This window comes from Nostoc sp. ChiSLP03a, from assembly GCF_034531215.2.
Taxonomy (GTDB): Bacteria; Cyanobacteriota; Cyanobacteriia; order Cyanobacteriales; family Nostocaceae; genus Nostoc.
This window is the reverse complement of the sequence record NZ_JAVRBQ020000172.1, coordinates 1-57,671: the sequence shown is the minus strand read 5'-3', so window position 1 is coordinate 57,671 and position 57,671 is coordinate 1. Positions and strand designations below refer to the sequence as shown.

Below are 57,671 nucleotides of genomic sequence, written 5' to 3'. Positions count from 1 at the left end.
GTTCCCGGGCCGTTAGAATTATTAGCGATCGCTGAATTTCAACACCAGATGCAGGTTAATGTCACCGGACAATTAGCTGTGACACAAGCATTTCTTGGTCTTTTACGCCAAAGTCGGGGTCGAATTATCAATATGGGTTCCATTGCTGGTAGAAGTCCTACGCCGTTTTTGGGCGCTTATAATGCTTCTAAATTTGCTTTGGAAGCACTCACTGATGTGATGCGGATGGAGTTACGACCTTGGGGAATCTCAGTTTCAATTGTTGAACCTGGTTCTATTGCTACCCCAATCTGGGACAAGTCCCTAAGTCAATCTGAAGTAGCACAGCAGGATTTACCCGAAACGGCACAACATCTCTACGGACAAGCGATGAATATTGTCCGCCAGAAAATGCAGATTATCGCATCTAAGGGAATTTCTGCGGATATTGTGGCTCAAGTTGTTGTCCATGCGCTGACTGCAAAAAAACCCAAGACGCGCTATCTTGTTGGACAGGATGCCAAAATTGGAGCGCTGATCAAGCAGATTTTGCCCGATCGGCTACATGACAAGATCATTTTATACTCAATGGGGCTGTAGATTCCTGATTGTCAATACTTCAGAGGTCGTCACTCTGAATGCAAAGGCTGTCATTAACAAAATCATGATTTTCATTCACAAAGTCGCGATTTTCGTTCACAAAGTCGTGATTTTCATGCACAAAGTCGTGATTTTCGTTGACAAAATCATAGTTTTCGTTGACAAAATCATATTTTCATTAACAAAATTATGGTTTTCATCAATAAAATTGTGCTGATTTAAGAACGAGAAGCAAAATCTAGTCAAAAAGTGACTCTGAACTCCAGTTGAATTCGCCAACTTTTTTACTAAAAACCTTATTTACAAGGGTTGTAGGTTATTTTTTTGTAAAATTAACGAAAGCTCGTGAATAAATCAAGCTGATAATGAGTTCAAAAGAGCGACAAAATTGTACTTAACAGTACCTTTTTTTGCGTTAGATATTTTTAATATTCATAAGAGTACCTTATTTAATTTTAGATATTTTTGCTATTTTTACTTATACTGGTATTTTTGCTTACTTTAACTAAAACATTACCATTAATATGTGCTATATCGAACTATAGATATAATCAACTATCCTGAATGCTGCTAGTTTAGTGAGTAGTTTGATTAAAATAAGGCATAAATTATCTAAAATCAATATATTTATCTAGTAAATTTTTATATCCTCATTTCTGAGTGAACTTGATTAGTTATGCTCTTAGATTTAGAAAGATTTTATCAAGCTTGCAATCCGAGCAGACCTCTAATAATAGGAAACGCTAGCGATCGCAGGTACTATATCGATTTTGCTGCGGTGCGGGGTGGCAAAATCATCGAAGCTTTGCAGCGCACGATCGCTAGAATATCGCCAGATACACCAACCTGTCAACTATTTACCGGACATCTCGGTTGTGGAAAATCAACGGAGTTGTTGCGGCTAAAAGCTGAGTTAGAAGCGCAGCAATTTCATGTAGTTTACTTTGAGTCTACCCACGTCTTAGAAATGGCTGATGTGGATGTGACTGATATTTTGTTAGCGATCGCTGGACAGGTGAGTGAAAGTCTAGAAGCGATGAAAATTAGGCTCAAGCCTCGCTACTTTTCCAAGTTGTTTGGTGAAGTTGTGGATTTTCTGCAAACGCCAATTGACGTTGGGGTAGAAGCAGAGTTGTCTGTGGGGATTGCCAAAATTACCGCGAAAACAAAAGAAAGTCCTCAATTGCGACGGCGGTTACGAGATTATTTAGAACCGCGAACCGCAAATATTTTACAGTCAATTAATCAAGAATTACTAGAACCTGCTAACAAAGAATTGAAAGCTAGGAGTAAAAAAGGATTAGTGGTAATTGTTGATAACTTGGATCGAGTCGCAATTCGACCTTTACCATCGGGGCGATCGCTGCCAGAATATTTATTTATTCAGCGTGGCGAACAATTACGCAAACTGAATTGTCATGTAGTCTATACTATTCCTTTAGCCCTAACTTTCTCCAACGATAGCGCCGAACTTCAGCATCGTTTGGGGGGTGGAGTTGCCCCAAAAATGTTACCGATGATACCTGTGCGTTTGCGCTCTGGTGAGATTTTTCCCCAAGGGCTATCAATGATGCGGCAAATGGTGCTAGCTAGAGCTTTTCCAGACATTTTACCTAGCGATCGGTTAGGCTTAATTACAGAGGTGTTTGATAGTTTAGAAACCTTAGATCGATTGTGCCTGATGAGTGGTGGTCATGTACGCGACTTATTAGGTTTACTGTTTGACTGTCTGCGAGAACAAGATCCACCCTTTGAGCGGGAATGTGTCGAACTGGTAATTCAAAGACAGCGGGATTACCGAGCCAACGCTATCGACCCCCATGAGTGGGAACTAATCTTTCAGGTGGTGCAACAGCAACGAGTTAGAGGTGATATAGAATACCACACCCTCTTGCGAAGTCTATTTGTATTTGAATATCGCGATCATCAGGGAGCTTGGTTTGCCGTCAACCCAGTTTTAGCAGAGACGGAAAAATTTAAATCATGGTTGAACGACATGCACAAGTAGATATCAGAGCAGCTAATGAGCGGGCTTTGCGGAGTTTGGGGAGAGCAATTACCCTTTCTAGCGGTCAATTTTCCCTAGTTTTGGTGTGCTGCAATTATCGAGTTTTGCAAGAACTTATGTTGCAACGACTCGAAGAAATCTCTTCAGGAGTACACCACATTCAAAAGGTAGTTCTGCCGCATAATGCCAGAAGTCTTTATACAAGCATTCATTTACAACTGCTAACCGAAGCTAATCCGCCATCGGCGTTGATGATTTTGGGTTTAGAGTCAGTAGATGGACTCGACGATTTTCTGAGGTCTATTAATCATATTCGGGATGAATTTCGCAAACGCCACCCATTTCCAATGATTGTCTGGATGAATGAGGAAGTGTTGCAAAAAGTAGTCCGTTTAGCACCAGATTTTGCTAGTTGGGCGGCGACACCGATTCGGTTTGAAATGACAACTCAATCACTGCTGCAATTTCTGCAACAGGAAACTGACTCTTTATTTGCTACGGTGTTAGCAAATGATGCCGCACAACACCAACCTCCTCAACTTGCAAAGCATTATTCCACTGTCGAGCAAGTCTGGGAACATAGTTATGAACTGCACTTTGCCATTAGAGAGTTGCACAATCGTGGTATTACCTTAGAGCCAGAACTACACGCTAGTTTAGAATTTGTTTTTGGTCTAGATAATTATATTAGCGATCGCATCAATACAGGTTTAAGCCATTTTCAGCAAAGCTTGCAAATTTGGCAGAAGTTAGTAGAAATAGAGGATAAAAGAGCAGGGGAAGCAGGGGAAGCAGGGGGGGATGAAGAAGTATTTTCTTCGTCTACGCCTCCTAATCCTCCATCTGCCCTACTGTTGCGACAGGGAATTTTGCTGTTTTATATTGGGCTGTGTTATTGCCGTTTTGCAGAGCAAAATCAAATAGAAAACCGCCGCCATTGGTACACTGCTAAATCTTATTTTCAGCAGTGCTTGAATATTTTGCAGGTGGCTGGGCGTTTAGATATAGTTGCTGGATTTATTAATCAACTTGCTGAGGTTTTGCAATATCTGCAAGAGTGGGAAGAATTGCAGACAGTTGCCCAAAAGTCTCTGGAGTTACATCAAACTTATGGTAGTCAAATCCAATTAGCTTGTGACTACGGTTTTCTGGCGCAAGTAGCTGTGCAGCAGTCGCGGTGGGTACAAGCGAGTATCTTAGCACACGTATCACTGCTGAAATTAGGTGAGGCGCAAAAGCAGAATGACCCTTATAACTGCTTATTTCCATTATTATTGGCGCAGATTTACTATTTAGTTTTGGCGAAAGCACAGCGAAATTTAGGTGAGCTAGTAATCGCTCATGAATACTTAGATAAGGCGACAAAAGAACTACCAGCAGCCTTAGAAAGCAGTGCCCATCAATACGATGCCCATCGTTATATTCGCTTATTGCGGAGACTGCGATCGCTCTACTTTGAAGAAGGGCGATATTTAGAAGCTTATTACATTCGCCAGAAACGGCGTTCTGTTGAGCAGCAATATGGTTTTCGGGCTTTTATTGGTGCAGGGCGCTTGCAACCCCAAAGACAGGCGACAAACCCAGCGTTAATGTCACCTTCTGGAAGTAGCAGCATTGCTTTAGAAATTGCTGCTTCTGGTCGAGAGCGTGATATTAATAACTTAATTGGCAGAATTAGCCGCGCCGATCAAAAGTTGACGGTGATTCACGGCCCATCGGGGGTGGGTAAGAGTTCTACTGTCACGGCGGGTTTAGTTCCAGCACTGCAAAATCGAGCTATTGGCGATCAAATAGCCGTACCTGTGGTACTGCAAGTTTATACCGACTGGGCACGGGAATTAGGGAAATCTTTAAGTGAGGCGATGTCTAGTGATGAATCTCTGGCGATTTATGCTGATATTAAGCTAGAAGCAGCGATTGAAGCGGAGGCTTTGCCTTACTCTGCGACACCGATCGCCATCGGTAGCATTTTACAACAACTCCAAGAAAATGCCGATCGCCATTTGATTACAGTTTTAATTTTTGACCAGTTTGAAGAATTTTTCTTTGGTTATAGCGATCGCAATCAAAAGCAAGAGTTTGATAAATTTATTAGCGATTGTCTCAAAATACCATTTGTCAAAGTCATCCTTTCTTTGCGAGAAGATTATTTACATCGTTTATTAGACTTTAAACATCTTTCGGCACTGGAAGCGATTAATAATAATATTCTCGACAAGCATATCCGCTATCAGTTAAATAATTTTTCGCCAGAATATGCTAAGGCAATTATCCAAAAATTGACCGAGCGATCGCAATTTAATTTAGAACCCGCTTTAATTGATGCTTTAATCGAAGATTTATCCACAGAATTTGGAGAAGTCCGCCCGATTGAATTACAAGTTGTGGGAGCGCAAATTCAAGATGAACGCATTACTACCCTAGAAGAATATCAGCCATATAGACCGAACAAACTCATCGAGAGATATATCAAGGAACTGATTAAAGACTGCGGGCCAGAAAATGAACGAGCGGCTTTACTCGTCTTATACTTATTAACAGATGAAAGCAACAACCGCCCTTTTAAAACTCGTGCTGAGTTAGCAGCGCAGCTATCAGAATTAGAAGATGCTGACAAATTAGAGTTAGTCTTAGAAATTTTAGTGCGCTCCGGTTTAGTGGTTCTCTTTCCTGATGTACCAGAACGCTATCAACTGATTCACGATTATTTAGTAGACTTGATTCGCTACCTGCAACAACAAGAATCGAGCTTACAGGTACAACTGAATCAGTTGCGCTACAAAGTAGAACAAAGTCAAGCTGAGATTGAGCGACTGAAAAGCGAACTTAGTCAGAATAACCAGCGTTCTAAATTGGTAGATTCTCATCCGCAACAGGGATTAGACTTATTAACGGAATTGCGAGAATTACACAAGCGAGAAGAATTAAGTCAGTTAGAAATTGAACAATTACGAGCTGAACTCAAAGAAAAAGAGTTAACAGCTAAACTTGCAGAAAGTCAAAAGAAACAAAGACTTAGTGAAGCTCAATTAAATCGTTCGCTGAAAATTGCCCTCACCGCTTCTGTTCTCGCCATCTTCGGATTAAGTGTTTCCATAGTGACAGCAGTAGATAGCGAAATTAAAACTCTCAGTGCATCCAGTGAAGCTCTCTTTGCCTCCCAAAAAGGTATTGATGCTTTAAAAGAAGCTTTAAAGGCAGGGAGAAAATTACAACAAACAGTCTGGATAGATTCTTATACAAGAGAACAAGTACAGACGGCCCTTTATCAAGCTGTTTCTGGGGTCAGAGAATATAACCGCTTGGACGGGCATATATCTGGGGTAAATAGTGCTATATTCAGCAGCGATCGCTCTTTAATTGCTTCAGCCAGTGCAGATACTACAATCAAACTCTGGCGTCCTGATGGTAGCTTAGTTAAAACCTTGTCGGGGCATGAAGATGTAGTTAATAGCGTCAGTTTTAGCCCAGATAGTCAAATCATTGCTTCCGCCAGTCAAGACAAGACGATAAAACTTTGGAATCGAGAGGGTCAACTACTTGCTACCTTATTAGGACATCAGGGTGTGGTGAATAGTGTAAGTTTCAGCCCAGATGGCCAGATTATTGCTTCGGCGAGTACAGATAAAACAGTGAAACTGTGGAGTCGCGATGGTAAACTGCTCAAAACTTTGCAGGGACATGATGGTGCAGTCTTAAGTGTGACTTGGTCAAATGATGGTCAAACCTTAGCTTCTGGAAGTGCTGATAAAACGGCGAAACTGTGGAGTCGTGATGGTAAGCTGCTCAAAACCTTGCAAGGACATGAGGATGCAGTCAAAAGTGTGGCTTGGTCGCCTGATGGTCAAACAATTGCTTCTGCTAGTTTAGACCAGACAATCAAACTGTGGAATGTTGAGGGGAAGCTACTGCGAACCTTATCGGGTCATAGTTCAGGAGTTACCAGCGTCAGTTTTAGCCGCGATGGTAACGCGATCGCTTCTGCAAGTACTGATGAGACAATCAAACTTTGGAGTTTTGAAGGTGTATTGCTCTTAACCCTGAAGGGACATAATAATTGGGTTAACAGTGTCAGCTTCAGCCCAGACGGTCGCACCCTTGCTTCCGCCAGTCGGGACAAAACTATTAAACTTTGGCATTGGGACGATGTGTTACTGCGAAAGCCGAAAGCCGATAATGATGACTGGATAACTAGCATCAGTTTTAGCCCAAGCGATCGCACCTTGGCAGCAGCAAGCCGAGACAAAACTGTAAAACTTTTCAGTCGAGACGGTAAACTACTGCGTATATTAACGGGGCATCAGGGTCAAGTTTGGGGTGTAGCTTGGTCGCCCGATGGTGAAGTAATTGCCTCGGCTAGTAAAGATAAAACAGTAAAACTTTGGAGTGGTGACGGTCAACTACTCAAAACCTTACAAGGTCATAATGATACCGTCTTGAGTGTAGCTTGGTCGTCTGATGGTCAAGTAATTGCCTCGGCTAGTAAAGATAAAACAGTAAAACTTTGGAGTCGCAACGGTAAATTGCTCAACACCTTGCAGAAACATCAAGAAGCGGTGAATTGGGTAAGCTTTAGCCCCGATGGCAAGTTGCTAGCTTCAGCCAGCGATGATAAAACCGTGAAAATCTGGACTATAGAGGGTAAATTGCTCTATACATTAATTGGTCATAGCCGCCGGGTAAATGGGGTTGCTTGGTCGCCTGATGGTCAAAGCATTGCCTCAGTTAGTATTGATAGCACGGTGAAGATTTGGAGTCGAGACGGTAATTTACTAGATAGTCTCACGGGCGATGGCGATAGTTTTATCAGTGTCAGTTTTAGCCCCGATGGCAAGACTCTGGCAGCTAGCAGTGATGACAAAGTGAGGATTTGGAACCGAGAAGGAACGTTGCTGATTGCTTTGAAAGGCGATAAAGATGAGTTAACCAGCGTCAGTTTTAGCCATGACGGCAAGACTCTGGCTGCGGGTAGTGGTAATAGCACAGTAATTTTCCGAGATTTAGCAGATATCCAACTAGATAAATTACTGGCACGCGGTTGCGATTTGCTACATGATTATTTGCAGACTAACCAGAAAGTAATGAAAAGCGATCGCGCCTTGTGTTCTAGTAGGTGATTTGAAATTAATCGACTTTATGAATGATTTTCGGGCTTTCCGAACATCTATATCTATGTTAAATCGATCAAAAAATGAGCTATTAAAGTATTTCTTTCGTAGGATAGCAAGTAAAGATGCAAAAGATTTGGGTTCTCTTTATCAAGGTGCATCACTGAACCATCAACTGCTAAGTGGTGATGATCTATCCACCGCTCCTGTGAATCTAGTAAAAAACTGAAATAGGGGCTGACATCTGGATGATTTTTAGTTAACTCTTCATAGCTTTGATAAAAAGGAGGTATCCCAATTCCCATCGGCATATATAAGCCTTTGGAATAATCTGCTACAGCCAATTGAGGAAGCGTTTTCAGATTAATGCCACTAATGAATAATTTATTTTGTTCGCCAGTCTTGGTATCTGTGAATCCTAACTCAATTTCCTGTAAATTTTGTTCCACGCCAATCGGTTTAATATTCCTTAAAATCGCTTTATCAAATTTGCCTATTCTCCAGTATTGATTTCCCCAAGGCTTATTTTGATCGTAAAATCCTGGCGCTCGAAAACTTGCAAACTTAACTTCATTTTTAACGTCGTAAAAATCTCTCCATTTGGTGATGTTGGTCGCTAGCGTAGTTCTAACTTTTCTACTTTGCTCTCCAGATACAATTATCCTCTCATCAAGGGGGAACTGAGTAGCAACTTCTTTTTGAGCGATTACATTTCTTAAAAGATTAGTTTTTACTACTGTGCCACTCGGATCTTGCCAATGTTCTAATTTCCACCAATGCTGCCAATATGAAATCTTATTAATTTTTTCAAAAATATTTTTGTAATGTCCAATTGGGAAAGTAAACCAACTTTGATAATAAAGGGTTTTGTTATTATCCTCTTTAGTAAAAAGCAAAATTTCCCAAAATCCGGCATTTAAGCAATTATTAGCCAAAGCTATCTCTACAATATTTTGCTTTTCAAAACCATCTCCTCCAACAATTTCTATATTTTTGGAATTAGCAGGAAAACTAATCTGTTGTCTGTTCCACTCCCTATCTGTAAAAGCGATTATTTCTAAACCTCGATCTTTTTTAACCCATTCAGGTGCTTTGGGAACCAATAGCTCTAAATCAACATTTTTTATAACTATTTTTGCCGTGTTTTTATCTGTTGCTTCCAGTATGAAATCGAAATGCGTATCATCTTTCTTAATCAGTGTTAATTTTCGATTAGAATATCTTTTAAAATTTTTTCCTAATGGTGCAGGATTGGCTGGATAATCGACATTAGATAATTCTTGTAGTTTTACACTCATCTGATTATCAAATTTATATCTGGATTTAAACCAGAAACCACCTAGTCCCAGCAAACCAAGGCAGAGAATAAGAATACTAAATAAAATCTGTTTCTTCGTGACTGTGAAATTAACTTTGCCGAATTGGGAAATGCCTGCAATTTTTTCTTTCGCAGAGATGTTTTTCATCAGACAAATTCCTTTTTATGAGAATGCTGCTTAACAGCATAGCATTCTGCAAAACGGATGTCTTATTTCTCTTTTCAACTAAGATGCTAATAAACGGTTATCTGCAATTAAGGATTTAATACCAATTCTTATTTTTCCTTGATTACACTTGCAGCAAACCGCTAAAGCGCCTACACATAGCCTGAAACCTGTATTTATTGGGAAATTGAACTTTTTCAACTTCACCAGAATTAATCACAATAGAAAAAGTTTCATGCCTCAAAACAAAACTTTTACCCAACAATGTTGTTTACTTTTCTTAATTGGATAAAGTCGGCCTAAGCTGTTGAAGAAACTCAATATTTAAATCTAGCTTTTCTCCTAACCATAGGGAATGAATTGCATGGTCTGCCACAGCATCCCCCGTTTCAGGATGAACGAGAATATCCAATCCCTCACGATTGAGCATTAACCAAGGAACGACTTTCTCAAACTGATTCGGTAAGAAAGCAACTTGATACATCGCTTTTGGATGAGGCCCGATCGGCTTGTCAAACCAGCGTCCGAGTTGCACCTCAAACCTAGCGCCTAATCCTTCACGTACACGCGCAGCTGCATCCCGACTCGCAGGATCGAAGTAAACATGAGCATGAAAACCAGCGATCTCGATAGTATCTTCTTTCATAGATCCACTTTTCGCTCTCAACTCTAATTTTGGATCGCGGACTTTTTATAGCAAGGGACTGGGGATGGTGGGGCCCCCTCTGGGGATAAGGGGTAATGGGGACTGGGGAAGGTGGGGCCCCCTCTGGGGATAAGGGGTAATGGGGACTGGGTGAAAAGCTTTTTGTGTCTAAGTTTTATCGTCTGTTGATGTCCTAACCACCAAGGCTTGTGCTATATTTCTTACTAAAAAAGCGATATCTACGACAGGCTACACCTACGCTCAATTTTAGCCCAATACAGTGTAGTTAGCGATCGCTTGTTGGAGATTGAATTTACAGAGATCGTTGATTGAGATAACTAACTTTTATGGGGTAGGCAGCATACTGAGCGTTATCGTTAACGCGGCCTCTTGCAGAGAAGTAGCGATCGCGCCATTTTGCCCACCCTAATTATGCAAGTTTTTGGAACAGGTTAGTAGTTAGTTAACGCTAAAAGCGCTTGTAGTTTCTTTGCCAACTTCATCTCTTTTAGGAGTAACTGAAAGATGCACAACATGCACTGAACAAGGAGCATGGTGAAGAACGTAGTTACTCACACTACCGAGAAATAGTTCCATCAGCCGAGAATGGCCCCGACGCCCCATAACAATTAGATCGGCGCCACAACTATGGGCTAAATCACAAATAATCCGACCAGGACTACCAACATTTTGTGTAAATTCCGTAATCACACCTGCTGTATTTGCTTGGGCACAGAAAGATTGCAACATCTGGATTCCTAGATTTTTAAAAGTATCCCACTGTTGTTGGTATAACTCAAAGCTTTGACTGGTCAATCCTGGATAGTAGTCCATATTAGACAGCATAGGTACATAAGGACTACCCTCTTCTTCGGAAGACAAGACATGAAGTAACATTAAGCTAGCTTGTGTTAACTTTGCTAAATCTAATGCTTCCTGAAAAACCTGTTGCCCTATTTCCGAGCGATCTAATGCAACTAGAATCTTTTTCAACATCATATAGACCTCCGATTTCATTGGTAATTGGTCTTTACGGTTTCGGGTTTCCAGATGCTGGATTGTCAAAAATGACTAATCCCTCAACTATGTTTAGCGACTTTTAAATCTTAAATCTCTTAAAGGTTTTTGCCCTATATTTATGTATAGCAAAATAATTTGAGGAAGTTGTGAGGAAAGCCAGCATTTATCTTTGAGCATGAGGGAGCATGTCATTTTGGAATAAATATCTTTGGGTACTGATATGAGCCTAAATCCCTCTCTGAAAATTGCTATGCATTAGTCACATTTTTCTTAAGATTGTTGCAAATAAGCCAGGAATAGGATTGTAGAACAAAGCGATCTGGGGATATTTGACAAAAGCAGAAGAATGTAAATGACAAAAATTTTCTAGGCGATCGCTAACCACAAACTGGAAAATTTGAGTGGATAACTATCAATGTTTTTGCTCTTGTTTTAAGTAAGTTATATTTTTGTTGAGAAAGATTTGGGTAATGGATAGCCTAAAAGAAAATAGGTCAATGTATTGGATACAAACGAAAAGAGTAAAGTATTAAACAATCCGGTTGACAATTGTCCACACTTCTCCATCAGAGCGGACATAGGGAACAGAGATTGTTTTGAATCCAGTGATGAAGGGCTTGTAATAAATCTGCCAATACATTGGACTCAGTTGATTGGCACAAGCCTTAAGAAAACGAACTTCTGCGGCCAGTTCACTTGCTAGTTGATTAATGCGTTCAGCATGAACCTGAGCTACTTCTTTCGCTTCCTCTAGCTGCTGCTGTTGGATAAGTTGTTTGGATTCACCTTGCCAACGCACTAACTTACCTTGCTTTTGTTTTATCTTGCCTTCTAAAGCGGCGATCGCTGCATCTATACCTTGGAGTTCAACTGATAATTGAGCATTTTCTCTGGCTTGACGGCGGTAAGCTTCTACCAGCGCCTGGGGTGAATCATTCTCGCCAGAGATGATATTACTTTTTATCGTGAGTGCAGCGCGTTCTTCTAAAAGAGCCTGAATTTGAGATTTAAGCGCTGCTATTTCAGCCTGAGTTTGCTCCATAAATCGAGTTTTAAGTGCTGAGTAAAATATTAAAAGCTTTTTGCGCCTTGGGTATCTAGAGAAAGCGATCGCACCTCGGCTGTAATTCCTTCTTCTTGCCAAGCAGCTAACATCGCCGCCTCTACTTCCTTTGAGTGTAACTTATCCGCCAAAGCTAACAGTGTCGGTCCCGCGCCACTAATCACCATACCATAAGCACCAGCACTAACAGCTGCAATGTTGAGAGCATCATAACCAGGAATCAAAGCTTTACGATAGGGTTGATGCAATCGATCTTGCAAAGCTGTCTTTAACCATTGTCCGTTACCAGTTTCCAAGCCGCGCAACAATAAGCCCAAATGGGCTGTATTGAAAATCGCATCAGCACGACTTACTTCTGTTGGCAGAACGCCTCGCGCTTTTGAAGTGGAAAGTTCAAAATTAGGAATAGCCACAACTGGTACAACATCTTTATGCCAGGGAACATCACAAATTTCCCAACCTGCGCCACTGGTAGCAGCGAGACGACATCCTCCCAACAAAGCTGGAACTACATTATCAGGATGTCCTTCCATTGCGATCGCTAACTCCATCACCTGTGACTGAGATAGAGTTGCACCTTCAAGTTGATTAGCCGCAACTAATCCACCAACAATTGCTGTCGCCGAACTACCCAAACCCCGCGCCAACGGAACACCTAACTTAATCTCTATTTTCACAGTCGGCGGTGTCTGCTCTATATGTTGATAAAACTTGACAAACGCTTGGTAGAGAAGATTACTCTCATCAGTTTGGACTCGTTGGGCTTCTGTACCAGTGACATCAATAGTTAACCCACCTTCTTCCAGCCGAGTGAACTTGAACTCGTTGTACAGCTTTAATGCTGCACCAATGCAATCAAAACCAGGCCCCAAATTCGCAGTTGTGGCGGGAACGGTAACAGTGATGGTAGAAACAACAGACATTGGTAAAACTCACTAATCATCAACTAGCATCTCATGCAAAGGGTTGATTTGTTTATTAACGATCTAATTATCTGTTGTGGTAGTTTGCATACCCATCTGAAGTATTTACATTTTATTTTTTATTAATTAATATATGACTTTTACCTAATGATTTAAAAATAGTGTTATTATTGAATTATATATTATTAATTATTTATATTAATTAATTTCAAAAATGGAATATTTAAAGCGCTTTCTTGAGTATGCTCCTGAAGTGTATGATGCTATTCGTGATACTGACGATATAGCAGCGATTGCACGTAACACTGGATGGGCAGAGTTTCGCATTCGTCGGATCAAAAAACATTTATTTTATGATGAACACCAGTTGGATTACGACCTCGGATTTAACCGCTTTAGTCCAGATCCAGATATAGCAGATGCTTGGATTAGGTTACAGGGAGGTAATTTTGACCCTGAAGATTTGAGATTACTGGAACATGAATACTTTGAGTCGAGGTTTGAAGGCATTTTCCATACTAACTACCGTACAGATCATGACGCTACTCAACGCTCTGGGCGTTTGTGGAGTCCCCCAGTAACATCAGCATAACTCAAATAAGTTAAAACTAAAGTATCGCAACTTTTATAAACCAAATTAATCTGTTATGGCTTTTTACGTATTAATTCTAAAAGAAAAGGAGGATGAAATCGGCGTTACTTACCGCTTTGGCCCAGATGAAGATCGTCTCGGCTCTTTGTGGATAGATAAATTTAGTGGCGAAGTTAAAGAACTTCAAGAAACACCAGAGCAAAACTCGCAGGCCTTTTTTCAACGAGCAGCAGTAAAAGTTTGGCAAGATTGGAAAAAAGGATCTTTCCCAGAAAAAACATGTTGGGCATCCTGAGATTGATTGGGGATTGATAGCCTATTCACAGTGATAGGCTATCAATACTTTGTTCTTCCTCAGAAAGATACCTAGAAGTTCTCGAAGTTAGCTATTGCTATTTCCACAGAAGAAAAGATTACTTCAAAGTTCCCAAAACGGGCGCTACCTCAACCTCGGAAATTTGCGGAACCAAGAGTCCCTTAGCATAAATCTGGGGATTTGTTTGCGAGACTATGGCATAAGACTGGCGAAGATTAGCATTGACTGCGACAGTCTTCACATCGTACATCTGCATCGCCATTTTGGGATAGAAACCAATACCAATAATCATCAGCAGAAAACAGGCGGCGATAAATACCTCACGAGGTCTAGCATCCTCGTAGACTGCATCTTCTGGCACGAGACAGTCTGTACCAAAACAAACTGTTCCCTCATCTTCGCGATTTTCCAAGCCTGCATTATTAATGTCGCATAGCAGCGCTGCGTCTTTACCATAAAACACCTCTCGCAGCATGGAAAGTAGATAAATCGGTGTGAGGATAACTCCAACTGCGGCGAGAAAAACTGTGACGGTGCAGAAAGTTGAACTGTAAACGTCACTGCTTGTCATTCCAACAAATACCGAGAGTTCGCCAGCAAAGCCGCTCATACCGGGAAGTGCCAGAGATGCCATTGCTCCGATTGTAAACAGGGCAAAGACTTTGGGCATGGCTTGACCAATACCGCCCATATCTTTCATTACCATTGTGTGGGTGCGATCGTAAGTAACACCTGCTAAGAAGAACAGCACTGATGCAATCAAACCATGCGAAATCATCTGCAACATCGCGCCGTTGATTCCCAAATCAGTGAAGGACGCAATCCCAAGCAGTACAAATCCCATGTGAGAAATCGACGAATAAGCTAAACGCCGCTTCATATTGGTTTGAGCAAAGGAGTTCAATGCACCATAGATAATGTTGACAACACCGAGAATGGCTAGAACTGGCGCAAAATAAATGTGTGCATCGGGAAGCAACTCAAGATTCAGGCGAATCAGTCCATATCCGCCCATTTTCAGCAACACACCAGCTAATATCATCGATACAGGAGATGATGCTTCGCCGTGGGCATCAGGCAACCAAGTATGCATCGGGAAAACAGCAAGCTTGACACCAAATGCAATCAACAATCCTGCATAAAGTAGCAGTTGTAGTCCAAGAGGATATTCCTTCTTAGCCAGGGCGGTTATATCAAACGTCATATCACCGCCGTCGTATAGCCCCATTGCCAGGGCTGTCACTAAAATAAATATAGAAGCAGCTGCGGTATACAACAAAAATTTTGTAGCCGCATAACGACGCCTTTGCCCACCCCAAATGCAGACTAATAGATAGACGGGAATCAGTTCTACTTCCCACATGATGAAAAATAGCAGCAAGTCTTTAGCAACAAACACCCCTACCTGTGCCGAATACAGCACCAGCATCAAAAAATAGAAGAGGCGGGGTCGGCGATCGACTTGCCAAGCTGAAAAAATCGAGAGTGTGGTGACAAATCCGGCTAAAAGCACAAGTGGCGCTGAAAGCCCATCGACTGATACCGCCCAGTTAAAACCTAACTGAGGTATCCAGGCATAATTTTCCACCATTTGAAAACTAGCACTGCTGGCATCGTAATGCTTCCAAAATGCATAGCACATTAATGCAAAATCTGCAATACCTACACTTAGTGCATACCACCGCACGAGTTTACCATCTTTATCAGGCAACACAGGGATAAGCAGGGAAGCAACAAGTGGCAGTAAGACAATTGCGGTAAGCCAGGGAAATCGATCCGCTATCATGTATGTATAGAAAAATACTTATTTAGTCAATTATGTCATTCTACTAAACTTTGTAACGATTTCTTCATAAATCTTTGTCCCAGTTAACTGCTTTGACCAAAAAACAATTTACTGGAGACTGGGAAAGAAATATTTTTATTTGTTAAGTGTTCTTGTGTACGCAGTTGATGATGGTTTTACTTGCTTACGGTACTAATCCGGCCCGCAACGCACGGACAGCAGCTTGTGTCCGGTCAGCAACACAGAGTTTATTGAGAATACCTCGAACATGAGTTTTGACAGTACCGACTGTTAAATAGAGCCTTTTGGCAATTTCTGCATTGTCACAGCCAGCGACAATCAACTCTAAAACATCCATCTCTCTATGAGTTAAAGGATAGCTGACTATACTTTTCTCAACATCTGGGTCAATACCTTCAATCAAAACTCTTTTTCCAGATGCGTTTTTGTTGCCATCAGTGAAATCTTGACGTATTTGTTGTAGTACAACGTCTGCGATCGCTGGATCGATCCATGAGCTACCTGCATAAGTCGTTTGCACAGCTTCTACTAGTTTCTCAGTTTCTATATCCTTCATACAATAAGAATCTGCACCTGCTGCAAATGCTGCTAAAACTGCTTGTTCGCTATTTTGCATCGTTAAAATTAGCAGCTTTGTTGTATAGTCCTCATTTTCTGCCTGATATTGCCTAAATGTGCGTGTTAGCTCAATACCATCCATGTCAGGCAAACCAATGTCAATAGTAGCAACATCCGGCTTGAGAGTTTTCAGAAGCTTGATACCATCAGCTGCATTGGCTGCTTCACCAACAATGTTAAACTCTGGCTGGGTTTGTAAAGCAGACCGCAAGCCGATTCTTGTCAGGTTGTGATCTTCAATCACAAGGATCTTGATTTCACTCATAGTTGCTTAACTTTACTGTTATTTTTCTAAAGTACAGATTAAAATAATCTCGTTCTTCTATTCGGGATCTTATACAAAAAGCAATGCGTTTGGTATTATTCCCTGAACTTCATCTACCATTAGACATAGATAACCTTATCTCGTAAGCTTTTCTAAGGCAAGAGTTTCGATATGACAATATAATTCAATCAAAAAATATTTTTATACATAAACCCAACGCCCGATGTGTTATGCTATACAAATTTTCCGAAGAAATCTGATAGCAAGTAAAAGTAGGTGATTATTAAGTATTTATCCTTGCTTTGAGCGGTATTATGCACATAAAAGCGACTAAAATAACTCACTCTAGCACTCAGGCACTCATATTAATTGGAGAATTTAGGCGACTAATATACTTATGAAAAGAGTATTTTTGTAAGATAAATAGTACATATTTTAAAAAAAAGCAGTGTAATTACACAGAAAAAAGGTATTAAACTCAGAAAACTCTAAAAGAAAATGTTAATCCTTAATAATCTCAGCGCTGGTGAAGTAAGCTATTACTAGATTTGCTAGGGATAGCCAAGCACTTCTTTTTTATTTAGCCATGTCTTTACCTAAAACTGTCAAAAAAGATAAAATTCTCGTTGTCGATGATATTTTTGACAATCTACTGGTCTTAGAAGCAGTCCTAGAAGATGAGGACTATGAAATTAGCTTAGTAGAAGATAGTAAGATTGCTCTGGCTATGGTTGAAGAGTCACCGCCAGACATAATTCTCTTAGATGTGATGATGCCGGAGCTAGATGGCTATGAATTCACTCGGCGCATCCGACAGAATCAGGCGTTGCCATTTATCCCGATTCTGCTGCTTACGGCTCACTATGAGTCTAGCGTTGTTGAAGGATTAGACGCTGGTGCAGATGACTTCATTCGCAAACCATTCGATCCTGATGAACTACATGCAAGGGTGCGATCGCTCCTGCGCCTCAAGCATAGTATCGACGAACGAGATCAGATGGCGAACCTCCGGGCGGATTTTGTCTCCCGTTTTACTCACGACTTACGCATCCCTCTAGTAGCCTCTAACCGCGTATTAAAATTATTGCTGGAAGGCAGGTTTTGCGATGTTTCGCCACAATTGCAAGAAATAATTAATACCATGATTGGCAGTAATCAAGACTTGCTGGAAATGGTAAATACCTTGTTAGAAGTTTATCGTCATGAAGCGGGCTGTAAAACCTTAAAAATTTCTGCCTGCAATATTCAAGAATTAGTTAGTGAAGTTTGCCAAGAATTAACTCCTTTAGCTGAAGAAAAAGGATTAGCTGTAAAAATCGATCTAAGTGAAACTGCAAGCCCCATTATGGGCGATCGCTTAGAACTGCGGCGAGTTTTGACAAATATTATCGGCAATGCTATCAAATTTACAGACAAAGGTTCTGTAAATATTCACTGTTATCTGACTCCGATCGCTGTGAATATTGATATCCAAGATACAGGGCCAGGAATTTCTAAACCAGATCAGGCAATATTATTCGAGCGATTTCGTCAAGGAAAACACCAACGTTCTGGTAGTGGCTTGGGATTATATCTTTCTCGCTGTATTATCGAAGCACATCAAGGCACAATCGATGTGACATCTGAACCAGGCAAGGGTAGTACATTTACTATCCGCCTACCTTTAGCTGACGAAAACTAAAAGTAGGCGACAAAAAATTATTACTTTAATAACGCTGTTAGTACAATAGAATTAATAGAATTACCTTGTGATGTTGGGATGTCTGTTAAAAGATAGGTAAATAGAATATTAATTATGAATTAGCACCTTTGAGAAAATCAGTAATAGATTGAGAAAATGCTTTGCGATCGTTATTTTCAAAATAGCTGAAAATCTTAGGTAAAAAACAGAGTGAATAAGGGGAGAAGGTTCAGTAAATAATTATTTAACTTAAACCTTCTTCCTAAATAAAATTTCACCTATTACATTACCATCAAAATCTAACTACTTGAACAAATTTTTACAGCGAGGAAAACCCTATCACGCTGTACTAGTCTAAAGTCTTTTTAACTTCATCTTTGATATTTTCAGTCGTGTGACGGACTTGGGCTTCAGCTTGTTTAGCTTTACCTTCAGCTTTATCTTTAGGATCGCCAGTTACTTCGCCAATTGCTTCTTGTACTTTTCCTTCGACGTTTTTAGCAAAAGCTTTTGCTTTATCTTCGATACTCATCTTTTTTGCTCCTAAAGTAGGTTAAGTGTTGATTATTTATTGCTTGCTTGAAAAGCGCTGCAATATCTATAGATTACTTTTAAGTAACTTTTGCTTCTTCTATCTGACGATGTTTTTATGACAAATATTTGTGTCCATTGTACATAGTTATTTAACCTTGAAAATCATCTTTGGAAATTCAGGTAATATCCAAAAGAGGGAAAGGTATCATTATATTGTTCTATCTTTAGACAAAATCATTTATAACTTCAGGTAGATAGTGATGTTGATAACCCGCAACTTGGCTTATTACCACTGGATATGGTAAATATGTCAACAGAGTGCGGAGGCTTTCAAATTGGTGGTAGATAGTGCAGTATTAGCGAGTCCGTGTACTCAATTCTGGGTAAATGAGAGGAGATGCTTCAAAATACTTCGTCTTTAATCACTAAATGAGGTTAGTTAAATGTCTGAACTTACGGATGAACTTCAATATATTTTGAATTGGTTAAAATCTACCAATCATGATTTCTTTGATTGTTACAATCCAGGTTTAACTCGCCAGCAGATTGACGAAATTACAAAGGATTTACCATTCCGGTTATCTGAAGAAGTATACGAACTTTATCAATGGCGCAATGGAACCGCCGATTTTGGTTATAACAATGGCTATCTACCACTCTATTTTTTGTTTCCTGAGCAATTAAGAGCCGATATCATTTGTTCTTTTTGTTCCTTGCAAGATTCAGTTTATATTTACAAAAGTATCGGAGAAGCTACTAGCTATGATGATGCATATTGGAAGCAAGAATGGTTTCCTATTGCTGCGTATGAGACTAAAAGAAGCCTTTATGTAGTTGGCAATCTCGATCCATCTCCGGTTTATCTTTGGGATGTTGGTTGCCTTGAGGATTCAGTAAGAATATATAAAAATCTGACCAGTATGATATCTGTAATTGCAGAGTGTTGTGAGTTTGGTTTATATCAACTCATACCAGATGAAGATGGAGAGGAAGATGATATGATAATCCGAATAGATGAAGAAAAGCTAGAACTTGAAAAAGAGATATATCGAAAATATAACTCATAATTTAAAAAAATATGAAGTCTTGCAAATGTTGGGTTTCGTTCCTCAAACGCCACTTGCTACCTGAAGGGAACGCTAAAAGCGCAGCTTGCTTCCCTGTAAGGGTACAAGTCGGGAAACCGCAAGGGCGCAGTGGCCCCAACTTACGTAGTTTAAGGTTTTTGGGGCTAACGCAAGCGTATTGAGTTACATATTAGTCACATCTTTCTTAATAGTCACTTATTAACTTGCAATCCGCTGTATATTGCTTCTGCAACTCTGACTAATTAAGCAAGTAGTAGAAATAACTGACACTAAAAATAGTGGAAATCTCAGTAAATACTGTAGGAGCAGTAGCTTGCAGAATAAGGATTTTGTCACAAAATTTAGCAGAAATCAACATAATTGTTCAGGTTTTAACTGAAGAATAGTTTAGCTAGTGTAAGAAGGCATAGATAAGTCTCAGCAGCGACTTTGAAATACCTAATAAAAGTTGTGACTAATTTCTGCTCAAAGACAGCAGGAACAATTATCGACGTTTATTTCTAGCTTATTACTTGTAGTATTTATGAAGATATTTATGCAATCAAATTCTAGTACTCAACCAACTCCCAACTCCCAATATATAGACTACAAAATGCCAACTGATTCGTCTGTTAACATTTTTATCGGATATTCTATCTTGATTCCAATGATTGTGTTTGTTGGGTTTAATATCTATAAGAAATACCAGACTGCTGTTTTTTGCCGACAAGTTGCTTATTTAGAGAAACTGTGGCATTTGAATATTAAAAAAGAGCTTGAAGAAAAATAATAATGAAGTACTTATTTCTAGTTTGGGTGCTTATATTCTCTTTAGTCGCTCCTAGTGCGGCGATGTCTGACAACAAGCCCCTTCTCGACCAGAGCATACATCAACACGTCTACACTGAAGTAAAACAGCCATACAACTTAATATCTGGACTTGGCACAATCCACCATCCAGTTTCTACTTCTAATCCCCAAGCCCAAAAGTTTTTCGATCAGGGATTAAATTTAATTTACGCTTTTAATCATGATGAGGCGGCGCGTTCTTTTCAATACGCTGCTAAACTCGATCCGCATTTAGCGATCGCATATTGGGGTGTTGCTTTAGCCTTGGGGCCCAATATTAACTCCGCAATAGACCCCAATCGGGAGTTAGCTGCTTACCAAGCAGTACAGCAAGCTGTGGCCCTTTCTACCGAAGCTTCCACCCCAGAACGAGACTACATTAACGCCTTAGCAAAACGTTACTCTCAAGATGCCGATGCTGATTTGTATCAACTAGCAGTAGATTACGCCAAAGCAATGGGAAACCTAGTCAAGCGCTATCCTGATGATTTGGATGCAGCGACACTTTACGCTGAAAGCCTGATGGATCTGCATCCTTGGCAGCACTGGACTAAAGATGGTAAGCCACAGCCAGATACAGAAGAAATTGTGGCTATTTTAGAATCAGTTCTCAAACGCAACCCAAATCATGCCGGAGCTAATCATTACTATATCCATGCAGTAGAAGCCTCACCTTCTCCAGAACGGGCCCTTGTCAGTGCTAACCGACTCGGAACTCTAGCGCCAGCAGCAGGACACTTGGTACACATGCCAAGTCATATTTATTTTCGTGTGGGAGATTATCAAGGGGCAATGCAGGCAAACAAGCAGGCGATCGCTCAAGATGATATTTACATCAAAAAATATCAAGTCCAGGGCACTTACCCCATGATGTATTACAACCACAACGTACATTTTCTCATGGTGGCCAGTAGCATGGCAGGAAGATATGAAGATGCTCTGAAATCCGCAGATAAATTAGTTGCAAATGCTACTGCAATTGACCCCTATGCACCAATGCTTGAGGGATTCCTCGGCAGTAAAATGCTGATTCAGACACGCTTTAGTGATTGGGATGCCATCTTAAAAACTCCTGCTCCCGCAGCTAAATTGCCCACTACTTCTGCACTTTGGCATTTTGCTCGCGGTATGGCAAGCGCAGCCACAGGCAAACTTGAAGATGCAGCAAGTGAAAGTCGGGCATTACTGGCTGCCAAACAGGGAATTTCCACTAGAGCAACCATTGGATTCAGTCCAGCCAGTACTATTTTAGACATTGCCTCAAAAGTTCTAGACGCCAAAATTGCCAGAGAAAAGCATGATTATGAATCTGCCATCCAATTGCTAGAAAAAGCAGTAGTAGCAGAAGATGCTCTTAATTACGTGGAACCACCAGACTGGTACTTTCCGACGCGGGAATCTTTGGGTGCTGTGCTTTTGGCTAAGGGTGACTATAGAGAAGCTGAGAAAGTCTTTCGTGCCGATTTAAAAAAATATCCCCATAATGGACGTTCTCTATTTGGCTTGCAGGCAACTTTGCAGGCACTGGGCAAAGATGAGGCCGCTCAACTTGTCAAAGCTGAATTAGAGACAGCTTGGAAAGGTGATGTTCGGCAACTTAACATTGCAACTTTGATTAATTAGCCAAACATGATGTTACGCCACTTACTCTCCTTTTTCAAAAAAAGAGGCTAGCGCCAAAAAAAAAAGACTCGCGATGCTTGCTGCTATAAGCATCGCAGTTGCTTTTATAGCAGGTTTTCCCAAAGAGTACAAGTCACAATAGTTTTATATTTGTTGCCTGACTTTGCCTTTCGTATTAAAATCTTGAAGTAATGCTTCATGGTGAATGCAGTCAAACGTTCAATTCGGATATTCAAAGATGCGCCCCTGCATGTCTGATTTTCTATATCACCCTACAGAATTTATTTTATTCCATTTCCAACCCCTTTTTGCGGTGGATTGTACTTAGGGTATGTGGGGGCGGGCGATCGCTTAGGTGCGATCGCATCACTGGTTAACTATCTAGTGGATGCAAAGAGTTGGCTCGTATGTCATCCTAGATTTATGAGAGTTAATTCAGTGATGTCTTTGGTTTTAGTATTGAAAGGCTTTTTCCTTTTAGTATTTACAGACTTCTGAGAGAAATTAAAATCTCTACACAGTGATGATTTTGGAGAGAATCGATGTCAATTTATGTAGGTAACCTCTCTTATGACGTTACACAAGAAGATTTAAGTGGTATTTTTGCAGAATATGGTACTGTAAAGCGCGTTCAAGTACCTACTGACCGTGAAACAGGTCGTCCGCGCGGCTTTGCTTTTGTGGAAATGGGAACTGAAGCTGAAGAAACTGCTGCCATTGAAGCTCTCGACGGTGCTGAATGGATGGGTCGTGACTTGAAAGTTAACAAAGCTAAACCCAAGGAAGACAGAGGTGATAGAGGTTCCTTTGGTGGTAACAGAGGAGGATACGGCAACCGCGGCGGTGGCGGTGGCGGACGGTACTAACCTTGGAAACAAAAACTTACCAAGAGTTTTAAGGTCAGACAAACAAGAGTCTGTCTTTTTTTTGTAATGTTACCGCCTGCATAGCCATTGATGAAGTCAACTTAGTAGGAGAAATAATGACCCAAGTAATTGTAGGTGACAATGAACACATTGAGTCAGCCTTACGACGATTTAAACGAGAAGTTTCCAAGGCGGGAATTTTCCCAGACATGAGAAAGCATCGTCATTTTGAAACACCCTTAGAAAAACGCAAGCGCAAAGAAGTTGCCAAGCACAGACAAAGTAAGAGAAGTTTTCGTAATTAAGGGCTGAGATACAGCAGAATTCAGTCCTTCTGAATTTAGGAGTAAAACAGGCTTTATACCTTGCTTTGAGACGCAAGCTTGTGTACTTCACCTTCTTTCAAATTCGCTGTAAATATGAATGAATTCCCTCATAGATTCTATGGGGGTTTTCCTTTTATCTATTTTAAAATCAGGAAACCTAAAGAAACGCTAAAATCAAGTCAGCCTTTGTATTGTAGCGGTTGTGTCCCACATCACTCAGAGTGCGGTTCACTGCATAAATCCTGATTGTCAACGTCCTTATCCTCAGCCTTGGGGAAACAAATTTTGCAACAGCTGTGGCGCACCGCTAGAGTTGTTAGACCGCTATGTTCCACTTCAGCCCTTGGGATCGGGAGGATTTGCTCAAATCTACACAGTTTGGGATGAAAAAACTCAAACAGAGAAAGTGTTGAAAGTATTGGTAGAAGATTCGCCGAAGGCACTGGAGTTATTTACCCAAGAGGCGGCAGTTTTATCCGGTTTGCACCATCCAGGTGTCCCCAGAGTCGATGCCGAAGGGTATTTTCAGATACAACTATTTAACCCCAAACCGCACCAACTCCCTTGTCTGGTAATGGAAAAAATCAATGGGCAAACTTTAGAGGAGATATTAAAAAACTTTCCCCAAGGGTGTCCAGAGAATTTGGTTTTAAATTGGTTTGCCCAAGCAGTGCAGATTTTACAAGAATTACACAAACGTCAGATTCTTCACCGAGATATCAAACCTTCTAATTTAATGCTGGGTACATCTTCGTCATCTTTAACCCCGTCTCCAGGGCAACCAGAGGGCGATCGCCTGGTGTTAATTGATTTTGGCGGAGCCAAACAATTTAGTGCCTCTAAGCTACGTTCTGTGTCTAGTTCCACGCGATTATTTTCTTCTGGCTACAGTCCACCAGAACAAGTGACTGGAGGTATTGTTGGGCCAAGTGCCGATTTTTATGCTCTTGGTCGAACGGTGATTGAACTACTAACAGGCAAATACCCACTAGAGTTGGAAGATCGGCAAACTGGAAAATTGCGCTGGCGAACTGCGGTGAATGTCAACCCGCAACTAGCAGATTTGCTGGATGAGATGGTGCAGGAAGATGTGCGATCGCGTCCGGCAAATGCAGCTATAATTCAAAAACGTTTGGCGAAGATTTCTCAACCATTACCGCCACCAGGGTTATTTGCCCAACTGCAAGACAAGATTAAGCAAGCCTCAACGCAAGTTTCCCAGAGATTTACACTGGTAACACAAGCTATCGAACAAGTTTTAGCTAACTTTAGCCTAGCTCTCACCAAAACCGTTATTTTTATCGCTCAGACAATCATCAAAATTCTCCGAGCTTGTTTGGCGACGATTTGGGCGATTGTACTAAGTACTATCGGCGCTTGTTTTGGTGCGATCGCTGGTTTTATTTTGGCCTATCACACCAGCTTAGGGCCTCAGATTGTAGAATTTATTGGGAGTCAGCTAAATCAATTAGTACCAAATACTCAACCCGTCTTCGGGACAGATATTTTAGTGTTTGTCGCCGCAGGCTGGGGAACCGCTTGGGGATTGACAGTATCCGGGTGTTTTGGTCAACGGCGGCGGTTTTTAGTGGCTTCCTTGATGGGCATGATTAGCTATGGCTTCGGCTGGTTGATTTTGCAACTAATCATCCCAAAAGATAGTGGCGAGGGCTTAGTGGCAGTGATTTTAGTAGCAGTTTGCCTACTTACCTTGAGTTTAGGACTTCGCAGCCATCATGTAGTGTACGCTGTGTTCGCGGCCTTTGGCAGTGCGATCGCCTATGCCGTTTTGATTCTTTTGAATTTAGCACCCCCAATTTTCCAATTTACCAGTCAACCAGGTTGGTCAGAGTTATATTCACCTCTGACTTTTTTTGGCTCTGTAGGCTTCTTTATCAGCTTCTGGTTAGGAGTGAGTTATTACCTGATTGTCCCTGGACTGCGCCTTTTAGGATGGCGGTGACAGAAGGCAGGGGAGCAGGGGGGCAGGGGGGCAGGGAGCAGGGGGATGAGCAAGACAAGGGGACAAGGGAGACAAGGAGACAAGGGGGACAAGGGGGACAAGGGGGATAAGAGGGAATTATTGAACAAATTTCTCCCAAGTCTCCCCCCTCTTCCTTGTCTCCCAAGTCTCTTCTCAATGCCCAATGCCCCATGCCCCATGCCCAATGCCCCATACCCAATGCCTAAAAACAAGATCACCCTAGTCGTATTTTTATCGAGCTAGGGGGATCACATATTTGGTAGTCTATAATTGGTTCGGTATAGTTCCTTACGATTTGATTCTATAGCCTATATTTCCGTTTGAGTAGTCTTACTATCATAATTTATAGTATTTTTACAGCTTCTTAATCAATGCTTCATCCCTGTACTTCCTTAGAGAAGCAGTATATGTAAGGATGGCAGTACGTGATGTTCGTAACTTGTCATTTTTGTAAATATCAGTAAAAAATATGAAACTTAAGATTGTTGCCACCGTCTCGCTGTTAGCTTGTTTAGGGTTTGCAGAGCAGGCTCTTGCGTTAAATCAGCTAGACTTGGATCAGTTAAAGGCAACAAGTGCCTGTCCTCGGTGTAATTTGAGTGGCGCTGACCTAACTAGGCTGAATCTAACTGGAGCAAATTTGCGAGGGGCTGACTTGAGCGGCGCTACATTATCTCAAGCTAATCTCACAAATGCCGATCTCACCGGTGCAAATTTAGAAAATGCAATTCTGAATTCGGCGAATCTTAGTGGTGCTTCTTTAACAGGAGCAAATTTAAAATTAGCATCCCTGGAAAATGCCGATCTGTCTTTTGCCGGTTTTATCAGCGCCAATTTAGAAGCAGCAAACTTAAAAAATGCAATATTGCAGTTTACTAATTTTCGAGGGGCTAACTATCGGCTAACAACTCTGGCTAATGGTGTCGTCACCTCCGACAAACCCTATGGCTGGTCGTTAGAGCGTCAAAACCCCAGAGAATGTAACAAGTTTAAACCCGAAAATACTTTAGGCACAACCTGCTATTCAAAATAAACTGGGGCATTGGGCATTGGGCATTGGGCATTGGGCATTGGGCATTGAGAAGAGACTTGGGAGACAAGGAAGAGGGGGAAGACTTGGGAGAGATTTGTTCAATAATTCCCTCTTATCCCCCTTGTCCCCCTTGTCCCCTTGTCCCCCAAGTCTCCCAAGTCTCCCTCATCTCCCTCATCCCCCTGCTCCCTGCTCCCCTGCTCGCTTCAACCTCTATCCTTGTATAGCAAAAGCATTTTGTTTGTTAACAGTTCTTTATCATGGGAAAAAAGCCTAGCCTATAGATTAATTAAATCGATGCTTACCCATATAAAAGACTTAGCAGCAAAACTAGCGCCCCGCTTAATTGAAATTCGCCGTCACATCCACTCTCACCCAGAACTCAGCGGGCAAGAGTACCAAACAGCAGCTTTCGTAGCTGGTGTTTTGTCTTCCAGTGGACTGCACGTACAAGAAGGAGTTGGTAAAACGGGCGTGATTGGAGAACTTCAAGGCACTGGCCAAAATGACCGTTTATTGGCAATTCGCACTGATATGGATGCCTTGCCAATTCAAGAGGGTACTAATTTAGAATATGCCTCTCGTGCAAATGGAATTATGCACGCTTGCGGTCACGATGTTCATACCACTGTAGGGTTAGGAACGGCAATGGTGCTGTCCCAAATGACTGAGGAATTAGGTGGGAAAGTGCGGTTTTTATTTCAGCCAGCCGAGGAAATTGCTCAAGGGGCAAGCTGGATGGTGAAAGATGGAGCGATGGAAAATGTCTCAGCTTTATTAGGGGTTCATGTTTTCCCTTCTATACCCGCAGGTTCTATTGGGGTGCGTTACGGGGCATTAACAGCCGCCGCCGATGATTTAGAGATTCTGATTATGGGAGAATCTGGACACGGGGCGCGTCCCCATGAGGCGATTGATGCGATTTGGATTGGTTGCCAAGTGATTACGGCACTGCAACAAGCTATCAGCCGGACACAAAATCCTTTGCGTCCTGTAGTATTGAGTATCGGGAAGATTAATGGTGGCAGAGCGCCGAATGTAATTGCCGATAAAGTGCAGTTATTGGGAACTGTGCGATCGCTCCATCCCGAAACCCGTGCCCATCTGCCAAACTGGATTGAAAACATTGTATCTAATGTTTGCCATACCTACGGAGCAAAGTATCAAGTCAATTATCGCCAAGGTGTACCCAGCGTCCAAAATGATTACGCCCTGACGCAATTGTTACAATCAGCCGCAGAAGAAGCTTGGAGTAGCGATCGCGTTCAAGTACTACCCGAACCCTCCCTTGGCTCTGAAGATTTTTCTATTTATTTAGAACATGTCCCTGGTTCTATGTTTCGCTTGGGTGTAGGCTACAAAGAAAGAATCATTAACCACCCTTTACACCATCCCCAATTTGAAGTCGATGAATCTGCAATTATTACCGGGGTTGTAACTATGGCATACACCGCTTATAAATACTGTCAGCAAAATTTGTAAACAAAAACTCCCAGCAGATAAATGCTGGGAGTTTTTGTTTAACTAACCTTTTTTAGCGGATATAGAAAGCTCGAAAGCATTCTATACATTCGACTCGCTAACAACGCCCAATTTCTCTTGAATTTTGGTCTTAGCGGCTTTGAATTCAGTAGCCAGTTGCTCGCTTTCATCGCTGCTCAAGTTGTTACGAATAGCAGCAAACATTGTGCTTTCTTCTTGACGAATGTGGTCGCCAATCGCGTCCATCAACTGTTTAACTTTTTCTTTGAATTGAGGTGAAGATGGGCTAAGAGCCTTAATTTCCTCTAACGCCTGCTTGGCATGAGCTTGTTCATCAAACAATTCTTGGGTGTTATCTTGACCGTAGAAAGGACGTACTCTGGGGTAGACTACTTCTTCTTCAGCTTCAGCGTGGGCACTTAAATCCTTGTAAATTTGACCGAAGTACTCTTGGATCTTTTGTGGATCGTTGCTTTGCAATAGTTCGGTGAATAAGGTATTTACCTTGTTGTGATCGAGGCGGATGACATCTTGGATATTCAGATCCTTTTTGTCGCTGTTTTGGGTGACAGCGCTACCTACCACACCACTGACTGCGGCCACAGCGTCTTGAACCCGTGCCCAAATTCCTTGATCTGCATCTTGTCCAGTGAGTTCGCGGACACCTAGAACCTCTAGAATGCCTTTAAGTTGCTCTTGGTGAGCGCGGTTCTCAAAGTTAATGGTATTTAATGGCCCGATCGCTAGCAACACATCAGCGCCAACTTTTTGAGCAGCTTTGTGAACTATCAAGCCACTCATTACTACTTGATGTTTCAGCAATTCATGCTGAGAGACTTTTTCATACAGGCTTAACTCAGAACCTTTGAACAATTCGCGAGCTTTTTCAATGAATTGTGTAACATTTTGTTTGGGTTCAGCCTGAATCCCATACTGACCAATTACGGTTTCTAAAATCCCAAGGTTTTTTTCATCATCTTTGATAAAATTTCGGATGCGATCGGCAATTTCAGCATCAAGCCCTTGCGTCAAAAGCGATTGTTCATTTTCGATGACCAACTGTTGCAGAGCTTTAAGACTTGCCAGTTTTACAGCAATAGCATTGCGTTTCGTATCATCTAAAGTAGTAACCATCCGTGTTCTCCTCGGCAAAGTGTTCGTAATTCTTACTTGATATAACCTTGACACAGGGGTTAGGGAGATTCCATCTTTCTTTTGAGCGATCGCGCTCACAACTCTGGGTAGATAAAAAAACTTTTTGTTAGAGAAAAATAGAAGCGATCGCTTCTATTTTTGATTGCCATCAAATTAAGCAGTTTAGTATGACATTCAAATTAAATAAATTACCTATTTGAAAGCAATTTATATCTTTAGAATGACAATTAAGATCAAAAAAACTACTTCTTATTCAAGAGGGCAAAATCGTAACCAGTTCCACTAGAGCAAGATTCGCAACGCTCAATTTTGACAAGCATTGCTTCTCCTTGACGCTCGCCAGATGCCGAAAACTGAATCATTCCGGTTGCTCCAGATGTTGAAAAATTGGGATTAGACAATATCCTCTGTAATCCTTCGCGGGTACTATCTTTTTTTAAACCAGCAATAATTGCTTGAAGTGCATCATAAGCTCCTGCTGTTCTCTGATTTACTTGAGCATTCCAAAGCTGAAAGGCATTTTTTGCAAAGGGGTTATCTTTATTAGCATCACGATGCCAATACACAGGTAATACCATTCCTTCGAGATCCTTGCCATTTTGTAAAGTTGTTGCACTGTACATAGTTTCAGAAGCAAACAATGGCTTTCTACCTTTAACTTCTTGTGCTACTTTGGTGGCAAAGTATATATTTCTGATTGAAGGCATTAGTAAAAAGCCACTTGCATTTTCTGTTTCTATGGCTTTATCTACAAAAGCTTTAGGATCAAAATTCTTATCTGCTAAATTGCAAGGCGTACTAATAACGTTGCTGCCATAATTTTTGATCGCTTGAGTGTACTTTTCTACAAGTATCTGATTTGATGAAGAGGTTGGATTATCTCTTGAATTACGAACATCGCCACAAATAGCAACATTCCTTGCTTGTCGAGCAATGTAGCGAGAATGAGTATCTACTAAATTATCATATAACGGATTTACGTGAAATAAGTAGTTATTTGTGGAACTATTAGGCTGACTATTTAATGCATTATTATTTAACTTTCCTGAATTTTCTGCTTGATTTGGTAGCTCAACGGGCAAGACTAAAACCAAACCTTTCTCTTTATATATTTCTGCGTTACGTCTGACACCCACGGCAGCTACAAGGCTTTTATCTTCAACTAATTCATTATCTAGGCGTGCAGAATCTTCTCTATTATCAGCACTTGCAATTACAATTTGCAATTTTTTACCATTAATTCCTCCTTGGGTATTAACTTCATTTTGAGCTTGAGCTACACCGCGTAAAATCTCTTCTGCTAAACTAGGGTCGAAGTTAATTGGTGCGACGATCGCAACTTTTATAGCTGATGAATTATCTCGCGCTATTTTGGCATTATTTAAATAAATTAAAGTTTCTGGATCGTTGCGATTATTTTTTAGAGAATTAGTAAACTTTTTAACGGCAGTAATGTAATCTTTTTCAGCAAAAGCTTTAACTCCATCTGTTTTTTCAGGGGATGTTTGCACTTTCACCAAAATCCTTGTACCCAAATTCATTAATGGCGACTTATTTGTAAATGAAGATGAAGTTTGTGTGGGGTTTGATGGTGTTGTTACGATAGTAGAAGATACTTTGTTAATTAACCATAAAATAGCTGCTACCATTACCCCAGCTAGACCTAGAGAAATAAGCAGTCTCAAGTTTTCTTTTTTATTTGTCATGAATAATTACCAATTTATTACAAAAATTATTTTAAATAAATAGATTTATGACAATTGAACAACACAAAAAACTAAAGATATTTAGCAATCAGGTTGTTGATTATTTCAGATACACCCACAATAATAACTGTCAATAAACCTGCTAGAATAACTAGTAATACTACAAGAAAAAATCCATTTAAACCCGCTTTGAAAAGATTATTAGTTAAAAGATTTCTGAAAATAAAGACAACGAGTAAGTTTGCGATAATAGCAATAACAATTAAATAAGCTTTTTCTAGAAGGGGGCGAGATTGAATAAAGATTAATCCTCCTAAAATGAGCAACCACAATCCAGAGCTAATCCAAGTAGTTCCGAGAAAACTTATAAGTGCGATCGCTAAAAATGAACTACCCGATCCAGCTATGATTGCTCCAGACAATAATCTCCTGTTAGATAATTGTGGTATATATCGAGTTGATTGATGTTGATTTTGCAGTTGCGTCCTTGATGGTAGAGTAGGTGGAATAACTGTAGGAGGTGATGTATACCTTAGCAGTGGCAACTTCTTTAAGTCTTGTAAGACAGCTTGTGCAGATTGATAACGCTGTTCGTGATTTTCTTGTAGACACTTGTTAAGAATCATCTCTAATTCTTGACTTATGGGTTGTGTTAAATGCTGTCGCCAACTAGAAGTCCAACCATAGCCTTGTTTCATCCACAAACTCGAAGGAGAGATATTAGTCAGCAGTTGAAAGCAAGTTATTCCTAAACTGTAGATATCACTAGACAGAAAAACTTTACCCGTTTGCATTTGCTCAACTGGTGCATAACCTAATGAACCAATAATTGTCCCGATCGTAGTGTTTGTAGGTTCCGTTTTTTGTTTTGCCACTCCAAAATCAATTAGTACTAACTTCCCATCATTTTGACGGCGAATAATATTTTCTGGCTTAATATCTCGGTGAATTACTTGTTGTTGATGTATGTTTATCAGTACGAATAATAAATCATTTAAAAAACCTCGAATTTTGGCTTCATCAAAAACTCCCTGTTGTTTTAACTCTTGCAACAGATTTTGTCCTTCGATAAACTGTTGCACTAAATACAGATATTCAGCTTCCTTAAAATATGCATACAAATTAGGAATTTGGACATGTTCTCCTAGTTCTTTGAGACGTTTGGCCTCTCGTTCAAACAACTCAGTCGCTTTTTTATGTGCCTGACTACCCTGACTGGCATAAAATTGACTTAGAACCAGCTGCTTAACAACACATCGTTCATTGAGCTTGTCTATATCTTCTGCAATATATGTGCGTGAAAAACCTCCTCTCCCTAATGGTGCGATGATTCGGTAACGATTTCTCAATAGCGATACCAACTGTGTGCCACAACTGAGGCAGAAATTTGCCCCGTCAGGATTTTTGGGATTCTCGCAATTAGGATTTAGGCAGCAGACCATATAACTATCGCTGTCATTTTATTAGTTTTTAGAATATACCTTAAATTCTCTAGAAGCTTTACATTGTAAAGTCTCTACATAGATAATGGCGTAGGCGTAGCCCGCACTTCGGCAAGCTCAGTGACCATCGTAGACATCGCTTTTTGCTTTTTTAAACAATTGACCTAGCTCTACATTGTGAGAATTCTGTGTGAGTTGAATATTTTTGTAGAGATACCTACTTCATTCTAGTCAATAGAAACCAGGCTTGGCGATCGCTTCTTTATCGATCCCAAACACGAAATAACCTGACTTTAAGTAGCCAATAACTTCATCTCTCTGGGACAAAGATCGTACTTTTCACCAAAGCATTTCAATGACTAAATTCCTCTATGCGAATCAACCGCAATTCTCAAAAGCAATACAGCCCTTCAATTAACACCTGTTTGTCACAGACAGCTTTTTTATCCCACCAACGCCGTAATTACCACATATCTCGATTGTGGGGTTTACAAAACTCCCCGCAATTGTGACGATTACGCTAGAATTATTAAAGGTTCTTTACAGAATTTGCCGATCCTTCTCAATTCTGTTAAAACAGCCTAGCATTCAAATGTAAATCTTATAAACACCCTCTAGAGTTCACCAAAAGCTTCTATGACGCTCCCAATTCGCAACGTCGCCATTATCGCCCACGTTGACCACGGCAAAACCACGCTGGTTGACGCACTCCTCAAACAATCCGGCATTTTCCGCGAAGGCGAAGACGTTCCGGATTGCGTTATGGACTCCAACGCCCTAGAACGGGAACGGGGTATTACTATCCTGTCCAAAAATACGGCAGTTCGCTACAAAGAAACACTAATTAATATTGTTGACACTCCTGGACACGCTGACTTTGGTGGCGAAGTTGAACGGGTACTCGGTATGGTTGACGGATGTCTTCTGATTGTCGATGCTAATGAAGGCCCCATGCCCCAAACGCGCTTTGTTCTGAAAAAAGCTTTAGAAAAAGGGCTGCGTCCCATCGTTGTCATCAACAAAATCGATCGCGGTCAGGCTGACCCCCACGTTGCAGTTGATAAAGTCTTGGATCTGTTCTTGGAATTAGGCGCAGATGAAGACCAATGTGATTTTCCTTATCTGTTCGCCTCCGGGATGGGAGGTTTTGCGAAGGAAACCTTGGAAGCAGAATCGGTAGACATGCAACCTTTGTTTAACGCAATTTTGAAACACGTTCCATCACCAGTAGGCGATCGCAATAAGCCTCTGCAATTACAAGTCACAACCCTAGATTATTCTGAATATCTGGGACGGATTATCATTGGCAGAATTCACAACGGTACTATCCGTTCAGGACAGCAAGCCGCTTTAGTTACAGAAAATGGCACCATCGTCAAAGGTAAAATTACCAAATTGATGGGCTTTGAAGGTTTGAAACGGGTGGAAATGGAAGAAGCAACCGCAGGTTATATTGTAGCGGTGGCTGGTTTCGCTGATGCTTACATTGGGGAAACGATTACCGATCCTAACGAACCCCAAGCTTTACCACTAATTAAAGTGGATGAACCCACCTTGCAAATGACCTTCTGGGTGAATGATTCGCCCTTTGCAGGTCAAGAAGGCAAGTTGGTGACATCAAGACAAGTGCGCGATCGCCTTTTCCGCGAACTCGAAACCAACGTGGCTTTACGTGTGGAAGAAACCGATTCTCCCGATAAATTCCTCGTTTCCGGTCGGGGAGAACTCCACCTGGGTATCTTAATTGAAACCATGCGCCGCGAAGGCTTCGAGTTTCAGGTATCTCAGCCACAGGTTATTTACCGCGAAGTCAACGGTCAACCTTGCGAACCTTACGAACTCTTGGTGTTAGACATTCCTGTTGATGCTGTGGGTAGCTGTATCGAACGCCTGGGACAACGCAAAGGCGAAATGCAAGATATGCAACCAAGTAGTGGCGATCGCACCCAGTTAGAGTTTGTCATTCCCGCCCGTGGTTTGATTGGTTTCCGGGGTGAATTCATGCGGATGACTCGTGGTGAAGGCATCATGAACCACAGTTTCTTAGACTACCGTCAACTCAGTGGCGACATTGAAGCCCGTAACAAAGGTGTTTTAATCTCCTTTGAAGAAGGCGTTTCTACCTTCTACGCCATGAGGAATGCCGAAGATAGAGGAGCATTCTTTATTGTTCCCGGCACAAAGGTTTACAGAGGCATGATTGTCGGCGAACACAATCGTCCGCAAGATTTGGAACTGAATATCTGTAAAACCAAGCAGTTGACCAACCACCGCGCTGCTGGTGGCGATGAATTGGTGCAACTGCAAGCACCGATAGACATGAGCCTAGAGCGTGCTTTGGAATACATCGGCCCCGATGAATTGGTGGAAGTTACACCCCAATCAATTCGTCTGCGGAAGATGTCGAAGAAGTTGGCAAAACGGTAAGTAAAGCAATAACTTAATTAATTTAGAAAGTCCGCATCAGCGGGCTTTTTTGTTTGCTAGGTGTGTAACAATCATTTTTTAAATGAATATATAGCAGGAGGCAGGAGGTAAAAACCTTGCTATTCCTGAGATTTGCGCTTGTCATTATGTCATAATCTACCTGGCAACTGCCATAACAAGGAATAGAAGTATAATAATGCCTGATGTTTATTACACATGAGCCAAAGTAAGCTGCACTTAAATCATCCTGTCTTAGGAAAGTTAGTCAAAGAATTTAGACCAAAAATTTTTAGATCGCTTAGTAAAAGTATTAATATTACCTTATCTTGTATCACATCAAAAACTGTTTGGATTAGTCAAAACTAGGCGTAAGCGCCACCCTTGAGATTAACGCTTACACCCAACAAATTTGGGCTTTAACTTCTTAAGTTGACACCAATGATTGCTTGCGATCGCATTATGCTGTTAAAGATTTAATTATATGTAACCAATAAAACTGAATTATACAAAAAAAAATAAGTAAAATTTCGTATGTTTTTTGTACATCTACTATCTAGGCTGATTTATTACACATGACACTGAACTCGCTCACAGACAGTCCTATTGTTGCATTTACAATTCTCCTAATAGTAATCTTTACTGTCCCTCCGATATTTGAGCGACTGCGACTACCTGGATTAGTGGGGTTGTTGGTTGCAGGTATATTACTAGGACAAAATGGACTAAAGTTGTTAAATCCTGAGTCTGAAACTATCAATCTGCTCTCTGAGATCGGCAAACTTTATTTGATGTTTGTGGCAGGTTTAGAAATTGACTTAGAGCAGTTTCGTAAAACTAAAAATCGCTCAATCGGGTTTGGCACTTTAACATTTTTAGTTCCAATGATTGCTGGCATTGCTACAGGACAATTATTCAATTTTGGTTGGAATGCCTCCTTCCTCATTGGTTCTTTACTAGCCTCTCATACCCTCTTGGCATATCCAATTGTGAGTCGTCTGGGAGTGGTAACAAATGAAGCTGTAACCGTCACGATTGGGGCAACAATTTTTACTGACACTGGTGCTTTGTTAGTGTTGGCAATTTGTGTTGGAATTCATGGAGGAGAATTCTCCGCCATGAGTTTAGCAATTTTATTAGGTGGATTAGCAATTTACACTGCTGTTGTCCTGTTTGGCTTTGACTGGGCAGGAAAAGAGTTTTTTCGCCGCTCTGGGGATGAACAAAGTAATCAGTTTTTGTTTATATTACTAGCATTATTTTTGGCATCTGTCGGAGCGCAGGTAATTGGAGTTGAGAAAATTGTTGGTGCTTTTTTAGCAGGTTTAGCTGTCAACGATGTTCTAGGACGTAGCCCAGTCAGAGAAAAAATCGAGTTTATTGGTAGTGTTTTATTTATCCCTTGTTTCTTTGTGGACATGGGATTATTGATTAATATTCCTGCATTTATCAAAACCCTCAGTTCAATTTGGTTGACTCTGGTAATTGTAATAGCTTTGATTGGCAGCAAATTTATAGCAGCATTCTTAGCCAAATTATTGTATCGCTACAACACGGCAGAATTGCTAACGATGTGGTCATTGTCGCTACCACAGGTAGCAGCCACACTAGCAGCAACCTTGGTTGCTTATCAAACGGTAAATCCTGCTGGTGAGCGCTTAATCAGTGAAGCTGTCTTAAACAGTGTGATTGTGCTTATGCTGGTAACTGCAATTATGGGGCCCATAATAACAGCACGATTTGCTCCTTCACTACAGCTTTCTCAGACAGATTTTGAAACAGATAGTTTGACAACTTGGTGGCAAGGTAATGAAGATGAGCAAGTAGAGAAAAATCAATATCCATTTACTGTACTAGTGCCAATATACAATCCCCAAACCCAGCGCTATTTAATCGAAATGGCAGCACTACTGGCTAGTCATGAATCTGGAAGAATTGTGCCATTAGCTATTACCAAGGCACATATTCACATGGATAATCCACAATTAGTAACAGCGCTTGACCAGAGTCAGCAAAGATTAAGTTTAGCTAGAGAAATCAGTCAAGAATTTGATGTAGAAGTTTCACCTGCAAATCGGATTGACGATGATATAGCTTTGGCAATCAGCCGCACCAGTCGAGAACAAAATGCTAGTTTAATAGTGATGGGTTGGTCGCAGACAACAGGTTTACGCGCCCGCTTATTTGGTAATGTTATTGATAGCGTCTTCTGGTCTTCTCACTGTCCGGTTGCAGTTACACGCCTCTTGAGCAGTCCCAAGACAATCCAAAGAATTCTTGTACCAGTTGGAGACTTAACGCGCCAAACAATCGGTGCTTTAAGGTTTGCTCAGATTTTGGCTGATGTCAATCAGGCGGAAGTTGTGCTTTTACACGTGTGCGATCGCAAATCACCCCCAAATCGAGTAGAAAGATTTGTGTCTCAATTGTCTGACATCGCTTCTAAAAGCCAGTTACAGGTAAATACGAATATCCAAACAATCAGGGGTGATGATGTCGCTAGAGTCGTAATTCGGGAAGCTCAGACGTTTGATTTAGCAGTATTACGTTCCGTTCGTTATCGCACAGCCGGGGGATTAGCAGTCAGTGAAGTGACAACGCAGATGATTCAAGAATTGAAGTGTTCAATTGTGTTGCTGGGAGAGCCGAATTCGTGATGTGTCAGTCAACGCTAGTAAAATAATTGCGATCGCTTTTGGCTCAGTGATGGGAATCGACAAGAGCGATCGCGTGGTTTGATAACTATTCTCCAAGTTACTCTTGAGATAATAATGGCTCAAATGACTGGTAAGCCTGATAGTTCCGAAAATGTCGAGCATATAAATCAACAATATCCTCAGATGAATCAAAGTCATCATACAAAACTGAATTCACGTCTACTAATTGCTGCAAAGACCAAGTAATAGTTTCTCCATTTTCATTTGTATAGCTGACACTTTCATTTTTACCATGATTCAAAGCCTTTGCTTTTGCTTCCTCTAAAGAAGTGGCTTTAATCAAAACAAAGCTTTCTTGGTACAAAGGTTGATAATCAGGTTTATCTGAAGATGATTTGTAGAGAATTATAGCAATCTAGAAGGATTCTGCTTTATTTACACTTTTAGTTTCCATTTCATATTCTCTCTAGCTATTTTTTGAATCTATTATGATTCAATCAATTTATAATTTGAGTAAGAATTCTTGATAGGTAATAATTTCAGTATTTTCAAATTTTGTAATCTCTAATAAATCTTGATCGCCTGTAAGTAAAAAATTAGCATCGCTATCTTTTGCTAGTGCTAAAAGATAATTATCTTTTGCATCTCGACAAAGATAAACTTCGGAAAATATTTTTGTAACTTAGGACGTTGAGTAACCAATATAATTTCTTCTAGTATTTCTTCACAAACTACTATTTGAATTGTTTCTTCAAGTAAAAGGTTTTGTAGTTGTTTTAATTCCTTACCAATCAGAAAGCTAATCCAAAGATTAGTATCAATAATTATCTTGATTGTTTTGTTTTCTGGCATAAATTTGATAACGGATTAATTCTACTTCCTCTGTAATTTCCTCTAAAGATAATTCATCTGTTTGAAATACTTCTAATAATTGTGTTAACTTTTTATTCAAAGTTTCTTTTTCTAGCTCTTTGCTAAGTAACAATTTTTCTGAATCAGAAAGTTGTTTAACTAGGGTAAGAATTTGTTCAAATGTCAAGGGGAGTTGATAGGTATTTTGTAACATAGTGTCAAATATTATCTTGTCTTAAATTTACGTTCATCACTATTCCCACACCTTATTTTACCGCCGAAACCAACTGCGTACCCAACGCCACAACCGACGCAACCACGCCCAAAACCCACGACGAGAGACTACAGGCGTTTTTGGTTGAGAAAGACGCTCAATTGCATTATTGCAATCTTGCACTTTAGCATCAAGTCCCATTTGCTGATATAGTTCGCTGGCATTGCGATAAGCACCCAGCGCGTCTGATTCCCGGTTGACGTTTTCCAATGACAAACCTAAGTTATACCAGGCGATCGCTTCGCCATAGCGATCGCCTATTTCTCTAGCTATCTCCAAAGACCTCTGTTGAAACTCTATTGCCTGCTGATATTGCCCTAAGCAGCGATAAGCAATACCTAAATTGCCCAAACAATTAATTTCTCCCTGAATATCTATATCCTTGACTATCTTTAATTGCTGCTGATGGAATTCAATTGCTTGCTTATATTCTTTCAAACCTTGATAATAATTGCCCAAATTACCTAAACAACTAGCTTCCCAATTAGAATCGCCTAGCTCCTGTGCTAACTCCAAAGACCGCTCGTGGAACTCAATTGCTTGCTGGGACTCCCCCAAACTTTGGTACGCATTACCCAAATTGCCCAGTAATTTGGCTTCTAGATTGCCATAATGTATCTTTTTGATCTCCTTGACTATCTTCAAAGACTGCTCGAAAAACTCAATTGCTTGCTTGTATTGTTCTTGCTGGCGGTAAACAAGTCCCAAGACGTTTAAGGATGTAGCTTTCACATCCGGGTAATCTATCTCTTGGGCTATCTTACATGACTGCTGGCAGAACTTAATTGCTTGTGAGTAATCCCCCAAGGAGTAATAAGAACTGCCCAAATTAGTGAGAGAGGCCAGATAAATCCAGTGTTCTTTTTGCCGTGTTTTTTCCCACGCTTCTATCAACTGCTTATACAAGTAAACTTGGTCGGTGTAATAGCCCCGCAAGGTCAAAAAATTATCGCAGGCTTCCAATATATCGAATGCTGAGTCATAATTTTCTAGCTGATACCTGTGATAAAAAATTTCTAAATATTCCTTGATATCTACTTTAGTGTGCCAAGGTGGTTGTTTAACATTTAAAAGATAGTAATTGATGGCTTGTTGATGCGCCTCTGTCTGATTGCCAGCTTGATACCGCGCATACTCCAACACTACAGGCTGAAATTCAAATCGTCGCTTACCATTGAGTTTGTCTACCAACAAAGAACGCTTAACCAGATTCCTCAATTCTCTCTCAATCTCGGCTGCTGAATTTCCCGGCAACACCGCCACTGCTGCTGCACTATAAACCGCACCACGATAAACACTAATATTCAGCAATAACGCCTTTTGTAACTCATTCAACCGATTAAAACTGGCATCCAACACCAACACCATCCCCACATTTTCCCGGCGATGGATACCTACCACTTGAGAATCTGTCAACAACTGCCGCAAATTCCCTAAGCCTAAATCTGCTAATCTGCTTAAATTCGGGTCTTGTGAATATTCTTCTTTTAATAAGTCTGCTACCAATCTCAACAGTAGGGGATGCCCATCTACTAGTTCCACAAACTGCGTTAAATCTCCGCGAATGCTTAATACAGTTAACAGTGCTACGCCTTCATCTACTTGCAAACCTTTCAGGGGTAGCCACTCAAAGCCTTTTAATTCTGGTCTTTCCCTGGTGGTGACTAACACCTTACTATTACTGCCATGTTCTACCCATGCTTGGAAAAAGTCGCCGTAAAATAGACTTCCCCACTGTCTATTAGGTTGTAATAAACTTTCCAGGTTGTCAATAATCAGTAAAAATTGCCCAGAACGTAAACACCTAACTAGCGCCTCTACTAACTGCGCTTCTTTTTCTGGAACGAGAAAGCCAAACTCTGTGAGCACTTGGCGGGCTAAATCGCTAAAACCTGCCCCGTTACTGACATCAGCCCAAAATCGCTTGGGGAAACTGGCAATTTCGTCATAAATTTTAGCAGCTAGCATCGATTTACCCGTGCCACCGATGCCTTCTATGCCAATTAGGAAGGTATTTTGATCAGTTAACCATTGCTGTATTTGGGCGATTTCTGCTGTTCTTCCTTGCCAGTAAGCCAAACTTTTACCGGGATTCCCTGCTTTGAGAACCCCCGGCGATTCTGGTGGAGAGATTTGTTGCAATCGCTCTAGTATTGGTTGTATATCATCAACAAAAAATTTGACTTCTGTTGTATTTAACTGCCCTACCATAGTCACTTTACTGTCACCGTGGGCAGTGGCATTCATTTCAATTTTGTTCGGGTTACTGGCGTTGGGTTCCTCTGCCATTGCTTAGAGTAGGTAGAAATTTTGCTTGATATTGTGGCTGTGAACTCGGCCGTTCCTGTTCAGAACTCGGAAGTTCCTGTTCAAAACTCGGAAGTTCCTGTTCAAAACTCGGCCGTTCCTGTTCAGAACTCGGAAGTTCCTGTTCAGAACTCGGAAGTTCCTGTTCAGAACTCGGAAGTTCCTGTTCGGAACTTGAAACATCAAAATTTTTAGGGTGTGGGCAGTACTCTATCCACCCTATTCAATTAAAAAGTTACTTCGTTTGCGTCAATCTTCCCAACTTGCTTCACCGTACTTTGGTCGTAAGCATTAGCACTAACTTGAATATTGTCTCCGGGTTTGTCAGTCGATGCTTGCAAAATCTTGGCTATTTCCTCCCCAAGTTCTGTATCCGCTTCTAAAATCTTCTTGAGTTGCACCCGCAAGCTTGCTTGTAAATCTTCATCTTCTGGCTTTTGCGCCACATCCGTTGCTGCTTCCTTCGCTGCTTCCTTAGCCTCTATTTTGGGATGTAACTTAGCCCAAATAGCTTTGGCTTTATTCCAAACATCCTCACCTACTTTCTGAGATGCTCCTTCTATAGCTTTATTACCCACATTTAACAGAAATGGCAGACAGGGAGCGAGAAATTTAACGAGTATAGCTATATCCATTGGTTTATAATACCTATCTCAGAAATCTACATTTTTACTGAGTATCTTAACGCTTCTTCCCCTATCACCTTGATTCTTTTACATTGATACGAAATTTAGCCTAATAATCGCTGCCAAGTTAGTTCTTTTGTCGCTTCATCCCAATGCCAGCGTAATAAATTAGCAGGTTGACTCTTGGTAATTCCAGGCAAACCAATCGCTTGTCTAGGTGCATCTGTAGCTAGCAAAATAGCAGTCTCTACATCACAAATCCCCCACTTCACCAAATTCTGCACTCCCACTAATAAGGGTAAAGTCGTCCCCGATAAGGTGCCATCCGCTAATCGTGCTGTACCGTTTTTAACTTCAATTTCCCGACTGTCCCAAGGATACACGCCATCGGGTAGCCCCAGAGGTGAAAGGGCATCACTCACAAGGAACAGCCCTTTTTCTTCATAGCTAGCGCGGAGTAAAATTTGCAGCATTGTGGGCGAAACGTGTTCGCCATCAGCAATAAAACCACACATCACATCAGGATGGGTAATTGCTGCCCCTAATAATCCTGGTTCGCGGTGATGCAATGGTGGCATGGCATTGAAAGCATGAGTTACCATCGTTGCACCGAGTTCAAAAGCAAGTTGCGCTTGGGCTGATGTCGCCTGAGAATGTCCTAAACTAACAGTAATTCCCAAAGAACGCAAATATGGAATTACTTCGCCAGTGGGATCTAACTCCGGCGCTAAAGTGATGACTTTCACGAGCGTTGCATAATCTCCCAAAACCCGCCTTACCTCGTCAATTGTTAAGGGTAACAAGTACTCTGCTGGGTGTGCGCCGCGCTTATGGTAATTCAAACATGGGCCTTCTAAATGAACTCCGAGAATCTTGGCAGATGACCTCACCCCCAACCCCTCTCCGTCAACGGAGAGGGGAGTAAAATTAGCAATGACTGCAAGCGATCGCTGAATATTTTCTACTGAAGTTGTTACAAGTGTCGGTAAAAATCCATCTACCCCGACATCCCACAAAAATTGCGTTATTTTCTGGAGTACATGAGCATTTTCAGCCGTTAAATCAGGAAATGCCAAACCCAACGCACCGTTAATTTGCAAATCAACGCCACCCAATGAAATCCAGTCACCTGCAACATCGATCGCAGATGCACAGATGTCTTTCCCGACTGTATCCATTGGCAAAATTTGCTCAATTATGCCCTCTTGATTAACCAAGATCATCTGCAAATCTTTGTAACCAGGCACTCTAGCATTGATAATATCTACAGGATTTTGTGTTGCTTGGGTCATCACACTGAGGAGAAGATAGCTAAATCTCTCCGATTTTAGATGAAACAACCGACGATTAATCCAAAATCCAAAATCCAAAATCCAAAATTCTATGGCTCCCCTAGTTGGTATTATCATGGGCAGCGATTCCGATTTGCCCAGTATGAAAGATGCGATCGCAGTTTGTGAAGAATTTGGCATTGAGAGCGAAGTAGCGATCGTTTCGGCTCACCGCACCCCAGAACGTATGGTGCAATATGCTCAACTTGCACACCAACGCGGTATTAAGGTAATTATTGCAGGTGCCGGTGGTGCTGCTCATCTACCTGGAATGGTAGCGTCTTTAACTCCCCTTCCTGTGATCGGTGTTCCTGTACCCACTCGGAACTTACAAGGTGTAGATTCTTTGTATTCTATTTTACAGATGCCTGGTGGTATTCCTGTGGCAACAGTAGCGATTGGTAATGCCAAAAATGCCGGTCTTTTAGCAATACAAATCCTCGCAACTCATCAACCAGAATTGTTAGAAAAAGTGCAACAATATCGTCAAACCTTATGTGAATCAGTAATTGCAAAGCAAGCAAAACTAGAACAACTAGGTTACGAGCAATATTTACAGCAGATGTTTTAATAAATATTAATACCAAAGCAGCAGGCGAGTAGAGGAGCAGGGAAGATGAGGGAGACAAGGGGACAAGCAGAATAACCATGCCCAATGACAAATGACCAATGACAAATGACCAATGACAAATGACAAATGACAAATGACCAATGACAAATAACAAATGACAAATGACAAACCAAACTATTCAGATTGTTGCCCGTATTATTGCTTTGCCTAACAAAGTAGAAGAACTAAAAGCTGTACTGTTGGAACTTATTGAGCCAACTCGTCAGGAAGCAGGTGCGATTGAGTATAAACTTTTGCAAAACCAATCCGATCCAACAGACTTTACTTTTGTAGAAGAGTGGACTTCTCATGAAGCCCTGAATACTCATCTAGATTCACCCCATTTCCAAGCAGCAGCAGCTAAACTTGAAGGTTTAGTGACTGCTGCACCAGATATCCGCCGCTACCATCTTTTGGCATAGTGCGATCTTGCTAACTTGAAGCAGACTCTTCTTTGTTAGGGATCATTTGGCATATCTCAGCTTTAAATTCTAAGATTGAAGCGATCGCTCCAGAATCAATGCAGCATTCTGAAGTATCTTGATCCTGAGACCTTAGTCAAAAATTAAGAGCTAATGTGCCAATTGCTCGGAATGAATTGCAATGTTCCAACGGATATTTGCTTTTCTTTTGAAGGGTTTTCTGCACGGGGAGGAAAAACGGATGACCATCGCGATGGTTGGGGCATTGCTTTCTTTGAAGGAAAGGGATGTCGAATGTTTTTAGATGCTCAACCTTCTGTTGCTTCTCCGGTAGCGGAGTTTGTGCGGAGTTATCCCATCCACTCAACCCATGTCATAGCCCATATCCGCAAAGCTACTCAGGGTGAAATTGCCCTGCACAATTGCCATCCTTTCCGCAGAGAATTGTGGGGTCAGTATTGGGTGTTTGCCCACAACGGTAATTTGCCAGATTTCGATCCAGAAAATTTGGGCTTTTATCAAGCCGTAGGTGATACCGATAGTGAAAAAGCATTCTGTACGATCCTAGAAACATTGCGATCGCGCTTTCCTTTAGGTAAGCCCGATATCAAGGAATTGTATTTTGTGCTGCAAGAAATTACTGCTGTAATTGCGACAGTAGGTATATTTAATTACTTATTATCAGATGGAGAACACTTTTTTGCTTATTGCTCAACTAAACTCAGCTACATTATTCGCCAAGCGCCCTTTGCTGCTGCCCATTTAATTGACCAAGACATGACCGTAGATTTTCGGGAAGTGACTACTGAACGCGATCGCGTCGCTGTCATTGCTACCACACCTCTGACTGACAATGAAGTTTGGACACAAATCCAACCAGGGGAATTACTAGTTTTTCAGGACGGGCTACCCCTGAAATATGCATTTAGTTAATCATAAATAGTTGTTCGATTTTCCCCATTTAGATAATTTCTAGATGGGTTTTGTTTTTGATGCTCAGGACTTACTTGATTTTGTTGCCCTACATTGAGTAAAGCCGATCGCTAGAATAAACTATCCTGAAAATTAGCTATTCTCTAGCAAGTTGCTTGATACACCAGATAGTTGATTGCGATGCCTACTGCGAGCTGCGCCTATGCAATTTGATAGTTGAAAGTAAAAGCATTTTTAATTTTTCATAGAACTGGTAGAATCACCATGTTCTTGATAAAGAATATGAGGTTTTTTGGTGTTTGCAACTAGATATATGCAATCATCCAGTATGATAAAAACTATATAACTGTATTCCCATCGATTTTTTGTGGATTTAGTGGAGGAAATAAAATGAGTTTGTGGCAACGCTTACTGAAAAGATTACAAGCGATGTCTTACGACAAGCTGCTAGCCTACGGCAACGCCAAAGGCGAACGCATCTACGCGTTCAATAGAACGTATCGGTTCAGACTAAATTCGCTCAAAGGCTTTTTATCACTCTTTTTGGTAGGTACTGTATTGAGTGTAGCCCTTGCTGCCTGCTCTGGTGGAGAAACTGGGAGTACTTCTTCCTCTGAAACCCCTGCTGCTAATGCTACTCCTGTGGCTGCAAGCAAAGAGAATGTTGAACTAACTCTAGTATCCTTTGCTGTCACCAAAGCCGCTCACGAAGCAATTATTCCTAAGTTTGTAGAACAGTGGAAAAAAGATCGTAATCAAACTGTCGTCTTCAAGCAAAGCTATGGTGGTTCTGGTTCCCAAACTCGTGCTGTTATTGATGGTTTGGAAGCAGATGTTGTTCACTTAGCATTAGCTGGAGACACCACAAAGATAGAGAAAGCTGGATTGATTCAGCCGGGATGGGAAAAAGAAGTTCCCAACAATGGCATTGTCTCCAAATCTGTTGCAGCAATAGTCACTCGTTCCGGCAATCCTAAAGGCATCAAGAACTGGCAAGATTTAGCCAAAGACGGTGTGAAATTGATTACTGCTAACCCCAAAACTTCCGGCGGTGCTAAGTGGAATTTCTTAGCACTATGGGATTCTGTAATTAAAACAGGTGGCGATGAGGCGAAAGCTACTGAATTTGTGACCAAAGTTTACAAAAATGTGCCAATCTTGCCTAAAGATGCGCGGGAAGCTACTGATACATTTGCCAAGCAAGGGCAGGGAGATGTCTTAATCAACTACGAAAACGAAGTTCTTTTGGCACAACAAAAGGGCGAAAAGGTTGATTATGTTGTTCCCGATGTGAATATATCCATTGACAATCCGATCGCTGTGGTAGATAAAAACGTCGATAAGCACGGAACCCGCGAAGTTGCTGAAGGTTTTGTGAAATACCTCTATAGCCCAGAAGCACAGCAAGAGTTTGTCAAATTGGGATTCCGTCCTGTGGATGAGACTTTAGCTCAAACCAAGGAAGTCACTGACAAATTTCCCAAGCTGAAAACTCTGGGTACAGTTGCAGACTTGGGCGGTTGGGAAGCAATCGATCAGAAGTTCTTCGCAGATGGGGGCGTGTTTGACAAGATTCAAGGCAAAAAATAATTCGTAATTCTTAATTCGTAATTCATAATTCTGACTCCACAACTTTCTTTTCTCCAGAATTAAAAATAGTTGGTCTGTGGTTGAATTACGAATTAGCAATTACGAACACTGGCAAAAAGCTCCTTGTGAATTTTAAATTTTGAATTTTTCACTATGACATCTGTATCTCCTTCTGTGGAAGTTGAACGCAAAACGCCATTCTGGAAGAGATTGGGACGAGTTCCTTGGACTTGGCGAATCACCATTGCATACCTGACGGTGATGTTGTTTGTCCCCATAGCTGCCATGTTTCTGAAAGCAGCTACAGAACCTCCATCTAGGTTTTGGGCGATCGCAACCAGTGATATCGCACTAGCAACATACAACGTAACTTTTGTGACGGCAATATTTGCTGCCTTACTCAATGGCGTATTTGGAACTCTAATTGCTTGGGTTTTGGTTCGCTACGACTTTCCCTTCAAGCGCTTGATTGACGCCACAGTAGATTTACCCTTTGCACTACCAACTTCTGTAGCAGGGCTAACCCTGGCAACAGTTTACAGCGATAACGGCTGGCTAGGTTCGCTACTAGCACCACTGGGAATTAAGGTGTCTTTTACCCGCACAGGAGTAGCGGTAGCAATGATATTTATCTCACTACCTTTTATTGTGAGAACTGTGCAACCCGTGCTTCAAGAAATGGAACATGAAATTGAAGAAGCCGCCTGGTGTCTGGGTGCTTCTCAATGGCAGACCTTCTGGAAAGTGATTTTGCCACCTTTATTTCCCACGATTTTAACTGGTGTTGCCTTGGGTTTCTCCCGTGCAGTTGGGGAATATGGTTCGACTGTGATTATTTCTTCCAATACGCCCTTTCAAGATTTGATCGCACCTGTACTGATTTTCCAACGGCTAGAGCAGTATGACTATTCTGGTGCAACAGTAATTGGCATAGTTTTACTATCAATTTCCTTGGTACTGCTATTGGCAATTAATTTCTTACAAGGATGGGCAAGGCGATATGACAGTAGATAAGCCAAGTTTTCACTCATCTGCATCTGAGACACATACGGCCAAGCCGAAAGAGCAGAAGAGTTGGGTGCCAATAGTTTTAATTGGGATAGCGATCGCTTATTTAGCCCTAGTTCAATATATCCCGGCAATTAACGTTTTTGTCCAAGCCTTTAGTAAGGGTGTTGGGCCGTTTCTATCCAACCTGACGCGACCAGCTTTTATCCATGCAGCTTGGCTGACACTGTTATTAGCTGTGATTTCTCTACCTTTAAATACGGTATTTGGTTTATGTGCAGCTTGGGCGATCGCTCGTAATAAATTTCCGGGACGCGCCGTAGTTTTGAGCATTATCGATCTGCCCTTTTCGATTTCGCCCGTAGTTGCAGGGTTAATGATTGTCCTACTTTATGGACGGAATGGGTGGTTTGGCCCTTGGCTCCAGGCCCATGATATCAAGATTATCTTTGCCTTTCCAGGCATGGTATTGGCTACAGCCTTTGTGAGTATGCCCTTTGTGGCGCGAGAAGTGATTCCTGTTTTAGAAGAGTTTGGTAAGGATCAAGAAGAAGCTGCTAGAACTCTAGGTGCGAAAGATTGGCAAATATTTTTGCGCGTCACTCTACCTAGTATCCGTTGGGGCTTACTCTATGGTTTAATTTTGACCAATGCCAGAGCAATGGGTGAATTCGGAGCGGTTTCAGTAGTATCTGGCAACATTGCTGACCAAACCCAGAGCCTACCACTGTTTGTAGAAGACGCTTACAAACAATACGAAACTGAAGCGGCTTTTTCTGCGGCTGTACTGTTAGCGTTGTTAGCAGTAGTAACCTTGGTGCTGAAGGAGATTCTAGAACGGAAAACCCGCATTAAAAATGTTGAATAGAAAAATCAAGCGATTATAGTTATCTTTTGAATAAGATACAAGCAAATCATGGGACATGGTACGATCTACCTAGTACCTATCAGTAAATTACCGTTAGGGTTAAAAGTAGTTCTGTACCAATCCCGATTAGGGATTGAAATAACTCAGATATGGCTACTGACAATACACTTACTAATAAACGGATTCGACTCAGAATTCCTAAAGATTATCACCAGGAACCTGTTATTTCTCGCCTGGTGTCTGACTACGGACTGATTGTGAATATCACGGCAGCGATTTTGGGAGCCAATGCTGTCGGAGATGGTTGGTTTGACCTTGAACTACAAGGAACAGATGCACAAATACAAAGCGGGTTAACTTATCTTCGCGATTTGGAATTGGAAGTCTGGGATGATACTAAAGCAAGCGATTGGTAAGATTTATCTGGTTTTAAAAGAATTGCAACCCGCAGATTCCCAATTTTATAAAAGTTGTCGGGGATCTTGTTTTTGATGAATAATTCAGAATTGCTGTAGTGGTTTGTCTACAAAAGGGTATACCAAATACCGTTATCATTTTGACGTAAAATACGGTATCTTTCTTGAAGAAATTCTAGCATTCTGGGAAAATTTTTGTTGATAGTAGGCTGCTGAATATAATCAATAAAGATATAAGGAGGCTTAGATGAATCTAACTCTTCTAGAAGTTTTGTCCATTGCTCAGGTAGGAAATATTCAAGTGCCCAACCACGTAGTGATGTTGCCTGAGTACGATTAGAAAAGTAGTAAATAGATGGATCGCCAGCTACATAAATCTTACCAGGAAGACTTTCTGGTTGGGAGATAAATTCAGCCTCTGAACGAAGAGATGGATATTTTTCTCTAAAAACAGTCTGATATTTGAATCGTGCCTCTTCAGTTAAAGCAAAGTTATTATTAACCAGAACAACACTCTTTTTTATCAAAGTGTGCGATAAAGGGAAGAAAAACAAAAATATCAGCAGAATTGTCGTAAATGGAGAACTCAATTTTATTAAAGACTCCCATAAAACATCTAATCCTTTAGTAGCTAAAATACCTAAAGGTACAAACAATAGTAAATAATGGTATTCCCAAAATGCGCCACGTTGTAGAGCAATCACACCCCAAGCAAAAATACACCAAATAACAAGTAGCAAAGTCAATATATTCTTAGACTTACGCAATGATACATCTACTGCAACAGTAGCGGCTAAAATTAGAGAGTAAAAATTATTTAAGAACCATTTTATTCCTGCAAAAAGCCCACTTGGGTTAAATTGAGAATTAGCAACAATCCGAGGTGGATATAAAAAAAATGTCTGATACAAAATTGGTAAACTATTAAACCAGGCAAAATAGCTAACAATACATAAAATAGGAAATATAATCCCCATAAAAATGGGAATAAAGATTTCTACAAATACTTTTGAAATTGGCTGCCGTTTGATCAGCAAAGAATATATCAAAATAGTTAGCCAAAAGGAAAGTAATATTAGTAAAAGTATTAATTTAAATGTGATAACGATTCCACCAATAAAGCCTGATAGTAAAAGTATAAAAAATGCTTTTCTACCTTCATATTTAAAAGATTGAGAAGTTAACCAAACACAAGTAAATAAAGGCAAACTAACCAATGCTTCCACTTGAGTCAGATGCCAAGGCTGTGAAACAGTATAGTAAACGCCAACTGTTAACAAAGGTACTAAACTTGCGATTATCGGATGCTGAAAATAGCTTTTGAGACTCAGCAACAATATTATAGACAGAAACACCATATAAATAAGTTCAAAGAGATGGATACCAATCTCATTAAAACCAAATAAAGTTCCTGCTAAAAAGTAAAAGCAAAAAATCCCCGGTTGCTTCACATCCCAAAAATCATGATAGAGTAACTTTCCTTGTTGCATCTCCAAAGCACCAAGCCGAAAAAATGCTTGATCTCCGTCAAATGGAAAAGGTAAATGTATAAGACCAATAATCACAATCCCAATCAAAACGATCAAGTCAACTTTATTAAATTTAGTAATATTAATCATCAAACTTTATAATCAAAAGTTAACCGACTATCTTATGCTGATTAATATCCTAACAGCGTAAAGAACAAGGTAATTTTAGGATATGAACTTAAAGTTTAAAGTTTTAGCGATCGCGTCAACACTGACTTTTCATTTTATTAGTAATTAGCTGAAGTATCAAAAATATTTAAGTAAGTAGGCAGAAACAAATTAAAGTACATTAAATAATGTAAAAAACATAATTTTTCTCTGCTTTGAAGGCTCTAGCCCTACTTTGAGGGCTAAAGCCGCTTAATCTAAACCTTTACTTCTCACAAGAGATGGCAGTTATTGCTGGAAAAATAAGTATAAATAAAAACTTTACTTCTAAGTAGAGCATCTAACATCGTCCACTGCCTAAGTCTCAAGTTGCGCGTGGATTACTTAAACTGGACTATCTCTGTAAAAGGTTTATGTACTATGTTTTGATAAAAATGTCAACTGTATTAACCTCAAGCTAGTCAAAATATAATAAGTTTGATTTACGTTATTTTACCCATTGTATTTTTTCAGTCTTTGTGGGAGTCTCCTTTACATAACAATTAAATGCATAAAATCGATAGAGTTACAGTAGTTTAATAAAAGCTAGAAATATGAAAATTTCTATGAGGCTAACATTCAAGCAGGCACAGTTGAGTTGTGGGGGCACGACATTAGCAAGATTCTCTGCCGAACCCAAAAATTGTGATAGCTATTGGGAATTAATCTGATGTCTCAGAGTAAATCTGTAGAACCAGCTTCAGTCCACAGTCGAATTCTCGTGCCTCAACGGTATAACAGGCAACCTGTAATTTCTCGACTGGTTTCTCGTTATGGTTTAACCGTCAATATCAAAGCTGCATCCCTGACATCTGAAAATGACAGCGATGGCTGGTTTGATTTGGAACTTTCAGGAAATCCTCAAAAACTGACAAATAGCTTATCTTACTTGCAAGGATTGGGAGTGAATTTGCTGCAACTAGCGATCGCTAACCAAATTCAACCCAACCAGCACACTCTACCTTTCCCAAATTCAGCTAGCAAATTGAGTCCCAAAGACTCTGTATGGCTGACAAATAAATGGCAAGAACAATTCCAGCAATGGATTTCTCAAGGTCAAACCAATCGATTGCGCTTACAACTGTGCATCTTAAAATCTTATTACCAAGAACCAGTAATTTCCGAGTTAGTTTCTCGTTATGGACTAACAGTTAATATTACCAGTGCTATACTTCAACCCGATACGCAAGATGACGGCTGGTTTGACTTGGATTTGTGGGGCACAACAAAGCAACTCTACTCTAGCTTGAGTTATTTAGAAAAACTGGGACTACCAATTTGGCTAGATTTGTCTAGCGTTTATAACGATGTCTACGACGGGCTACGCCTATGCTAATTAATAAAATCATCACTATCTAATGTCAGCACTAAATAACCAAAAAACCAATTTTCAAAACAGATTATCACTGGTTTCTTCAGTTTCTGAAAAAACCCAAGTCACTCAGATTCGTCTGCGGATACATATTCCCAAATGCTATCTGCAAGCGCCCGTGATTTCGCAGTTAATTTCTACCTACGGCTTGGTAGTTAATATTACCAAAGCTATGCTACAACCAAATGCAGAACGATGCTTTGACATTGAACTGCGGGGAACAGTGCCACAAATTTCTAGCGGTTTAGCTTACCTAGAATCCTTGAATCTTAGAATTGTGGGCAAGCCGAATGCTGACGGCGATAGCTGGTTTTACTGAAATAATTTAAATTTCGTAGTACCAAATTTCTTCTTCTTTTAGGACAATTCGATGTAAGGAGAGACGATCGATCAAGCCCTCTTGCTCAAACTGCCCAAGAACACGAGTGATCGTAACACGAGTTGAACCGACCATTTCTGCCAGGTCTTCATGAGTCAGACGCATATCTATTAAACGTCCCTTCTCAACTTCCGAACCAAACTTTTTGGATAACCATGCCAATAGCTTGATAAGCATAGTATCCACTTTTTTATGGCTACGAATGATCATCAATTCTTGAGCCTGTTGGATATGGGCAAGTAGAGTTTCTGTTAGTTCAGTCCATTCCTCTAGAGGTAAAACTGTTGCCTCCACTTTAGTTAGGCATTCCATCTGATAAGGTTCTAATTTTGACAACCTTTTCCCAACGACATCTCCAGGACCCCACAATCCTAAAGCAACAGTTGTACCATCTTCCAGATAGCTAAAAGTTCTTACAAAACCCGTTTCAATCTTCCAAAGGTCGTTATGATGCTCTGGCAGAAATGACCTACGGGCAAAAAGTTGCTTAGTATTGTTACTGTTTGAACTAGATAAGCTTGTGTACAAAGACACCATATATATAAAACTATTCTCCGATAAATTAACCGTAGTATTACATTTATATCAGGTTATAAGAACCTATGGATATTTTAAAGAGGGGAGCAGGGAAGCAAGGGGAGTAGGGGAAAAGGTTAAAGGTTAAAGGGAAAAGGAATAAATTTAATCTTTCCCCTTTTCCCCTTACCCCTTCCCCCTTCCCTTTCCCCATGCCCAATGCCCCATTCCCAAAATTAAATTCCCGCACCATCAAGAAAATCTTCAATCATCCCATCAGAATTTTTGCTCTTAGGGTTGTCAGTTAATTCGTCGCCAACCTCAGTTGGGGACAAACTTGATTGTTCCAACTGCTCAAACTGTTTCTCTAGAGACTTGACGCGTTCAAATAAAGCACGGATGACTTCAGCTTCTACGTCGCGTACTTTATCATGATCCAGAACGTTGCTATTTAAGTTGTTCTGACGAGTTACGCGCCCTGGAATCCCAACTACTGTAGTGTTACTGGGAACATCTCGTAGTACCACAGAACCGGCTCCGATACGGACGCGATCGCCAATTTGAATATTTCCCAATACTTTCGCACCCGCTCCCACAACCACATGAGAACCTAAAGTTGGATGGCGTTTGCCGCTTTCTTTCCCAGTTCCGCCAAGGGTGACACCTTGATAAATCAGAGCATAATCGCCTACGATCGCAGTCTCACCAATCACAACTCCCATACCGTGGTCAATAAACACTCCCTGGCCAATTAATGCCCCAGGATGGATTTCAATTCCGGTTAAAAACCTACTAAGATTAGAGATGAATCTTGGTATGAAAGGAATTCCAATTTTATACAGCCAGTGCGCCAATCGATGAAACACTAGAGCTTGCAGTCCAGGGTAACAGAACAATACTTCTAGCCAGTTACGGGCTGCTGGGTCACGCTCAAAAATGGTTTGCAAATCAGTTAGTAGCATACTCTGTTGAGATTTTTTTTGGTAGGTGAGGCTCTAAAAGCAGAAACTTACGATAATTCCCAAAAAAAGATCGAGTCCTTATATTGGGAATTGTGTAATATCTAAATCTACGGTAAGTCGATAGAGTATAGTGTTTTTGTGGGTAATAAGTGGGATGCTATCACATTCCACAGTTGAAAAAATTAATTTCGCATAAACTGCGATAAGTCCCTCAATTCACCGTAGTATATTGAGTACAGTCTTGAATAGCCAAAACTACGCTCTCTTGGATCTGTCTTCCAAAGTGGAATACGCGCTGCTGGCACTCTTAGAACTAGCAAGCCACCACGGAAAAAAACTTCCTTTAACCATGAGCGAGATTACTGCCAAGCAACCCATACCTGAGCGCTATCTGGAACAAATTTTGACCAACCTCCGGCGTGCTGGTGTGGTGCAGAGTCAACGCGGCTCTAAAGGAGGTTTCGTTTTAGTTCGGGAACCTTGGCAGATTACAATACTTGAAATTGTCACTTTGGTTGAAGGCGAGCGGAAAGAGAAAGATACCTCTAACTCTCCGACTCTGGAAAAGACTCTGGTTTATGAAGTTTGGGAGCAAGCTAACGCTGCCTCAATAGAAGTTTTGGGTCGTTATACACTCCAAGACTTGTGCGAGGAAAGAGAAACTCGCGCCCAGCAGAGTCCAATGTATTATATTTAGACACGACGGAGTACCCCCATGCAGATAGCGAAAGATATCACAGAGTTAATCGGCCGAACTCCTTTAGTTCAATTAAACAAGATTCCCCAAGCTTCAGGAGCGGTTGCTCGGATTGTGGTGAAGCTAGAAAGCATGAATCCAGCATCTTCTGTGAAAGACCGGATTGGCGCGAGTATGGTAGAAGTGGCGGAAGAAGCAGGCTTGATTCACCCCGGAAAAACTGTTTTAGTAGAGCCGACTTCTGGAAATACAGGAATTGCGCTAGCGATGGTGGCAGCTGCCAAGGGCTACCATCTTATTCTAACGATGCCTGACACAATGAGCCACGAAAGACGATCCATGCTCAAAGCTTATGGCGCTCAACTAGAGTTAACGCCAGGGGTAGAAGGGATGCGAGGAGCGATCGCTCATGCAGAACAGCTTGTAGCTAAAACGCCCAATGCTTATATGTTGCAGCAGTTCCGCAACCTCGCCAACCCGAAAGTTCACGCCGAAACCACAGCCGAAGAAATTTGGAATGATACCGATGGAGAAGTAGATATTCTCGTGGCGGGAGTGGGTACTGGTGGGACGATTACGGGAGTTTCAGAAGTTATTAAAAAACGGAAGCCGAGTTTTCAAGCGATCGCAGTTGAACCCAGCAACAGTCCGGTATTAGCAGGCGGTAAATCAGGGCCTCACAAAATTCAAGGTATCGGCGCGGGATTTGTCCCAGCAATTTACCGTTCAGAACTGGTAGATGAAGTGATTCAGGTAGCAGATGAGCAAGCGATCGCTTACAGCCGTCGCCTCGCAAAAGAAGAAGGATTACTATCAGGGATTTCGACTGGCGCTGCTTTATACGCGGCTATTCAAGTGGCACAACGACCAGAAAATGCGGGTCGCCTCATCGTGATGATCCAGCCTAGCTTTGGCGAACGCTACCTCAGTACTTCACTGTTCAAAGATCCAGAGGAGAATGAGTGGTTGAGTAAAGTTTGATTCTTTATGGTAAGCATTTTCAGGATAAGACTCTTAATAAGGCAACTTAGAATCGTGAATTAAACTAAGTTCCAGGATTAGGTAGGGGCGGGTTTCCTTGATATAGTCACGCAACTGTTAATTAGCTCGTCAAATCCGCCCTTCCTTACAGTTTGGGGAGTTATTTAATCCTGATTCCTTAGTACAAGAAGACAACTATAGTGGACTGGAGGCACAAAGAAGTTCGAGCCGTTTAAAATCAATAACAGTATGATAATACAGAATACACCAGGACTGGGTAGGTTAAATGGATACATGGAAGCTATGAGTTGTTGCCTACAAGGTTCCAACTATGTCATCTGGTTCAGTGCCAAGGGGATAAAGCTTGAGGATGGTGATTTAGAGCCTCAAACATTGGACAAACTAGCCATTCAAAAGACTTCTCAAGAAGCAACGCCAGATTTAGAAATGCAAAGATTAATCCAATTGGCTTATCCAGGAGCAAAGCCAGAACTGGCTACGATGTGTGAGTGTTATCATGCTGCCACAGTACTGACTACCAGAATTAATACTTTTATTGCACGCATCAACCCATATGACGGATTCAAAAACGTTGAAAAATCCAAAAAGTGCAATCTGATTACAAGTTTTTGGCGGAATGTAAATGAGTGTATTGATTACCAGAATGCAAGAGTTTTTCAATATAATCCAGCCTTTGATGTCGATGACGAACTGTGGGATTTTATTATCTGGGGATTTACATTTTTGATAGTTAATCAAGAACAAAGACAATGTTTATTAATACACGCTGGAGCATCTGATTAACAATAGCGATCGCCTAATCTTCTATTCTTTTGGAATATTGCGATCGCTTCGGCACACTCTCCTGCTGTTCTACTGTGTACGCACAGCCGTTAGCTGATACAGAAACAGAAATTTTTTCAAATATCAATCCTTTTGTAAATTTTCGCCACGTCCGTCGTACTAGTTAGATTCATTTACTAGAATTTTCGCCAATTTTATCGTTACTTTCATTGTTTTTCACCAATATCATCAAACAGATACTACTAGCAGCTAGCTTGATTGGACTTAAAGCTTCACTTTTTAATACAATAAAAATGCCTAATCCGATTAGAATAAAAGGCACAAGATTATTAATATATTCAGTCAATACATCAGCTATAACTCTGTTGTTAATTAATTTGTATGCAACGTAGCACCAAACTCCTAACAAGATAAAAAATAATCCGATAATTACCAAAAAACTCTCTAAGTTGCTGTTAGCAAATAAAGGCACATAGACACTAATATTATCGCTACCATTAGCAATGGTAACAGCTGCCACACTATAGGCTTGGGGAGATAAAAAGCTAGTAATTGTTGATGCTTCAGCTTCTTTTGTGGCAGCTAGAACTTCTTTTGATGAATCTTCTTCCTGATTCACTAAGCTACTGATACCTATAGACATTGGTAGTAAACCAAGTAATCCAATCCAGTTTTTTGATAAAACTAATCCTCCGAATAAACCCGAAAGGCTAAGGATTAACAGAACTGTAAAACCGAGAAACTGACCAGCAACTATATGCCGGGGGCGAAAGTTAGCATTTATTTGAGAAAAAAATAATAATAGAATGACAATATCATCAATATTAGTGGCAATGAACGCAATTGCCCCTGTAGTAATTGCAGTAACTAACTCGCTCATATTTAACAGCAGTTTTCAGGTATTTAGACTACGACTGAGATGGAGGATAGGGAGTGGGGAATGGTGTAGTTCAATTACTTGAAAGGTTAATTTGGTATGGTGGTAAATCGTAGATTCTAAAAATCCAGCATGAGTCAGCTAGGGACAGCCTTCAGCGAAGGGATAATTGCTTTCATCGCCACTAACATAGATGACATCATTATCTTGTTAATATTTTTTTCACAAGTAGATGCTAATTTTCGGCGGCGGCATATCTTACTCGGTCAATATCTGGGTTTTACAGCTATTATCATCGCTAGCTTACCAGGATTTTTTGGTGGATTGGTTGTACAGCGAGAATGGATAGGATTGCTAGGACTACTACCAATAGCAATTGGTATTCAGCAATTAATATTTAGAAAAGAAGAAACTACAACAGTTCAGACAGTCAGTAGTGATTTTAAAGAGCCTACACCTACCAACCCGGTATTGTCTTTTATTCTGAGTATTTTGCACCCCCAAACCTATAAAGTGGCAGCAGTAACGATCGCTAATGGTGGTGACAATATTAGTATATATATCCCTTTGTTCGCTGGTCATAACCTTGCCAGTTTGGGAGTAATTTTAGGTATATTTTTTATCATGGTAGGAGTTTGGTGTGCGATCGCTTATTTTTTAAGCCGTCAACCTACCATTGCTAATATTTTAAGTCGCTACGGTAAAGCTGCCGTACCTTTTGTGTTAATTGGCTTGGGTCTACTGATTATGTATGAGCGAGGTACATTCACTCTACTAACCCAAGTTGCGGGTTATCAAGCTGTGGGTACTTTGCACTTGAATAGTCGTGCGCTCGTTCAGGACGAAGTGGCGGTTGCACGTCGCGCAACCGCCACCTCAATTAACTCAAAAATACAGATACTGAATTAGATT

49 protein-coding genes and 1 pseudogene (1 of these 50 running past the window's edge) are annotated in these 57,671 nt (G+C 40.9%); 29 read left to right on the top strand and 21 right to left on the bottom strand.

What is annotated here, in order from left to right; all coding sequences use genetic code 11:
* The 3 genes from RMY32_RS29100 to RMY32_RS29090 all read left to right on the top strand — a co-directional run.
* Nucleotides 1-579, top strand: partial view of an SDR family oxidoreductase gene (locus tag RMY32_RS29100; RefSeq protein ID WP_322710408.1) — the 3' portion only. 279 nt of this gene lie to the left of the window's left edge; 579 of the gene's 858 nt are visible here — the last part of the coding sequence; its start codon lies beyond the left edge, outside the window; the stop codon is at nt 577-579.
* 676 nt (nt 580-1,255) lie between these two features.
* A complete protein-coding gene (locus RMY32_RS29095) occupies nt 1,256-2,587 on the top strand; it encodes a P-loop NTPase fold protein (protein WP_322710407.1) in 1,332 nt (443 codons plus the stop codon).
* Nucleotides 2,563-7,704 carry an eIF2A-related protein gene (locus tag RMY32_RS29090; RefSeq protein WP_322710405.1) on the top strand — a complete coding sequence of 1,714 codons (5,142 nt, stop codon included), beginning with the start codon at nt 2,563-2,565 and terminating at the stop codon, nt 7,702-7,704. The genes RMY32_RS29095 and RMY32_RS29090 overlap by 25 nt, the downstream gene beginning before the upstream one ends.
* A 53-nt stretch (nt 7,705-7,757) precedes the next feature.
* On the opposite strand, the gene RMY32_RS29085 is transcribed toward RMY32_RS29090, so the two are convergent.
* The 5 genes from RMY32_RS29085 to thrB form a co-directional block, all read right to left on the bottom strand.
* Nucleotides 7,758-9,161 carry a hypothetical protein gene (locus tag RMY32_RS29085; protein WP_322710404.1) on the bottom strand — a complete coding sequence of 468 codons (1,404 nt, stop codon included), beginning with the start codon at nt 9,159-9,161 and terminating at the stop codon, nt 7,758-7,760.
* A 298-nt stretch (nt 9,162-9,459) separates the two neighbouring features.
* Nucleotides 9,460-9,825 carry a DOPA 4,5-dioxygenase family protein gene (locus RMY32_RS29080; protein ID WP_322710403.1) on the bottom strand — a complete coding sequence of 122 codons (366 nt, stop codon included), beginning with the start codon at nt 9,823-9,825 and terminating at the stop codon, nt 9,460-9,462.
* Between the two features lie 459 nt (nt 9,826-10,284).
* Nucleotides 10,285-10,821 (bottom strand): universal stress protein, encoded by a 537-nt coding sequence (locus tag RMY32_RS29075; protein ID WP_322710423.1) that lies wholly within the window; start codon nt 10,819-10,821, stop codon nt 10,285-10,287.
* 553 nt (nt 10,822-11,374) lie between these two features.
* The gene (locus tag RMY32_RS29070) at nt 11,375-11,887 is read right to left on the bottom strand and encodes a hypothetical protein (protein WP_322710402.1); all 513 of its coding nucleotides are present in this window, start codon (nt 11,885-11,887) and stop codon (nt 11,375-11,377) included.
* 29 nt (nt 11,888-11,916) lie between these two features.
* Entirely contained in the window at nt 11,917-12,831 is a 915-nt protein-coding gene (thrB, locus tag RMY32_RS29065; RefSeq protein ID WP_322710400.1) for a homoserine kinase, read from the bottom strand.
* 214 nt (nt 12,832-13,045) lie between these two features.
* Between thrB and RMY32_RS29060 the strand changes: the two genes are divergently transcribed.
* Nucleotides 13,046-13,423 (top strand): hypothetical protein, encoded by a 378-nt coding sequence (locus tag RMY32_RS29060; protein ID WP_322710399.1) that lies wholly within the window; start codon nt 13,046-13,048, stop codon nt 13,421-13,423.
* 55 nt (nt 13,424-13,478) lie between these two features.
* Complete coding sequence (locus tag RMY32_RS29055) at nt 13,479-13,718, top strand: hypothetical protein (protein ID WP_322710398.1); 240 nt, start codon at nt 13,479-13,481, stop codon at nt 13,716-13,718.
* 118 nt (nt 13,719-13,836) lie between these two features.
* Here the strand turns inward: RMY32_RS29055 and RMY32_RS29050 are convergent, their stop codons facing one another.
* Nucleotides 13,837-15,525, bottom strand: coding sequence for an NAD(P)H-quinone oxidoreductase subunit 4 (locus tag RMY32_RS29050; protein WP_322710396.1), 1,689 nt, complete (start codon nt 15,523-15,525; stop codon nt 13,837-13,839).
* Nucleotides 15,526-15,709: 184 nt separating this feature from the next.
* Nucleotides 15,710-16,429, bottom strand: coding sequence for a response regulator transcription factor (locus tag RMY32_RS29045; protein ID WP_322675234.1), 720 nt, complete (start codon nt 16,427-16,429; stop codon nt 15,710-15,712).
* 586 nt (nt 16,430-17,015) lie between these two features.
* Between RMY32_RS29045 and RMY32_RS29040 the strand changes: the two genes are divergently transcribed.
* Nucleotides 17,016-18,110 carry a hybrid sensor histidine kinase/response regulator gene (locus RMY32_RS29040; RefSeq protein WP_322710395.1) on the top strand — a complete coding sequence of 365 codons (1,095 nt, stop codon included), beginning with the start codon at nt 17,016-17,018 and terminating at the stop codon, nt 18,108-18,110.
* Nucleotides 18,111-18,459: 349 nt separating this feature from the next.
* On the opposite strand, the gene RMY32_RS29035 is transcribed toward RMY32_RS29040, so the two are convergent.
* The gene (locus RMY32_RS29035) at nt 18,460-18,642 is read right to left on the bottom strand and encodes a CsbD family protein (RefSeq protein ID WP_322675236.1); all 183 of its coding nucleotides are present in this window, start codon (nt 18,640-18,642) and stop codon (nt 18,460-18,462) included.
* A gap of 445 nt (nt 18,643-19,087) precedes the next feature.
* Between RMY32_RS29035 and RMY32_RS29030 the strand changes: the two genes are divergently transcribed.
* From RMY32_RS29030 to RMY32_RS28995, 8 genes are all read left to right on the top strand, one after another.
* Nucleotides 19,088-19,711: an SMI1/KNR4 family protein gene (locus tag RMY32_RS29030; protein WP_322710393.1), complete on the top strand. Its 624-nt coding sequence runs from the start codon at nt 19,088-19,090 to the stop codon at nt 19,709-19,711.
* A 556-nt stretch (nt 19,712-20,267) separates the two neighbouring features.
* Entirely contained in the window at nt 20,268-20,501 is a 234-nt protein-coding gene (locus tag RMY32_RS29025; RefSeq protein ID WP_322700147.1) for a hypothetical protein, read from the top strand.
* A 2-nt stretch (nt 20,502-20,503) separates the two neighbouring features.
* Nucleotides 20,504-22,183, top strand: a complete 1,680-nt coding sequence (locus tag RMY32_RS29020; RefSeq protein ID WP_322710392.1) for a hypothetical protein — start codon at nt 20,504-20,506, stop codon at nt 22,181-22,183.
* Nucleotides 22,184-22,725: 542 nt separating this feature from the next.
* On the top strand, nt 22,726-23,049 hold the full coding sequence (locus RMY32_RS29015) for an RNA-binding protein (RefSeq protein WP_322692994.1): 324 nt from the start codon (nt 22,726-22,728) through the stop codon (nt 23,047-23,049).
* 116 nt (nt 23,050-23,165) lie between these two features.
* Nucleotides 23,166-23,354 carry a 30S ribosomal protein S21 gene (gene rpsU, locus RMY32_RS29010; protein ID WP_012407716.1) on the top strand — a complete coding sequence of 63 codons (189 nt, stop codon included), beginning with the start codon at nt 23,166-23,168 and terminating at the stop codon, nt 23,352-23,354.
* A gap of 223 nt (nt 23,355-23,577) precedes the next feature.
* The gene (locus RMY32_RS29005; protein WP_322710391.1) at nt 23,578-25,338 is read left to right on the top strand and encodes a serine/threonine protein kinase; all 1,761 of its coding nucleotides are present in this window, start codon (nt 23,578-23,580) and stop codon (nt 25,336-25,338) included.
* 490 nt (nt 25,339-25,828) lie between these two features.
* Nucleotides 25,829-26,392: a pentapeptide repeat-containing protein gene (locus RMY32_RS29000; RefSeq protein ID WP_322710390.1), complete on the top strand. Its 564-nt coding sequence runs from the start codon at nt 25,829-25,831 to the stop codon at nt 26,390-26,392.
* A gap of 297 nt (nt 26,393-26,689) precedes the next feature.
* Nucleotides 26,690-27,874 (top strand): M20 family metallopeptidase, encoded by a 1,185-nt coding sequence (locus tag RMY32_RS28995; RefSeq protein ID WP_322710389.1) that lies wholly within the window; start codon nt 26,690-26,692, stop codon nt 27,872-27,874.
* An 81-nt stretch (nt 27,875-27,955) separates the two neighbouring features.
* On the opposite strand, the gene RMY32_RS28990 is transcribed toward RMY32_RS28995, so the two are convergent.
* From RMY32_RS28990 to RMY32_RS28980, 3 genes are all read right to left on the bottom strand, one after another.
* Nucleotides 27,956-29,008: a hemerythrin domain-containing protein gene (locus tag RMY32_RS28990; RefSeq protein WP_322710388.1), complete on the bottom strand. Its 1,053-nt coding sequence runs from the start codon at nt 29,006-29,008 to the stop codon at nt 27,956-27,958.
* Between the two features lie 263 nt (nt 29,009-29,271).
* Nucleotides 29,272-30,735 (bottom strand): ABC transporter substrate-binding protein, encoded by a 1,464-nt coding sequence (locus tag RMY32_RS28985; protein WP_322710387.1) that lies wholly within the window; start codon nt 30,733-30,735, stop codon nt 29,272-29,274.
* Between the two features lie 71 nt (nt 30,736-30,806).
* Nucleotides 30,807-32,177, bottom strand: a complete 1,371-nt coding sequence (locus RMY32_RS28980) for a serine/threonine-protein kinase (RefSeq protein ID WP_322710385.1) — start codon at nt 32,175-32,177, stop codon at nt 30,807-30,809.
* Nucleotides 32,178-32,813: 636 nt separating this feature from the next.
* On the opposite strand from RMY32_RS28980, the gene typA reads away from it, so the two are divergent.
* Both typA and RMY32_RS28970 read left to right on the top strand, forming a co-directional pair.
* Entirely contained in the window at nt 32,814-34,604 is a 1,791-nt protein-coding gene (gene typA, locus RMY32_RS28975; RefSeq protein ID WP_322710384.1) for a translational GTPase TypA, read from the top strand.
* Between the two features lie 572 nt (nt 34,605-35,176).
* Nucleotides 35,177-37,258: a cation:proton antiporter gene (locus RMY32_RS28970; protein WP_322710383.1), complete on the top strand. Its 2,082-nt coding sequence runs from the start codon at nt 35,177-35,179 to the stop codon at nt 37,256-37,258.
* A gap of 97 nt (nt 37,259-37,355) precedes the next feature.
* Here the strand turns inward: RMY32_RS28970 and RMY32_RS28965 are convergent, their stop codons facing one another.
* The 6 genes and pseudogenes from RMY32_RS28965 to nagA form a co-directional block, all read right to left on the bottom strand.
* Nucleotides 37,356-37,664, bottom strand: a complete 309-nt coding sequence (locus RMY32_RS28965; protein ID WP_322710421.1) for a DUF4288 domain-containing protein — start codon at nt 37,662-37,664, stop codon at nt 37,356-37,358.
* A 96-nt stretch (nt 37,665-37,760) separates the two neighbouring features.
* Nucleotides 37,761-38,110: pseudogene (locus RMY32_RS28960) on the bottom strand (putative toxin-antitoxin system toxin component, PIN family).
* Complete coding sequence (gene vap15, locus RMY32_RS28955; RefSeq protein WP_322710381.1) at nt 38,076-38,324, bottom strand: type II toxin-antitoxin system VapB15 family antitoxin; 249 nt, start codon at nt 38,322-38,324, stop codon at nt 38,076-38,078. Before vap15 ends, RMY32_RS28960 begins: the two are co-directional and overlap by 35 nt.
* A gap of 57 nt (nt 38,325-38,381) precedes the next feature.
* Entirely contained in the window at nt 38,382-40,673 is a 2,292-nt protein-coding gene (locus RMY32_RS28950; protein WP_322710379.1) for a tetratricopeptide repeat protein, read from the bottom strand.
* 245 nt (nt 40,674-40,918) lie between these two features.
* A complete protein-coding gene (locus tag RMY32_RS28945) occupies nt 40,919-41,326 on the bottom strand; it encodes a hypothetical protein (RefSeq protein WP_322710378.1) in 408 nt (135 codons plus the stop codon).
* 95 nt (nt 41,327-41,421) lie between these two features.
* Nucleotides 41,422-42,609: an N-acetylglucosamine-6-phosphate deacetylase gene (gene nagA / locus RMY32_RS28940; protein WP_322710420.1), complete on the bottom strand. Its 1,188-nt coding sequence runs from the start codon at nt 42,607-42,609 to the stop codon at nt 41,422-41,424.
* A gap of 91 nt (nt 42,610-42,700) precedes the next feature.
* Here nagA and purE point away from each other — a divergent pair, with 91 nt between their 5' ends.
* From purE to RMY32_RS28905, 7 genes are all read left to right on the top strand, one after another.
* On the top strand, nt 42,701-43,219 hold the full coding sequence (gene purE / locus RMY32_RS28935; RefSeq protein WP_322710376.1) for a 5-(carboxyamino)imidazole ribonucleotide mutase: 519 nt from the start codon (nt 42,701-42,703) through the stop codon (nt 43,217-43,219).
* 161 nt (nt 43,220-43,380) lie between these two features.
* Nucleotides 43,381-43,680: a putative quinol monooxygenase gene (locus RMY32_RS28930; RefSeq protein ID WP_322710375.1), complete on the top strand. Its 300-nt coding sequence runs from the start codon at nt 43,381-43,383 to the stop codon at nt 43,678-43,680.
* A gap of 153 nt (nt 43,681-43,833) precedes the next feature.
* Nucleotides 43,834-44,613: a class II glutamine amidotransferase gene (locus RMY32_RS28925; RefSeq protein ID WP_322710374.1), complete on the top strand. Its 780-nt coding sequence runs from the start codon at nt 43,834-43,836 to the stop codon at nt 44,611-44,613.
* A gap of 390 nt (nt 44,614-45,003) precedes the next feature.
* A complete protein-coding gene (locus RMY32_RS28920) occupies nt 45,004-46,203 on the top strand; it encodes a sulfate ABC transporter substrate-binding protein (RefSeq protein WP_322710373.1) in 1,200 nt (399 codons plus the stop codon).
* 153 nt (nt 46,204-46,356) lie between these two features.
* Nucleotides 46,357-47,217: a sulfate ABC transporter permease subunit CysT gene (cysT, locus tag RMY32_RS28915; RefSeq protein WP_322710372.1), complete on the top strand. Its 861-nt coding sequence runs from the start codon at nt 46,357-46,359 to the stop codon at nt 47,215-47,217.
* Nucleotides 47,204-48,079, top strand: coding sequence for a sulfate ABC transporter permease subunit CysW (gene cysW, locus RMY32_RS28910; RefSeq protein WP_322685887.1), 876 nt, complete (start codon nt 47,204-47,206; stop codon nt 48,077-48,079). Before cysT ends, cysW begins: the two co-directional genes overlap by 14 nt.
* A 149-nt stretch (nt 48,080-48,228) precedes the next feature.
* Nucleotides 48,229-48,495, top strand: a complete 267-nt coding sequence (locus tag RMY32_RS28905) for an NIL domain-containing protein (RefSeq protein ID WP_289797696.1) — start codon at nt 48,229-48,231, stop codon at nt 48,493-48,495.
* A gap of 107 nt (nt 48,496-48,602) precedes the next feature.
* On the opposite strand, the gene RMY32_RS28900 is transcribed toward RMY32_RS28905, so the two are convergent.
* Nucleotides 48,603-50,114, bottom strand: a complete 1,512-nt coding sequence (locus RMY32_RS28900) for a hypothetical protein (RefSeq protein WP_322710371.1) — start codon at nt 50,112-50,114, stop codon at nt 48,603-48,605.
* A gap of 727 nt (nt 50,115-50,841) precedes the next feature.
* Between RMY32_RS28900 and RMY32_RS28895 the strand changes: the two genes are divergently transcribed.
* Nucleotides 50,842-51,507: an NIL domain-containing protein gene (locus RMY32_RS28895; protein ID WP_322710369.1), complete on the top strand. Its 666-nt coding sequence runs from the start codon at nt 50,842-50,844 to the stop codon at nt 51,505-51,507.
* Nucleotides 51,508-51,529: 22 nt separating this feature from the next.
* Nucleotides 51,530-51,862, top strand: coding sequence for an NIL domain-containing protein (locus RMY32_RS28890; protein WP_322710368.1), 333 nt, complete (start codon nt 51,530-51,532; stop codon nt 51,860-51,862).
* Between the two features lie 6 nt (nt 51,863-51,868).
* Here RMY32_RS28890 and RMY32_RS28885 read toward each other — a convergent pair whose 3' ends face one another.
* Both RMY32_RS28885 and cysE read right to left on the bottom strand, forming a co-directional pair.
* Nucleotides 51,869-52,459 carry a Crp/Fnr family transcriptional regulator gene (locus RMY32_RS28885; RefSeq protein ID WP_322692966.1) on the bottom strand — a complete coding sequence of 197 codons (591 nt, stop codon included), beginning with the start codon at nt 52,457-52,459 and terminating at the stop codon, nt 51,869-51,871.
* A gap of 215 nt (nt 52,460-52,674) precedes the next feature.
* A complete protein-coding gene (gene cysE, locus RMY32_RS28880; RefSeq protein ID WP_322710367.1) occupies nt 52,675-53,400 on the bottom strand; it encodes a serine O-acetyltransferase in 726 nt (241 codons plus the stop codon).
* A 214-nt stretch (nt 53,401-53,614) separates the two neighbouring features.
* On the opposite strand from cysE, the gene RMY32_RS28875 reads away from it, so the two are divergent.
* The 3 genes from RMY32_RS28875 (at nt 53,615) to RMY32_RS28865 (ending at nt 55,882) form a co-directional block, all read left to right on the top strand.
* Nucleotides 53,615-54,097, top strand: coding sequence for an Rrf2 family transcriptional regulator (locus RMY32_RS28875; RefSeq protein WP_322685903.1), 483 nt, complete (start codon nt 53,615-53,617; stop codon nt 54,095-54,097).
* An 18-nt stretch (nt 54,098-54,115) separates the two neighbouring features.
* A complete protein-coding gene (gene cysK, locus RMY32_RS28870; protein ID WP_322710366.1) occupies nt 54,116-55,078 on the top strand; it encodes a cysteine synthase A in 963 nt (320 codons plus the stop codon).
* A gap of 249 nt (nt 55,079-55,327) precedes the next feature.
* The gene (locus tag RMY32_RS28865; protein WP_322710365.1) at nt 55,328-55,882 is read left to right on the top strand and encodes a hypothetical protein; all 555 of its coding nucleotides are present in this window, start codon (nt 55,328-55,330) and stop codon (nt 55,880-55,882) included.
* Between the two features lie 169 nt (nt 55,883-56,051).
* Here RMY32_RS28865 and RMY32_RS28860 read toward each other — a convergent pair whose 3' ends face one another.
* The gene (locus tag RMY32_RS28860) at nt 56,052-56,762 is read right to left on the bottom strand and encodes a cadmium resistance transporter (RefSeq protein ID WP_322710363.1); all 711 of its coding nucleotides are present in this window, start codon (nt 56,760-56,762) and stop codon (nt 56,052-56,054) included.
* Between the two features lie 129 nt (nt 56,763-56,891).
* Between RMY32_RS28860 and RMY32_RS28855 the strand changes: the two genes are divergently transcribed.
* A complete protein-coding gene (locus RMY32_RS28855) occupies nt 56,892-57,668 on the top strand; it encodes a cadmium resistance transporter (protein ID WP_409884231.1) in 777 nt (258 codons plus the stop codon).
* Nucleotides 57,669-57,671 lie beyond the last annotated feature (3 nt).

Bases quoted from the DNA above. Each gene is read 5' to 3' on its own strand.
- RMY32_RS29075 (WP_322710423.1), bottom strand. From the start codon at position 10,821: ATGTTGAAAAAGATTCTAGTTGCATTAGATCGCTCGGAAATAGGGCAA.
- purE (WP_322710376.1), top strand. From the start codon at position 42,701: ATGGCTCCCCTAGTTGGTATTATCATGGGCAGCGATTCCGATTTGCCC.
- RMY32_RS29070 (WP_322710402.1), bottom strand. From the start codon at position 11,887: ATGGAGCAAACTCAGGCTGAAATAGCAGCGCTTAAATCTCAAATTCAG.
- cysE (WP_322710367.1), bottom strand. From the start codon at position 53,400: ATGCTACTAACTGATTTGCAAACCATTTTTGAGCGTGACCCAGCAGCC.
- RMY32_RS29015 (WP_322692994.1), top strand. From the start codon at position 22,726: ATGTCAATTTATGTAGGTAACCTCTCTTATGACGTTACACAAGAAGAT.
- rpsU (WP_012407716.1), top strand. From the start codon at position 23,166: ATGACCCAAGTAATTGTAGGTGACAATGAACACATTGAGTCAGCCTTA.
- RMY32_RS28905 (WP_289797696.1), top strand. From the start codon at position 48,229: ATGGCTACTGACAATACACTTACTAATAAACGGATTCGACTCAGAATT.
- RMY32_RS29080 (WP_322710403.1), bottom strand. From the start codon at position 9,825: ATGAAAGAAGATACTATCGAGATCGCTGGTTTTCATGCTCATGTTTAC.
- RMY32_RS28980 (WP_322710385.1), bottom strand. From the start codon at position 32,177: ATGGTCTGCTGCCTAAATCCTAATTGCGAGAATCCCAAAAATCCTGAC.
- RMY32_RS28925 (WP_322710374.1), top strand. From the start codon at position 43,834: ATGTGCCAATTGCTCGGAATGAATTGCAATGTTCCAACGGATATTTGC.
- RMY32_RS29025 (WP_322700147.1), top strand. From the start codon at position 20,268: ATGCAATCAAATTCTAGTACTCAACCAACTCCCAACTCCCAATATATA.
- RMY32_RS28985 (WP_322710387.1), bottom strand. From the start codon at position 30,735: ATGACAAATAAAAAAGAAAACTTGAGACTGCTTATTTCTCTAGGTCTA.
- RMY32_RS28945 (WP_322710378.1), bottom strand. From the start codon at position 41,326: ATGGATATAGCTATACTCGTTAAATTTCTCGCTCCCTGTCTGCCATTT.
- RMY32_RS28950 (WP_322710379.1), bottom strand. From the start codon at position 40,673: ATGGCAGAGGAACCCAACGCCAGTAACCCGAACAAAATTGAAATGAAT.
- RMY32_RS28900 (WP_322710371.1), bottom strand. From the start codon at position 50,114: ATGATTAATATTACTAAATTTAATAAAGTTGACTTGATCGTTTTGATT.
- cysT (WP_322710372.1), top strand. From the start codon at position 46,357: ATGACATCTGTATCTCCTTCTGTGGAAGTTGAACGCAAAACGCCATTC.
- RMY32_RS29035 (WP_322675236.1), bottom strand. From the start codon at position 18,642: ATGAGTATCGAAGATAAAGCAAAAGCTTTTGCTAAAAACGTCGAAGGA.
- RMY32_RS29045 (WP_322675234.1), bottom strand. From the start codon at position 16,429: ATGAGTGAAATCAAGATCCTTGTGATTGAAGATCACAACCTGACAAGA.
- RMY32_RS28855 (WP_409884231.1), top strand. From the start codon at position 56,892: ATGAGTCAGCTAGGGACAGCCTTCAGCGAAGGGATAATTGCTTTCATC.
- RMY32_RS29060 (WP_322710399.1), top strand. From the start codon at position 13,046: ATGGAATATTTAAAGCGCTTTCTTGAGTATGCTCCTGAAGTGTATGAT.
- RMY32_RS29050 (WP_322710396.1), bottom strand. From the start codon at position 15,525: ATGATAGCGGATCGATTTCCCTGGCTTACCGCAATTGTCTTACTGCCA.
- RMY32_RS28860 (WP_322710363.1), bottom strand. From the start codon at position 56,762: ATGAGCGAGTTAGTTACTGCAATTACTACAGGGGCAATTGCGTTCATT.
- RMY32_RS28890 (WP_322710368.1), top strand. From the start codon at position 51,530: ATGTCAGCACTAAATAACCAAAAAACCAATTTTCAAAACAGATTATCA.
- RMY32_RS28970 (WP_322710383.1), top strand. From the start codon at position 35,177: ATGACACTGAACTCGCTCACAGACAGTCCTATTGTTGCATTTACAATT.
- RMY32_RS28930 (WP_322710375.1), top strand. From the start codon at position 43,381: ATGACAAACCAAACTATTCAGATTGTTGCCCGTATTATTGCTTTGCCT.
- vap15 (WP_322710381.1), bottom strand. From the start codon at position 38,324: ATGTTACAAAATACCTATCAACTCCCCTTGACATTTGAACAAATTCTT.
- RMY32_RS29020 (WP_322710392.1), top strand. From the start codon at position 20,504: ATGAAGTACTTATTTCTAGTTTGGGTGCTTATATTCTCTTTAGTCGCT.
- RMY32_RS29030 (WP_322710393.1), top strand. From the start codon at position 19,088: ATGTCTGAACTTACGGATGAACTTCAATATATTTTGAATTGGTTAAAA.
- RMY32_RS28865 (WP_322710365.1), top strand. From the start codon at position 55,328: ATGATAATACAGAATACACCAGGACTGGGTAGGTTAAATGGATACATG.
- thrB (WP_322710400.1), bottom strand. From the start codon at position 12,831: ATGTCTGTTGTTTCTACCATCACTGTTACCGTTCCCGCCACAACTGCG.
- RMY32_RS29040 (WP_322710395.1), top strand. From the start codon at position 17,016: ATGTCTTTACCTAAAACTGTCAAAAAAGATAAAATTCTCGTTGTCGAT.
- RMY32_RS28990 (WP_322710388.1), bottom strand. From the start codon at position 29,008: ATGGTTACTACTTTAGATGATACGAAACGCAATGCTATTGCTGTAAAA.
- RMY32_RS28995 (WP_322710389.1), top strand. From the start codon at position 26,690: ATGCTTACCCATATAAAAGACTTAGCAGCAAAACTAGCGCCCCGCTTA.
- cysK (WP_322710366.1), top strand. From the start codon at position 54,116: ATGCAGATAGCGAAAGATATCACAGAGTTAATCGGCCGAACTCCTTTA.
- RMY32_RS28895 (WP_322710369.1), top strand. From the start codon at position 50,842: ATGTCTCAGAGTAAATCTGTAGAACCAGCTTCAGTCCACAGTCGAATT.
- cysW (WP_322685887.1), top strand. From the start codon at position 47,204: ATGACAGTAGATAAGCCAAGTTTTCACTCATCTGCATCTGAGACACAT.
- RMY32_RS29085 (WP_322710404.1), bottom strand. From the start codon at position 9,161: ATGAAAAACATCTCTGCGAAAGAAAAAATTGCAGGCATTTCCCAATTC.
- RMY32_RS29090 (WP_322710405.1), top strand. From the start codon at position 2,563: ATGGTTGAACGACATGCACAAGTAGATATCAGAGCAGCTAATGAGCGG.
- RMY32_RS28885 (WP_322692966.1), bottom strand. From the start codon at position 52,459: ATGGTGTCTTTGTACACAAGCTTATCTAGTTCAAACAGTAACAATACT.
- RMY32_RS29000 (WP_322710390.1), top strand. From the start codon at position 25,829: ATGAAACTTAAGATTGTTGCCACCGTCTCGCTGTTAGCTTGTTTAGGG.
- RMY32_RS29055 (WP_322710398.1), top strand. From the start codon at position 13,479: ATGGCTTTTTACGTATTAATTCTAAAAGAAAAGGAGGATGAAATCGGC.
- typA (WP_322710384.1), top strand. From the start codon at position 32,814: ATGACGCTCCCAATTCGCAACGTCGCCATTATCGCCCACGTTGACCAC.
- RMY32_RS29095 (WP_322710407.1), top strand. From the start codon at position 1,256: ATGCTCTTAGATTTAGAAAGATTTTATCAAGCTTGCAATCCGAGCAGA.
- RMY32_RS28920 (WP_322710373.1), top strand. From the start codon at position 45,004: ATGAGTTTGTGGCAACGCTTACTGAAAAGATTACAAGCGATGTCTTAC.
- nagA (WP_322710420.1), bottom strand. From the start codon at position 42,609: ATGACCCAAGCAACACAAAATCCTGTAGATATTATCAATGCTAGAGTG.